Consider the following 44752-nt stretch of genomic DNA (forward strand, 5'->3'; position numbering starts at 1 on the left):
GGGCTACACGCTGGGAACGGCGATCACCTCAGATGGCAGCTATGTGCTGACGGTGACCGATCTCGCGGGCAACAGCACGGTGCTGAACTTTAGCATCGATACGGTAGCTCCCGTGGTCACAGGACTAACAGACAACCAGCTCTACACCTCGGCGGTCACTCCTTCTAGCACCGACACCGACATCCAGACGGTGACGCTGACGAAAAACGGCAGCACAGTTGCCGGATACACGCTGGGAACGGCGATCACCGCAGATGGCAGCTATGTGCTGACGGTCACGGACATTGCAGGCAACAGCACAGTGTTCCACTTCGGCCTCGATACGGTCGCTCCGGTGGTGTCGGGTGTGATCGACAACCACATCTACGGAACGTCCGTCACGCCGTCCAGCGCGGACACTGACATCCAGACGGTGACGCTGACGAAAAACGGCACTGCTGTTGCCGGCTACACGCTGGGAACTGTGGTCACCTTAGACGGCGCCTATGTGCTGACGGTCACTGACCAAGCAGGCAATAGCACCGTGTACAACTTCAGTATTGACAAGGTGGCTCCGGTGATTACGGGTATCACAGACAACCAGCTCTACAACTCGACCGTCACGCCGTCCAGCACCGACACCGACATCCAGACGGTGACGCTGACGAAAAACGGCAGTGCCGTCGCGGGGTACACACTGGGTACTGCAATCACCGTAGACGGCTCCTACGTACTGACGGTGACCGATGTTGCGGGCAACACCACGGTGCTGCACTTTGGTGTTGACACCACGGCCCCTGTCGTAACAGGTGTGCTGGAGAACCAAACCTACGCTACGACTGTGACACCGTCGTCAAGCGATTCCGACATTCAGACGGTAACGCTGACGAAAAACGGCACCGCCGTCGCGGGCTACACGCTGGGTACGGCAATTTCGCAACACGGCACCTATGTACTGACCGTCACGGACCAAGCGGGGAACAGCACGGTGTTGCACTTTAGCCTCGATACTGTGGCTCCGGTGATCACGGGTGTCACCGAGAACCAGTTGTACGCGACAGCAGTCACTCCGACGAGCAGTGACAGCGATATCCAGACGGTGACGTTGACGAAAAACGGCACCGCCGTAGCTGGCTACACGCTGGGAACCGCGATTTCCGCAGATGGAACGTATGTCCTGACGGTGACCGACCAAGTCGGCAACACGACGGTTCTGCATTTCAGCATTGACCAGACAGCTCCCGTGGTGACTGGGGTCATCGACAACCAGCTTTACAACACGACGGTCACACCGACCAGCAGTGACACCGACATCCAGACCGTCACGCTGACGAAAAACGGAACTGGTGTAGCCGGCTACACGCTGGGTACGGCGATCTCGCAAAGCGGCAGTTACGTGTTGACGGTCACCGACCAAGCGGGCAATAGCACGGTGAAGAATTTCAGCATCGATACAGTGGCCCCGGTGGTCACGGGAGTTCTCGACAACCAACTCTACGCCGCAGCGGTGACACCGACCAGCAGTGACACCGATATCCAGACGGTTTCACTGACCAAGAATGGAACGGTGGTCGCAGGATACACCACGCTGGGAACAGCGATCACGCAGGACGGGGTCTATGTCCTGACCGTGACAGACCAAGCAGGGAACAGCACCGTGTTGAACTTTAGCATCGACACGACGGCTCCGGTGATTTCCGGCCTGATCGATAACCACATCTATACGTCCTCGATCACACCGTCGAGCAGCGACACCGACATCCAGACGGTCCTGCTGACCAAGAACGGAAGTGCGATCGGTTACACGCTAGGCACGGCGATCACCACCGATGGGAACTACGTGCTCTCCGTCACCGACCAAGCGGGCAACACCACGGTGTTCCACGTAAGCATCGACACGCTCGCTCCAGTGGTGACGGGGGTTCTGGACAACCAGAGCTACGCATCGACCGTCACGCCGACCAGTAGCGACAGCGACATCCAGACGCTGACCCTCACCCGTGATGGTACTGCTGTCGCCGGGTATGCGTTGGGAACGGCGATCACCGCAGACGGCACCTATGTCCTGACAGCGACTGACCTTGCGGGCAACAGCACGGTGGTGCATTTCATCATCGACACGGCAGCACCGTCGGTGACAGGCGTGATCGACAACCAGCTCTACAACGTTTCGGTCACACCGTCCAGCACTGACACGGACATCCAGGCGACGCAACTGACGAGAAACGGCTCTACTGTCGCTGGATACACGCTCGGCACGGCGATCACAGCAGATGGCACCTACGTGCTGACGGTGACAGACCTTGTTGGCAACACGACAGTTCTGCATTTCAGCATTGACCAAACGGCTCCGGTGGTCACAGGCGTCATCGATAACCAGCTCTACAACACATCGGTCACCCCGTTCAGCAGTGACAGCGACATCCAGTCGGTCACACTGACGAAAAATGGGACGGCCGTCGCTGGTTATACGTTGGGCACCGCTGTCTCGACAGATGGTACCTATGTGCTGACCGTTCTAGACCTTGCAGGCAACAGCACGGTGCTGCATTTCACCATCGACAAAGTCGCGCCCGTCATCACCGGGGTGATTGAAAACAATCTCTACAATACTTCGGTCACCCCGTCGAGCAGTGACACCGACATTCAGACGGTCACGCTCACCCAGAACGGGACTGCCGTTGTCGGGTACGCGCTCGGTACGCCGATCGCGTCTAACGGGACCTACGTGCTGACCGTGACAGATCTTGCAGGCAACAGTACGGTCTATCACTTCAGCATTGACACGACAGCGCCGGTGATCGCTGGTGTGGTAGACAACCAAGTCTACGCATCGTCCGTCACCCCGACGAGCAGTGACAGTGACATCCAGACCGTCACGCTGACGAAAAACGGCTCTGCCGTCGGAGGCTACACGCTGGGCACCGCGGTCACGCAACATGGCACGTATGTGCTCACCGTGACAGATCTTGCCGGCAACAGTACGGTCTACCACTTCAGCATCGACACGATGGCTCCGGTAATCACAGGGGTGATCGATAACCACCTGTACGCTGCTTCTGTCACTCCGACGAGCGCGGACACCGACATTCAGACCACCACGTTGACGAAAAACGGAACAGCCGTTGCCGGATACGTGCTAGGTACGGCGATCACAGCAGATGGCAGTTATGTTCTGACAGTGGTCGATCAAGTTGGGAACAGCACCGTGTTGCACTTTAGCATCGACCAGACGGCACCGGTTGTCACGGGGATACTCAACAACCAACTCTACAACGCGGCTGTCACCCCATCGAGCGCGGACACCGACATCCAGACCACCACGTTGACGAAAAACGGCTCCACCGTCGCCGGATACACACTGGGCACGGCAGTCAGCCAAAACGGTAGCTACGTGTTGACCGTCACCGACCAAGCGGGCAATAGTACGGTGTTGAATTTCAGCATCGACACAACGGCTCCGGTCGTCACCGGGATCGTGAACAGCCAGCTCTACAACACGTCGGTCACCCCGACGAGCGCTGACAGCGACATCCAGACGGTGACGCTGACGAAAAACGGCTCCGCCGTCGCGGGCTACACGCTGGGCACGGCGATCACCACGACCGGCACCTACGTGCTGACGGTGACCGACCTTGCAGGCAACAGCACCGTCGTGAACTTCGGCATCGACAAAGTGGCTCCGGTCGTCACAGGTGTGCTGGATAATCAGCTCTACAACACGTCGGTCACCCCGTCAAGCGCCGACACCGACATCCAGACGGTGACGTTGACCAAGAATGGAAGCACCGTCGGAGGCTACGCGCTGGGAACTGCGGTCACGACAAACGGGACGTATGTACTGACCGTGACAGACCAAGCGGGCAACAGCACGGTTCTGAACTTTAGCATCGACACCACCGTACCGGTGGTTGCTGGCGTCATCGAGAACCAAGTCTATGCAACGTCTGTCACCCCGACGAGCGGTGATACCGACATTCAAACCGTGACGTTGACCAAAAACGGCAGCGCTGTGGGTGGCTACACGCTGGGCACGGCGATCACCACGACCGGCACCTACGTACTGACGGTGACCGACCTTGCGGGCAACAGCACGATCTTGCACTTCCGAATTGACAAAGCCGCTCCGGTCGTCACGGGGGTCCTCGACAACAGTCTCTACAACACTTCGGTCACCCCGTCGAGCAGTGATTCTGACATCCAGACAGTCGCGCTAACGCAAAATGGGAGCACCGTTGCAGGCTACACGCTGGGCACGGCGGTCACCACGAACGGCGTCTACGTCCTGACGGTGACCGACCAAGTTGGCAATAGCATCGTGTTGCACTTCACGATTGATAAAACAGCACCGGTCATCACAGGCGTGGTGGAGAACCAGAGCACCAACGCCCCCGTGACCCCGACGAGCAGTGACAGCGACATCCAGACGGTGACGCTGACGAAAAACGGTTCCGCCGTCGCGGGCTACACGCTGGGCACGGCGATCAACCAAGCGGGTACCTACGTGCTGACCGTTGTCGACCAAGCGGGGAACAGCACGGTCGTCCACTTTATCTATGACACGACAGCGCCTGTCATCACAGGAGTGACTAACAACCAGTTGTACAACACATCGGTCACACCGAACAGCGCAGACAGCGATCTCCAGACGATCGCGCTGACCAAAAACGGCAGCACCGTCGCGGGCTACACGCTGGGAACTGCGGTCACGCAGAATGGCACCTATGTGCTGACTGTGACAGACAAAGCAGGCAACAGCACGGTGATGAACTTCACCATCGACACGACCGCTCCGGTAGTAACGGGTGTTGTGAACGGCCAAACCTACACTGCGTGGGTCACGCCGGCGAGCAGTGACACCGACATCCAGACGGTGAATCTGAAAAAGGGCGGCACCACAGTCGCCGGGTACACGCTGGGCACAACGGTCAAGCTCAACGGCACGTACATCCTGACTGTGACAGACCAAGCGGGCAATGCGACGGTTGTGAACTTCACGATGAGCGACACGACAGCACCGACCGTTACGGGCGTTGCGGATACGAACACCTACACAACATCCGTCACCCCGGCCAGCAGTGATGTGGACATCCAGACGGTGACGCTAACCCGTTACGGTACAACCGTAGCCGGGTACGCCCTCGGGACTGCGATTACCACGCCAGGCAGTTACGTCCTAACGGTCACCGATCTCAACGGGAACAGTCGAGTGGTGAACTTCTACCTCAGACTTTCCTACGAGGAATCGGATACGACGTATCTGTCGTACGCTGGAAGCTGGAGCCCCGCGGGCAACGCCAGCAACAACGGCGGCAATGCGAAGTACAGCGGTACGGCAGGCTCGTCGTACACCATCACGTTTACAGGCACGTACATCCAGATCTTTGGATACAAGGCTGCCAACAACGGGATTGCGGATATCTATCTGGACGGTTCCAAAGTAGCAACGTATGACTTCTACAATTCACCGAACATCTACAAGCTGCCGATCTACAGCGCAAGTGGATTGACCGCTGGACCGCATACGGTTCAAGTCGTGTACACGGGAACCAAAAACGCCTCGTCCTCAGGCATGAACATCGACCTCGACTACTTCATCATCCAGTAACAAAAAACGCCCCGTTCTCAGGACGGGGTGTTTTCCTTTGAAAGGAGCGATCTCTATGTCCAAACCAGGCATCACCACCGCAGCTGAGATCCAAGCGCGGATCGAAAGTGGCGAAGACCTGCAAATCATCGACGTGCGCGAAAACGAAGAAGTGGCCACGCACGGCATCATCCCCGGTGCCAAGCACATCCGCGCGGCCGACATCGAGCACCGCCATACGGAATTGGACCCGCAAGCGGAGACGGTCGTCGTCTGCCGCAGCGGTCGTCGCAGCAAGGCGGTCTGCAATTTTCTCCAGAAGCAAGGCTACGGCAATCTCAAAAATATGGTCGACGGGATGTTGGCGTGGCGTGGTGAAGTGGAAGACTACTATCCGTAAATCGAGAGGCTCGGAAAGTTTCTAGGTAGACCTTGCTAGAAAATTACGACGATTGTATAATACATACCAATGTGTGTTATGCGTGTCGTATAGAGAGAAAGGGAGACATTCAAAATGTCTATAAAAAGAGTGGGGTGCCGGATGGCACCCCACTCTTTTTTTACGATTAGCCAATCAGTTTGCGGAATTTCGCGTGCAATTGACGTACTACAGGCCCCGGTGTTCCGGTGCCGATCACGGTGTCATCCACGTGTGTGATCGCCAGAACTTCGGCGGTGGTGCTGGTGAGGAACGCTTCATCCGCGGCGAGCAGGAATTCTGAAGTGAACGCCTCTTCGCGGACTTCGATGCCAGACTCCTGAGCCACTTGCAACACGGCGGCTCGGGTGATGCCGTTCAGGATGCGCTTGTTCGCCGGATGGGTGTAGACCACCCCGTCCTTCACTGCGTAGGTGTTGGTGCTAGAGCCTTCCGTGATGTAGCCATCCCGGACGAGCACCGCTTCAAAGCACCCGCGATCGGCGGCGGCCTGCTTGGCGAGGATGTTCGGCAGGAGGTTCAACGACTTGATGTAGCAGTTGTACCAGCGTTCGTCTTCCAACAGCGCAACTTTGATCCCGGTGTTGAAGGTCTCCTCCGTCAAGCTCTTGGAGGGACGGAACGTCATCGAAGTGGAGGGCGGGACATCTGGGAAGCTGTGCAAGCGCGTCGCGATCCCACGAGTGATCTGCACATAGACCTGTGCATCGCGCAACTGGGCGCGGGTCAGCCCCTCCTGAATCAACTCTTCAAAACGTTCGATTGAATAAGGCATCTCCAAGCGAATCGCCTTCGCGCTGTTCTCTAGGCGGACGAGGTGTTCGCGCATGAGGAACGGCGTGCCATCGTAGATCTTGATCACTTCGTACACACCATCGCCAAATTGGTGTCCGCGCTCGTCAATCGGGATCACGAGGCTGTCGGTCGGTAGAAATTCGCCGTTAAAAAAGGCCAGAGTCATGGTTCAAAACCTCCCGAGAATATGGTAGTTAATACTAGTAAGGTTCGCGTTCAGGTCTAGTTTTCCTCCCAAGGGCTTGATCCTTTAGCACGTTAGCAGTATACTGTACCACGTTGTCCAATAACTTTATAATCAAAATCCTCATCTATTTTCGGTAGTTGGGGTAGAGGTTGCGACGTTTGAAGAGTACGCTGCGAGAGGTCCGGGGGACTGATGAAGGCAGTGAAAAGGCACCGTCGCCGAAGTTTCGCCGCGTCCCGCGCGGAGAGGCTGGGTCTGTCGCCGAACAGGGGCAGAACTGTCACGAGGAGCCACCTAGCTCACTCGTGTTGCGCTACTTTCACAAAGCAGGCAGTGGGTGGGGTGTGTAAAAAACACCGTCCATTTTGTGCGGTGTTTTTTTGTGTTCAAAAGGAGGAACTCATTCATCATGTCCAAACGTACTCTCGGTTTCTGGGTGCTGACCGCGCTGGTGGTTGGCAATATGGTCGGTTCCGGCATCTTCATGCTGCCGCGTTCACTGGCAGAAGTGGCAAGTCCTGCTGGGGTGTTGATGGCGTGGTTGTTCACCGGCCTCGGCGTATTGATGACCGCACTGGTCTTTGGCAACCTCTCCGTTCGCAAACCGAACTTGACGGGCGGCCCGCAGGTCTATGCCAAGGCCCTGTTCAAGGACGGCACGGAAGCGTCCACGCTCAGCGGCTATATCGTCGCCTGGGGCTATTGGGTCGCCAACTTCGCGGGGAACGTGGCGATCATCACCACGTTTGCATCCTACCTCTCGACGTTTTTCCCGATTTTGACTTCGGAGGCGGTGTTGTTCACCGTCGGCTCGCTGGATGTGACCGTTGGTCATCTGTTGACCTTCCTCGTCTGCTCGGCGTTGCTCTGGGGCATGCACACGCTGATCCTGCGCGGCATCGAAGGTGCGGGCAAATTTAACCTCGTCACCACGATCACCAAAGTGCTCGGCTTTACCTTTTTCATCCTCGTCGCCCTGTTTGCGTTCCAAAAAACCAACCTGCTCCCGATGGTCGTCGATCGCACGACCGATGGAGAGACGGTCGGTCTGCTTGGACAAGTGAGCGATGCTGCTGTCAAAACGCTGTGGGCGTTCGTGGGTGTCGAATCGGCGGTCGTGCTCTCCTCGCGCGCGCGCAAGCAATCAGATGTCAGAAAATCGACGATCGTCGGGCTCTTGATCGCCCTCGTCATCTACATGGGCATCACGGTGCTGGTTATGGGTACGCTCAGCCAAACAGCGCTGATTCAAGCGGAGAAACCGCTGGTCGACTCTCTCTCGTCCGTGCTGGGCAGCTCCGGCAGTTCGATCATGGCCCTGCTAGGGATGATCTCGATGCTCGGCACATCCGTCGGTTGGATCATGCTCTCCTCAGAGGTGCCATACCAAGCGGCGAAGGCCGGTCTCTTCCCGCAGGTCTTCCTCAAGGAAAATGCCAAGGGAGCACCGTCCCGAGCGCTGGTGATCACGAACCTGATGTCGCAGCTCTTTATTTTCTCCACGATTTCGCAATCGGTCTCCAAAGCGTTTGATTTTGTCATCGTCATCGCCACGCTCGCTTATCTCGTGCCCTACGTCGTCGCCTCGATTTACCAGTTGAAACTGGTCATCACCGGGGAAGCGTACACCAACATCGAAGGCAAGCAACGATTCTTCGACGGCCTGGTCGCCGCTCTGTCCACGCTATACTCGCTGTGGGTCATCCAAGCAGGCAGTGGTGACATGAATACGTTCTTGCTCGGCATCGGCATGCTCGTGGTCGGACTTGTGTTCTATCCGTTCCTGCGCACCTCGAAAAATCGAGCGCCAGTCGACCTCTCCAACCGCATCTAAACGGAAAAAAGCACGCCCTCTCGGATGAGCGCGTGCTTTTTTGGTGAGCCTTTTTACCGCGGCGGGGGTTGTTGGTGGCGCAGGAGTTTGTGGACAAAGTTACGCATGCACCAGGCCAAGATCACGTAGATCGGAAACGAGTACAGGTACTCCCAGCCATAGGTTTCATAGATATCCAGCCATTCTAACACAGGTTCCACACCGAACGCCAAAACGGCGGCCACGAGGGTCGAGACGATCAGGAAGGGACCTGTACGCTTGTCGAAGTATTGATACACAAACATATAGCTGACAGGCATCATGACCAGATCGCCAGGGATCAGGGAGGGGGCCAGCGGTTCCAATCGACTAGGGTATGCCCAGAGAACGAGATCAACACCGATCATATCGAGCACCGTGGAACTTATGACGATCATCGCACCGAAAAACGTGATCTCCAGTAACCGTCGACGGTCGATGAACTTGAACCAAATCCCCCAAAATACAATCGTTAAGATCAAAATCAACCACCAGTTGAAGGAAAAAAGTTCCACCTGATACCAGTGTTGGATCTCCAAGTCACGCAAGTTGCGACGAGTTTGCACGATCTCATCGAACAGTGGATAAGATTCAGTCATCGAGTCTCGTCTCCTCTCTCACCGCAGGGGACAGCCACTGCCAGAGCAAGTAGAGCATGGAATAGTAGATCGTTTGTTCCAAAAAGGCAAATCCGATATGCCACGATTCTCCAGCCGAGAGAATTCCGAAACGTACGAGCAGTTGTTCATAGCCAATGCTACCGATGACATATACGACTACATACCAGAAGCGGTAGGGTTGGCGGGGAATGAATTGTACAAATAGCAGTGTAAACACAGGCCAGATCGTGATGTCTGCAAGAATCGGGTTCCACAACTTTTGCCAGCTTTCCCCATGTACGATCCAAATCTGGAGCCAGCTGATCAGAAAAAGTTGGTATAGGTAGCGCAAGAACACGCCCGTGATCATCAAAGGGAGCCATCCGCGCACTCGACTGTGGTCGATGACAACCCAGAACACTAGAATGGAAATTGCCACCAGCACATACAATGCCATGAGTCATGACCTCCTGCACATACTATGCCCGACAGGAACTCACGTCATTAGTGAGCGTCAGGGAGGTTAGGACATGTACTTTATTGTGGTCTTCGTGCTCTGTTGGATCGTATTTTGGTGGAAAGCGGACAAGAAGCGGTTGAAGGAGATCTATGGGGCCGTGGTTTACACGAGCTTTCTAGGACTCTTGACGGACTTGGTCATTATGCATTATCAACTGTGGTCCTATAACGGATTGCTGTACCCGAAGTTCACGATCCCGCTGTCGTTGGATTTTGGGATTTATCCTGTGGTGGCGTATCTGTTCGTGCAGACGATGCCACCGACGTGGAAACAGACGGTGATCAGAGGCATACTGTGGACGCTCCCTGCGATCGGTTTCGAATACCTGACACTGAGGACCGGAAACATGGCGCACCACGGATGGTGGAACCTCGGGTACTCCTTCCTTGCAGACCAGTTGATCTTTCTCTCGATTGCCGGGGTGTATCGTTTTTATCGCCCGGCCTATGTAAGAAATTACAAGGAGGTATGAGGGGAATTACTCCAGGAGATCGTGTTCGGCCAGGCTAAATTCTAGAATATATCGACGATTCTCCAGTAGTCGCAACAGGGATTTCCAGCCGGTTGCCGAATAGAATCAGAGTGTACATGATATCGATTACATACGATAAGGAGTTTGACTACCGTGAAAAAACCGTTGACCCTCGCATGGGACTTAGACGTTATCTTCCCGGGCGGCAGTGCGTCAGATGAATTCTCCGACCACCTGAGCTCGGTTTCTGCAAATATCCAATCCTTGGGGGCACAAGTGGCTGCACTCACCCCGACCTCCGATGCACAACAATGGTCGGAAGTGATCGAGGCGAACCAAGGGCTTCACAGCCAATTGCGCACGGCTTCGGCCTTCATCTCCTGCTTGAACGCGCAAGACGTCAAGGACACCCAAGCCAAGTTGCTGCAAGGTTCATTTTCCCAGATGCACGCCACCTACCTCTCGGTGATGACGCAATTGGATCAAAAGACCCTCGACGTGCCAGCGGACGTATGGGAGGCTCTGTTCTCCGATGCGCGCCTGGAGCCGGTGAAGTTTCCGTTGGAGGAACGCCGTCGCCGGGCGATTGAAAAACTTTCCGCCGAGATGGAGTCGCTCGTCAACGACCTGTCTGTGGACGGCTACCATGCCTGGTCGTCGCTGTACAACGCGATCATCGGCCGCATGACGATCACGGTGGAAAAAGACGGTCAACCGGCTGCGCTGTCGATCGGCCAAGCGCAAAACCGCTACCAAGGTCATGAAGATCGCGCCGTTCGCCAAGATGCATTCCAAAAGTGGGAAGCCGCATTTACCGAACAGGAGGAACTGATCTCCTCGACGCTTAACCATCTGGGTGGCTATCGTCTGCAACTTTACAAACACCGTGGTTGGGAGTCTGTACACCAAGACCCGCTAGAGCTTAACCGCATGTCGCAGGCGACCCTCGATGTGATGTGGAATGTGATCAATGAGAACCGCGAGCCGTTCGTCCGTTACCTGAACCGCAAAGCACAGCTGCTCGGCGTCGAGCAACTGGCGTGGTTCGACGTACACGCACCGCTCGGGGAGTCCACCACCACCCTCAGCTATGATGAAGGCGCGCAGTTTATCGTCGATCAGTTCCACAAGTTTAGCCCGCAGATGGCAGAGTTTGCGGTCAAAGCGTTCGAAGAGCGTTGGATCGAGGCGGAGGACCGCCCTGGCAAGCGTCCGGGCGGTTTCTGTACCGGGTTCCCGAAAAACGGCCAGTCCCGGATCTTTATGACGTATGACGGCTCGACCGGTGCGGTGGCAACCCTCGCACATGAACTCGGCCACGCGTACCACTCCTATGTCATGAAGGACCTGCCGCCGATGGTGCAATCGTATTCGATGAACGTCGCGGAGACCGCCTCGACGTTTGCTGAGATGATCGTCGCCGATGCGGCGTTGAAAAATTCCAAGAGCGAGGAAGAGCACATCGCATTGCTCGACAACAAGCTGGGCAACGCGGTCTCGTTCTTCATGGACATTCAGTCGCGTTTCATCTTCGAAACCAACTTCTATACAGAGCGCAAAAAGGGTCTGGTTTCCTCGGAGCGCCTGAACGAACTGATGACCAACGCGCAAAAGGAAGCGTTCAGCGACGCGCTCTCCGAGTACCACCCGCACTTCTGGGCGTCGAAGTTGCACTTCTATTCGACGGGCGTTCCGTTCTACAACTTCCCGTACACCTTCGGCTACCTGTTCTCCTACGGCGTCTATGCACGTGCGTTGCAGGAAGGCGACTCGTTTGCCGAGAAGTACGTGGCGTTGTTGCGTGACACCGGCCGCATGCGCGTCGAGGAACTTGCACAAAAGCATCTGGGCGTCGACTTGACCCAACCGGACTTCTGGCAAGCTGCCGTCTCCCTCGCGGTCAGGGACGCGGAGGAGTTCCTGCGTTTGACCAACAACAAAGTACACGCCTAAAGGTATAAAACCACCCAGTGCCCTGCGCGGCACTGGGTGGTTTTTTGTATAATCGGGGGAGGGTTGGCTATTCTAGTGAGGGGTTCCTTGGAGAGCCCAACAAATCTCATGGAATAGAGGAGTTGCTACGATGTACCGTTATGCAAACGAAACGATGAACAACCAGCAAATCCGTTATCAAGTACAAGGCCAAACGGGCGGACAACAAGGGTTGCGCTTCGGCGCACATGAATTCCTGGAAACGCAGGAATCGCTCCGCACCAAGGCGTCCGATATCGAGCTATACGGGGTCTTGATCTCGCAGACTCAAGATCCGCACCTGCGCGACATCCTGTCCAACCAACAAAACCGCATGGTCCAAGGCTATCAACAAGCACTGGCGCTCGCCAACATGGCGAATTACAATACAGGCGTTGCAACTGTCCCGCACACCCCGCAAACCAACGTCTACGAAAACGTCCGCGTCGGCCTGCACCAACCGCAACAACCGGCTCCGAACGCCAACGTGAAAACCCTGTCTGACCGCACCATCGCAACCGTGGCGCTGAACCTGCACAAAGGCGGCGCGATCTCCTCGATGATGTGGGCACTGGAATGCACCGTGCCGCAACTGCGCGCGTTCCACGCAACCTGCTCGAACATCTGCCAAGAGATGGCATACGAACTGTTCCAATACCTCAACTACACCGGTGTCTACCAAGTTCCGCAATTGGCGGATCACACCATGAACACGATGCTTCAAGCGTTCCAAGGACAAGGCAACACCACGATGAATTACACCACCAACGCCAACTACTAAGATAGGAAAAACCCCCAGTGCACGAATGCCGGGGGTTTTTTTCTATTCGACGTTGAAATAACGGCCTTGCGGGTGTGAGAAGACCATCGCAGAGACAGAGGCTTCCGGGAACATCATGAAGCCTTCGGTGAGCTCCACGCCGATGTCATGGGGCTGCAACAGGCGGAACAGCGGAGCTTGGTCTTCGAGGTTCGGGCAAGCCGGATAGCCAAACGAGACGCGGATGCCTTGGTAACGCGCTCCGAAGCGCTCCTGCATAGTCATGTCTGCCGGGTCGGAGATGCCCCACGCATCGCGCATGATGTGGTGGATGCGTTCAGCAAACGCTTCTGCCAGTTCCAACGCCAGCGATTGCAGGACATGCGAATTCAGGTAATGACCTTCATCCTTCCACTTGTTGGCGAGTTCGTGGATGCCTCGTCCTGCTGTGGCGACGAAGAAACCGACGTAATCCATCTCACCGCTCTCCACCGGACGCAGGAAATCACTGAGGCAGAGGTGCAGGTCTTTCTGTTGACGCGGGAAGTCAAACGTCTCCAGAACGCGCGTTGTGTCGGCAGGGTCGTAGATGTGGATCTTGTTGCCTTCAGATTGCGCGGGGAAGTAGCGGTACATGCCTTGCGGGCGGATCAGACCATCGCGCTTGGCTTGTGTCAGCAACTCTTCAACAACAGCGTACAGTTCGGTCGCTTTGGCATCACCGTCGGAGAGCAGTTGTTCGACGTTGCCTTTGAGGCCGAGGTGCTTGCCGAGCAACATGCGCAAATTGAGATACGGTTGCAGGAAGTCCACCGGATAATCGCGCAGGACGTGACGTTCGGTGTCTGGTGGCAATAACACCGCACCTGCGTGTTGGATGTGCGGCGAGCGCGTCGGGACTTCCACGCGGGAGGCTGTCTCCTGAACAACGGGCTTGTTGTCGAAGGCTTCACGGTCACGGCGCTGTGTCTCGACCAGCTTTTCAAACTCAACGGGGTTGGTCAGTTTGTTGGCGAGGTCGAGTCCGTCCATCGCGTCCTTGGCGTACAGCACGAGTCCGTCGTACTCCGGCTGGATGCGCGTGTAGGTGAACTTGCGGGTGAGCGCTGCGCCACCAACCATCAGCGGGGCGTGGATGCCAGCTAGCTTGAGGTCTTGTGCGGTGGTGACCATCTGTTGCGCTGACTTGACCAGCAGGCCGGAGAGACCGATCATGTCTGGCTTATGTTCACGTGCGGCGATGATCAGTTGTTCTGGGCCAACTTTGATTCCGAGATTGATCACATCGTAGCCGTTGTTCGAGAGGATGATCTCGACGAGATTTTTGCCGATGTCGTGGACATCGCCTTTGACCGTGGCGAGCAGGATCTTGCCCTTCATCGCGCTGTCCGACTTCTCCATGTGCGGTTCGAGGTGCGCAACGGCCGCTTTCATCGCTTCCGCCGACTGGAGGACCTCTGCGACGATCAGTTCGTTGTTGTTGAAAAGGCGACCGACTTCCTCCATGCCTTTCATCAGTGGGCCGTTGATCACGTCGAGCGGACGATACAGGGTCAGCGCTTCGTCAAGGTCTGGGTAGAGACCTTCCTTGGTGCCTTCGATGATGTAGTGAGCGAGGCGTTCCTCCAAGGTGAGCGTGGAGGTGTGGATCACTTGAGTCACCTTTTTTTCCCGATAAAAAGCGGTGAAGGTGGCGAGCGTTTCATCGCCGGTGTTGAACAGCAACTCTTCCGAGAGGTGGCGTTCCTCCTCTGAAATCGAGGCGTAGCGTTCCAACTTCTCCGAGTTGACGATCGCATAGTCGAGGCCGGCCTTGGTACAGTGGTAGAGGAATACGGCGTTGAGCACTTCGCGCCCAGAGCCTGGCAGACCGAACGAGATGTTCGAGATTCCGAGGATCGTCTGACAGAGCGGGAAGTGTTCCTTGATCAAGCGGATGCCTTCGATCGTTTCGCGTGCCGAACCGATGTATTGCTCGTCGCCAGTGCCGCAGGGGAACACCAACGGGTCGAAGATCAGATCGCGCGGGTCGAGTCCGTGATGATGGACGAGCAGGTCATAGGAGGCTTGGGCCACTTCCAGTTTGCGTTCGCGGGTGACCGCCATGCCTTGCTCATCGATGGTGCCGACGACGACAGCCGCGCCGAATTTTTTAATGATCGGCACGATCTTGTCGAACTTGTCGGGGCCATCCTCCAAGTTGACGGAGTTGAGGATCGCTTTGCCTTGTGAGTATTTTAACGCCATCTCGAAGACGTCGAGGTTGGTGGAGTCGATCATCAGCGGGACTTTGACTTTTTTCGTGACGAACTTCAGGAACTCTTCGACGTCCTGCGGTTCATCGCGGTCAGGGTCAGCGAGGCAGATGTCGATGACGTGCGCGCCCTTTTTGACTTGGGCGCGGGCGATCTCCGAGGCTTCCTCATACTTGCCGTCCACGATCAAGTTGCGGAACTTGCGCGAGCCGAGCACGTTGGTGCGCTCACCAACGATCAACGGGCGGTTGTCCGGCTCGACAAACACAGTCTCGATGCCAGAGACAGCCGGGCGATGCGGCTGTGCGGCGGCACGCGGTTTGAAGTCCTTCAAGGCTTCATGCATGGCGCGGATGTGATCCGGGGTGGTGCCACAGCAGCCGCCCGCGATGTTCAGCCAGCCTTTTTCCGCGAAGCCGACGATTTTTTTGGCTAGGCTCTGCGGGGTTTCGTGGTAGTGTCCGTTCTCATCTGGCAGCCCAGCGTTCGGGTAGCAGGAGACGGAGCAGGTGGCTAACTCCGAGAGCGTGCGCAGGTGGTCGCGCATGAATTCTGGGCCAGTTGCGCAGTTCAGGCCGACGGAGATCGGGTTCAAGTGTTCCAAGGAGATATAGAAGGACTCGATGTTCTGGCCCGCCAGCGTCGTGCCCATCGGTTCAATCGTGCCGGAGAGCATGACGGGCACTTCAATCCCGGTGTCGTGGAAGGCGCGTTTCACCGCGATGGAAGCGGACTTGACGTTGAGTGTGTCTTGCACGGTTTCGATCAACAGCAGGTCAACGCCTGCGAGCAAGAGGGCGCGGGTTTGTTCGTAGTAGGAGTCGCACAGGTCTTCAAAGGGTATCCCACCTGTGACCGACAGGGTTTTGGTGGTCGGCCCAATCGCACCTGCGATGTAGCGCGGCCATTCTGGGGTGGAGTAGCGGTCGACCGCTTCCTTGGCGAGGCGCACCGCTTCGATGTTGATCTCGTGCGCGAGGTGTTGCAGGTCGTATTCAGCCAGCACGACAGAGGTCGCGCCGAACGTGTTGGTCTCGATGATGTCCGCACCAGCTTCGAGGTACGCTTCGTGAATTTTGCGGATGACGTCTGGGCGAGTCAGGACGAGGTTTTCGTTGCAACCGTCCAATTCCTCGCCTCCGAAGTCCTCCGGGGTTAAGTCTTCTCGTTGGAGCATCGTTCCCATCGCCCCGTCGAGGATGAGAATCTTGTTCTGTAGTTGTTGTTGGACTGAAGTCTTGCTCATCGCGCGTTCCTCCTCGTGTGGGTGGGGGATATACAAAAAGCCCTCTCCTGTCAGAAAGACAAGAAGAGGGCAGAGGTCGTGTAAGAACGTTACCGCTCTCTTATCTTCCAAAGCTTGCGCTTTGCTGGAATTAGCACCTGATTAATCGGTTGCCGAGGTTTCGCGGGGCCAGTCCCTCCACCTCTCTGGATAAGAGAAATTCATATGCAATTCGTAATTCTCATTCACAGTACCACCCGCGAAGGACTTTTGTCAATCTTCTACCATCCCCGCTCAGGACATACACTGGGGAGGAGAGAGGGGGGACGTCCGATGGCGATGAAGGTGGGCAGGCGCAAGCGGCTGAACTGGCGGCTCACCCTGTTTCTAATCTTGGTCATGATCGTGTTCTCCACCGTGCAGACGGTCTATTATTATGAAACGTCGATGCGACCGCACCTGATCTTGGCCGCGGAGCAATACGCCAAGCAACACGTGGTGCAGACGATCAATGATGCCATCTCCAAAAAAATCGCCGATGAAGCAAATTACAACCTGCTGATGAACTTTCGCGAAGGTCCCAACGGCAAGATCAGCGCAGGCTACTTTAACATGCAGGAAGCGACGCGCCTGCAGGCGAAGGTGACCGATTACATTCAAGCAGACATCAAACAATTGAAAGGCGATACCATCTCGCTGCCCCTCGGTCTGGTCTACGAGAGTTCGATTCTCGCTTCGATCGGCCCGAGCATTCCGGTGGAGATCCGCCCGATCTCGATGGTGAAGTCTGAAGTCGGCTATGAGACCAAGGAGGCAGGAATCAACCAGTCGGTGCATGTGTTGTACCTGGACATCACCGTTCAGGAGACGATCGTGATTCCATTTTCCTCAAAGCCGAGCCAGATTCACACGAGAGTGCCGATTGCGTACCTCGTTCTGGTCGGTGATGTACCGCAGATGGTGTTCAATGCCAAGGGCGATGCGGTGGGGGCGAGCACTGGCGGGGCGATGCCACCGGTGCAATTGCCGAATCTGAATGAGCCGGAGAAACAAGCGGAGTAGGCCGTTACACGAGAGGGACGAGTTGCTGGCGTGGGGCTGTCCAAACTTTTGGGCATGAGTAGTTGGGAAGTGCTCGCCTTGAAGCGGTGGCTCTGTTTTGCTACGATGGCAACGGGAGGCGAGCATTTTTTATGGAACGTGACTGGATTTTGCAACAAGCGGAGGCGTTCGTGCGTCAGGAACTCGCAGGCGACAGCAGCGGACATGATGTCTGGCACATCGAGCGCGTGCGGCGGATGGCCGAGGTGATCGCGCGCGAAGAGGGCGCGGATGTATTTGTCTGCCAATTGGCGGCGCTCCTGCACGACATCCCGGATGAGAAGCTCAACGACAGCCCAGAGGCTGGGATGAAAAAACTCACGAATTGGCTCGATGAGCACCCCCTCGATGCGGACATCCGCGCACACCTCCTCGACATCATCACCACGATGTCTTTCAAAGGAGGTAACCAGCCCCCGGTGCGCACGCTCGAAGGCCGTATCGTCCAAGATGCGGACCGCCTCGATGCGATCGGTGCACTGGGGATCGCACGCACGTTTGCTTATTCGGGGGCCAAGGGTCAGTTGAGTTACGACCCGGACTTGCCGCCGCGAACAGACTTGACAGCACAGGACTATCGCAAGGGCAAAAGCACGGCCGTCAACCACTTCCACGAGAAACTGTTTTTGCTCAAAGATTTGATGAATACGGAGTCTGCGAAGCGCATCGCCGCTGAGCGTCACCGTTATATGGAGGAGTTTCTGAAACGCTTCCACGAAGAATGGGCTGGACAGATGTAACGGAAGTCACAGACGTTTGATTCCATTTTTTCTATACTACAAATACAATATGTTGAAGGCTTTCACTGAATGGCCTTAGGCATTACCGCTTATACTAGTTCTGTATGAGCGTTTATCCTATGAATGCGACGACTGGAGGAATACATGATGGACGATCTTCGCGCACGCGTACAAGAAGCTTTGGACAAAATTCGCCCGGGTTTGCAATCCGATGGCGGTGACGCTGAACTGGTGGAAGTTGATGGCGAAACCGGTATCGCTTCGATCCGTATGACAGGTGCATGTGGTGGCTGCCCGATGAGCACCATGACACTTAAAATGGGCATTGAGCGCACCGTTCGCGCAGCTGTACCGGAAATCAAAGAAGTCGTGGCTGTTTAAGCCACACTTTACCTTGGGAGGGAAACACAATGGCATCTGAAGCAATCGTAACTGTAACCGACGCAAACTTCGAAGAATCCATCCAAGGCGATAAGCCGGTACTGGTGGACTTCTGGGCAGCTTGGTGCGGCCCGTGCAAAATGCTCGCACCGGTTCTTGACGATCTGTCTGGCGAAGTCTCTGAGAAGCTGACCATCGGCAAACTCAATGTTGACGAAAACCCGGCAACCGCTCAAAAGTTCGGCGTCATGTCGATCCCGACTCTGCTCGTCTTCAAAAACGGCGAAGTCGTGAAAACCCTTGTTGGCTACCAAAACAAGCAACAACTGCTCGACAAGCTCGCTGACGTCATCTAATGAGAAAAAGACCTCGACCGCATGCAGTCGGGGTCTTTTTTTTATAAAATGGATTGTGAAAAACCCTTCTGCCGCTGGATGCGGTGAAGGGTTTTTTGCATCATCTAGAGTTTGGCAAACACGCGGTTGATGATCGCGATCGTCTCGTCGATGTCTGCGCGGGTGTGTGCCGTGGAGACAAACCAAGCCTCGTACTTGGACGGGGCGAGCAGGACGCCTTCGTCGAGCAGGAGGTGGAAGAAGCGGGCGAATTTCTCGCCATCCGCCGCTTGGGCATCGTCGTAGTTGCGAACTTCATGGTCGAGGAAATACAGGGCAAAGGCACCGCCGACACGGTTGAGTGTCACTTGATGACCGTGACGTTCTGCCGCTTGCAGGAGCGCTTCAGCCAGCAGACCTCCGTACTCATCTAGGCGTTCGTAGGTGCCTGCATGTTGCAGTTCTTGCAGGCAGGCGATCCCCGCCGCAATCGATGCGGGGTTGCCCGCCATCGTGCCCGCTTGGTAGGCGGGGCCGAGCGGTGCGACTTTTTCCATAATATCTTGGCGACCACCGTAGGCACCGATCGGAAGACCCCCGCCGATGATCTTGCCAAGTGCTGTCATGTCGGGCGTGACGCCGAGCAAGTCCTGTGCGCCACCGTAATGGAAGCGGAACGCGGTGATCACTTCGTCGTAGATGACCAACGCGCCATAGCGGTGCGCCAGTTCGTTGACGCCTTCGAGGAAGCCTGGTTCTGGGCGGACGATGCCAAAATTGCCGACGATCGGTTCGACAAGGATGGCCGCCGTCTCCGCACCCCATTTTTGCAACGCGGTTTCGAAGGCACCGAGGTCGTTGAACGGGATCGTGATCATGTCGTTGGCGATCGCTTGCGGAATGCCCGCCGAGTCCGGGATGCCGAGCGTGGACGGGCCCGAGCCTGCTGCGACCAGCACGAGGTCAGAGTGACCGTGGTAGCAGCCAGCGAATTTCATGATCTTGTTGCGACCGGTGTAGGCGCGAGCGACGCGGATCGTCGTCATCACCGCTTCGGTGCCGGAGTTGACGAAGCGGACTTTTTCTAAGGAAGGAATGGCATCGCGAAGCATCGTCGCGAAGTCGATTTCCAGTTTGGTCGGTGTGCCGAATAGCACGCCCGATGTTGCGGCTTGGGCAATCGCTTGGGCGATGTGCGGGTTGCCGTGACCGTGAATCAGCGGGCCGTATGCGGCGAGGTAGTCGAGATATCGATTCCCGTCAACATCATAGAAATGTGCGCCTTCGCCGCGTGCCATAAACACGGGCGCGCCACCGCCGACCGCTTTAAACGAGCGGGACGGGGAGTTGACGCCGCCGACGATGACTTGTTGGGCTTGTTCGTACAGGTGTGTGGATGTGTCTCTATTCAATGTAGGTTCCACCTTTCGTGAGGTTGCCAGCCTCTATCGTACCAAAAAATCACCACGACCGTCATTCCTGAAATCGAAGCTTCGAAATCTATAAGCACTAGACGCGAAGTGAAACGGAGGAACGACAGATGAAGGCATCGTGGAAAAAAGTTGTATGGATCGCAGCCCCCCTGCTGGTTATTGTCGGCAGTGCGGGCTACGCGATGACAGGTGGCACGACCACCGAAGCGGCAGAAGGCGCGACCCTTGCGAGCAATGTATCCTCACAGGTCGTCAGCTCGCAACCGCTCAGCGCGGAGGAAGCAGCCCTGCTGGGGGGCGCGAAACCCGCTCCAGCTCCGGTGCCGACAGCGGCAAGTGCTTCCTCCAACACGACGGCAACCCCGACGTCCACCGCAAGTTCGGTTGACCAAGCGACGCTGGATGCGAACAATCCGTTTGTGGTGCAGACGGCACCGGCAGCTTCCACAGCGGCAACCCCGCCTGCAGGGGTCGCGAGCAATTTCCAAATCAATCAGGTCAAGGACATGGCGTTTGAGACCAATACGACGCAAGGCAAGTTGAAAGTCGAGTTTACGCAGTCTGACGGCAAATTCAAGCTCGAAGGCGAACTCGAGGGTCGCAAAATTGAGGTGCAAGGTGAGCAGGCCATGCAGATCATGAATCAATTGCTCACCGGCTACCAGCTCCAAGACGCGCTGACCGCCACGCTTCAAGGCAAGCAAGTCCAACTCGATCCGAAGGTGCTCAGTGTGATCCAGACCCTCGATATCGAGATGAAAGACGGACGCAAGATCGAGTCCAAAGGCAAAAGTCCCACGGACGAAGGCAAGCATGACAACGGCAAGCACAAAGGCCAGGAGAAACAAATGGAGAAGGGCAAAAGCAAGAAGCACGACGATTGAGTGCGTCTGTCACAGGATCGATATGTGATGAGGCAGTGTTTGCGCGTGTAGTTTCCTTTGCGATCATAATGGGCGATTTACGTCTTGTTACGTAACGATACGACAGGGTTGAACGAAACAGGTTGCCTGACGGAACGAATCTCAGGAATCCCCGTGGCCAATTTTTGGCTGCGTTGATCATAGATGTCGAGTCCCCCAACACCTACCCGTCCCCCTTTTTGAACTGTCACCGATTGCGGTGGCAGTTTTTTTGCTAGAATAGAGGGTGGGAGCGGTACAGAAGTAAGGAGTGTTTGCCGTTATGGGAATGGATCTACTGCGCAGGCTACCCGCTGTGCATCGACTGCTCGACCACCCGGTCTGCCGGGAGTTAATCGAGCAGTACTCACACCGCTTCGTCTCGCGCATGGCGGGTGAGGTGATTGGTGACCTCCGCACCGCGATCGTTGCAGGAGCGGGTTGCGAAGCAGACCTCCAGCCAGAGGTGCTGGCGGGACAGGTTGCACAACGCGTGCAGGCACAATTTCAGCCGCATTATCGCCCGGTGATCAACGCCACCGGCGTCGTCCTACATACCAACTTGGGTCGTGCGCCGTTGCCAGATGTTGCCGTCCGCGCCATCGATCGCACTGCACGGGGCTACACCAACCTCGAACTCAACCTCGCTACAGGCGAACGCGGTTCGCGCTACGACCATGTCGAGCGCTTGATCTGCGAACTGACAGGGGCGGAGGCAGCCCTCGTCGTCAACAACAATGCAGCCGCCGTCCTCCTCGTGCTCAGCGAGATGGCTAAGGGCAAGAGCGTGGTCATCTCGCGTGGGCAACTCGTGGAGATCGGCGGATCGTTCCGCGTCTCCGAAGTGATGCGAGCGAGCGGCGCGCACCTCGTAGAAGTTGGCACGACCAACAAAACGCACGGCTACGATTATGAACGCGCCATCGATGACGAGACCGGGTTGATCCTAAAAGTACATACCAGCAACTTCCGCGTCGTCGGATTCACGCATCAGCCGGAACTGGCAGACCTCGTCGCCCTCGCACACGCCCGCAACGTCCCGGTCTATGAAGATCTTGGCAGCGGCTCGTTGATCGATTTGCGCAGCTATGGAATTGGGGATGAACCGACGGTTGGCGAGAGTGTGCGGGCGGGTGTGGACATCGTTTCATTTAGTGGTGATAAATTGCTCGGCGCGGCACAGGCAGGAATCATTGTCGGCAAGCAGGAATATGTAAAAAGACTCAAGAAAAATCAGCTTACACGCGCTCTTCGTGTGGACAAGTTCACATTGGCGGCGCTGGAAGCGACACTGATGCTTTACCGCGATGAGGATATCGCCAAGCGCGACGTCCCGACAATTTGGATGCTGTTGCGCACACCGACCACGATGAACACGGATGCACAACGCTTGCACCAAGGGTTGGCCGACGTGTTCGGTGAACGAGCTGATGTACGCTTGGAGGCGGGCTTGTCACAGGTGGGGGGCGGATCGCTTCCGACCGAGGAGTTGCCGACATGGCACGTGACGGTCAAAAGCCGTCATTTCTCCCTCAATGAATTGGAACACCAACTTAGACATGTGGACATGCCTGTCATGACCACCCTGCAAAAGGAGGCTTTGCACTTCGATGTCAGAACAATCTTCCCACGAGAAATCGAAACTGTCGTCACCAGCGTCGGTCAAGCCGTCCAACGACTCGGGTGATGCGGTGTTGCCGAGCGAAAGCGTGCGGCTCACCCTACTGACTGAAAAAGCTGGCTGAGGATGCAAAATCGGCCCAGCCGACCTGGCGCAAGTTTTGCGCCATCTACCGAAGGATGCAGTACCGAACGCAAACTTGATTGTCGGCATCGACACCTCGGACGATGCGGGCGTCTATAAATTAAACGAAGAGACCGCGCTGGTGCAGACATTGGATTTCTTCACGCCTGTTGTGGACGATCCCTACATGTTCGGCGCGATTGCGGCGGCCAATGCGCTGTCTGACGTCTATGCGATGGGTGGGGTTCCGTTGACGGTCTTGAACATCGTCGGGTTCCCGATCTCCAAGCTGGACAAAAAAATCCTCGCCGACATCCTGCGTGGCGGTGCTGACAAGGTCCGCGAGTCGGGTGCGATCATCGTCGGCGGTCACTCGATCGACGACACAGATCCGAAGTACGGCATGTCGGTGACTGGCACCGTGCATCCGCAGAAGGTCTGGACCAATGCCGGGGCGAAACCGGGTGACAAACTTCTGTTGACCAAGCCGATCGGCGTGGGGATCGTCACCACAGCGATCAAGCGGGGCAAGGCTTCGGCCGAAGCGATTGAACTTGTGACGCAGACGATGGCAGAGTTGAACAGAGTGGCTGCGGAAGTGGCGCACGGATTCACCGTACATGCGTGTACCGACGTGACGGGATTTGGTCTGGCCGGTCATGCGCTGGAGATGGCACGCGGGGCGGGAGTTGGGATTGTGTTGCACGTGTCTCAAGTACCGACGCTCCCAGAGACACGGGCATACGTGGAGCAAAAGATCTACCCAGGCGGAACCGTGCGGAACATGGAATGGGTACAAGGGGATGTGTCGTTCGAAGGTGTGGACGAGGATTCCAAAATCATCCTGTGCGATGCGGTTACATCGGGTGGATTGTTGTTCTCGATCCCGGCCGACCAAGCAGATGCGATGGTGGCCCAGATGCAGGAACGGGGTTTGGCCTACGCTGCGGTTGTCGGTGATGTGACGCACGATCATCCGAGCAAGATTGTGGTTCGACCCTAAAGCACGAACTTCATGGATGGAAAAAGGGACCTGCTCTGTGGAGAGGTCCCTTTTTTCAGTTGGGAGTCAGAAGGGACGTGGGGAGGAGACGTTAGTGCTTGTTTGGGTCGAGGACCCAAGACTTGAGGTGTTCGCGGAGTTGTTCGAACTTGAGCAGGACAAAGTCTGTCCGGTGTGCTTGCTCACGAACTTCAGCATGCAATTCACGCACAGCCTGTTCCACATTGTCCAAACGCAGGAGGGCACCATCCAGCTTGCCATTCAACTCGCAGAACTGCAAGGTCCACTTTTGATCCATCGCTTCAATTTTCTGGTCTTGTTCGAGAAAGCGTTGGTTCACTTCTGCGCGGAACAGTTCTTGGTTGCGGGCGAGTTGTTGGAGGCTTTGCATGAAGCGCTGCTGGTTCTCGAACAACTGTTCCTGCCCGACGAAAAGTTGTGCTTGACCTTCGGAGAGTTGTTGGAGGCTTTGCATGAAGCGCTGCTGGTTCTCGAACAACTGTTCCTGCCCGACGAAAAGTTGTGCTTGACCTTCGGAGAGTTGTTGGAGGCTTTGCATGAAGCGCTGCTGGTTCTCGAACAGCTGCTTCTGCCCGGCGAATAGTTGTGCTTGACCTTCGGAGAGTTGGTGAAGGTGAGACAGAATTTGTTCTTGCGTGGTGGTGTTCATGGGGAGTCCTCCTTTGGGGGTGATGGGGACAGTGTAAGTCGTTTTATTCATTCAAGCAAGGAAAGTTTCACTAATTAATACGGCGACCGAATTATAGAATCCATGAGCAAGGATCGATGGAAACAAACCATACCGACGGTAAAACCAATAGGACAAGGGCCCGATCAGCAGCCCCAATTCGACCATTCGCACGTACCCAGACGAGGCATCCCCCGCAACATGCGTGCCTGCCCACAACAGCGAGGAGAGCAAGGCAACGCCCCACCCTGGCATCCACCGTCGCAACCACACATCGGCCAGCCGTCTGTACACCAGCTCTTCATAGATCCCCGCCGCCAGACCAGCTGCGATAGGTACAGCCCACGGCCAGGGGCTGCGCGCGAGTACCTCGTGGACAGACTCCTCAGGAAGTGTACCACCCAGGAGTTGCACCACCGATACAACCAGCAATCCGAGCCCTACTTGAACCGCTGCAAACACGACCCCAAGCCCAACTTTACGCCAAAATACCAACCCCGGTCGCCAATTGGCCCCTCCCGATGCCCCCCACCACTGGCGCATGCTCAACGGCCCTCGAACCCCTACAACCCCTGCTCCGAAGGTCGCCAGCCCGTACAGCAAACCTTGCAATGCTCCGTACATCGAACCCCACTGGACCCAAGTCGTCAACCAGACCACCAGCCCGAGCAACAGCGGGGTGGTCGGTAGCTGTTTGATTCGTGTTAGTAAATAGTAAGCCCCCACCAAGGGGAGTACGATTGTATGGAAATTCATAAGTTCAATCACCGAAATCAAGTCTCATTCCCCCTCGAGGACAGTGTAGCACAATTGTATAAAAATTGGTTGACAGACCAGTAGTATGTAACTATACTAGTACTTGCTATGAACGACATAGTACAATGGGGATGAACACTCCATTCATTCAAAAGGGCGATGACCTTCGGGTGCATCGCTTTTTTCATGGTTGCAATTCGCTTAAAATCTTGCTATAGTAAGACCGTTCTTGAATTATCAGAATTGTTCCAAGCGAATTTTCCGTCTTTTCTGGGTAGACACGTATAGAAACTGGGATGATCTGTCTATATTGTGAATAGGAACGGACACAGAATGTCAAGGTTATGTTACATTTCTGTGATAATTGCTAGATTTGGCTTTTGCTCGCTTGAAATCATGTAGCAGTTCGCATAATGTTATATGTGATTGTCCCAAGGTTAGAATTAATCAAAAAACATAGATAGCAGGTGGACCCCATGGCTTTATTGGAAAAAATACAACGATTTAATCGACTGTTGCAAAAATCGGCGGCGAATGGTGTGGACTTTATGGAGCTGGCCAAGCTCCTCAGCGATATGGTTGACTCCAACGTGTACGTCGTAGGCAAAACCGGCAAGATCCTCGGTTTCGGACTTGCGGAGTACGAACTGACCTTGGAGTGGAACCAGATCATGACGGTTGATCAACGCTTCCCAGGCGAGTTCAACGAGAACTTGTTGAAGTTCGGGGAAACGACCAAAAACGTCGAACACAAGGAACCGTTCTACGTCTTCAGCCCAGAAGAAAACGAAGTGTTCAAAAAGAAAAACATCACCCTCGTCCCGATCGTCGGCGGCGGTACCCGTCTGGGCACTCTCGTCCTCGCCCGTCTGAACAAGGAATTCAGCGATGATGACCTGATCCTCGCGGAGTACGGAGCAACGGTTGTCGGCATGGAGATCATCCGTTCTGAGCAAGAGGAGATTCACGAGAAAGCTCGCCAACGTGCAATGGTGATGATGGCGCTCGAATCCCTGTCCTTCTCTGAGCAAGAAGCGATCCAGCACATCTTTAAGGAACTTGAAGGTTCTGAAGGTCTGCTCGTCGCTTCCAAGATCGCAGACCGCGTTGGCATCACCCGTTCGGTCATCGTCAACGCGATTCGCAAGCTGGAATCGGCTGGCGTCATCGAGTCACGGTCGCTTGGCATGAAGGGGACCTACATCAAAGTCCTCAACCCGCTGTTCCTCGACCAACTCGCAGCGCTCGACAAGTAAATCAACAGCTCACCGCATGTTAGGCAAAAAGAACCCGACCTCGTAGGAGGTCGGGTTCTTTTTTTATTTCAGGGTCTCGACCAGCGCTTGAAAAATCGCCTCCGCAGCTGCGTCTTGGAACTGCGGGTCTTTGGCTTTTTGCTCGTCGCGTTGGTTGGTGAGGAAGGCGGTCTCGATCAACACAGCGGGTTGCGGGTTCTCGCGCAGGACGTAGTAGTCGCCAAATCGTGTGCCGTGGTCGGGCAGTCCGAGGTGTTGGACGAGTTGGTCTTGGATGCGCGAGGCGAGTTCGCGGTCTAGTCCTGTCTCGTTGTACGAGAATGTCATCGTCCCCGACAGGTTGGGGTCGGCGTTGGTGTTGTAATGCAGGGAGACAAATGCATCACAAGCCTCCTGTTTCGATGTCTGTACACGCTCGTCTAGCGAGATGAACTGGTCATCGGAGCGGGTGAGCACAACCCGTGCCCCTGTCGCTGTCAATTTGTTGGCGAGCAAGCGGGTGAGCGGAAGGGTGAGGTCTTTCTCGTAAACCCCGGTCGAGCGTCCGATCGCGCCGACATCGTAGCCGCCATGCCCAGCATCGAGCACGATCGTCTTGCCGTGCAGCACACCGTCCAGAGATTGCCCGCGCTCCGGCAAGTGGGTGATGTCGCCGTTGACCTGCGGTAGCCAACCGGCGACCCAAGCGCGCTGCCCGTTGGCCAAGTTGATCTCCAACCACTTGCCCGACTTCCCGGTCACCGGGTAGGTGGACCCCGCAGCACCTGTCTCCAGCAACGCAAAGTTCGTCCCTGGGCCGCTGCGGATGTTCGTGGTGTCCTGCAGGGTGAGCGTCGGGTTTCCTATGTCAGAAGTCTTGGGCCCTGGGACAGTCTCTGTACTAGGTAGAGGTTTGCCCGGCAGCTTCAAATACTCCGCCTTCACATAGGCTTTTCTCCCTTGCCAGTCGATCTGCATCCAAGCGCTGTCTTCCTGTGTGACTTGGACGAGATCGCCCTGTTTGAGGGTGCCGAGGATCGGGGCAGACTGGGAAGGGTCAGCTCGCACATTCAAGCTGTCGATCAACACGGTCGCCCGCTCCTGCTCCGCTTGGGCGTTGCGTTTGGCTTTGGCTTCGTTGAGCGTTACATAGGACTTCGCCACCCAGCCGACCCGTTCGTCGGGCAGGCGGATCTGTACCCAATCCGCACTCTGTTGGAGCACTGGGTAGGGCGTACCCGGTTGGATCGTCGTCACGACCTCGAAGGATGTGCTCGCGCCACCGCGTACATTCAAACTCGCGACCGTCGCCTCCGCGACGCTGATCGTCGGGTTGGACGTGGCGAATCGCCCGCCCTCTTTGACGAGCGAGGCGTGAATCCAACCGGTCTTGCCGTTCTCAACTTGCACGTGATACCAGCCGTTCTCCGCTGTCAGGACGGTCAGTTGGTCACCATAGTCGGCATGCCCGACCACCGGATCTTCGGTCGAGGCACCTGCGCGAATGTTCACATCGTAGGCGATTACTTTCACGTACCGACCGTTGTCTGCGGCCACCGCCACCACGGAGAACAGCAGACTGAAACAGATGACGAGGGCGACGAGGATTGATTTCCGGTTCAAGGTGCGGTCCTCCTCTTGGACATGTGTTTTGCCACCCCTATTCGTCCCTTGAAAACAGGATTCCTGCCCTTCGACACCGTTTTTTTCCGATCCGACAGGGAAGGCTAGAAGCAGACGAATTGCGACACCCTCACACCCCCAAGGAGGTCTTCTGCATGCGTAAGTCCATTCACCAGCAAGTGTCCGCCTATATGAACAAAAGGCTGCTCAACGTGGACTTCCACGACTTCCTGCAAAAACAGATCTACCTCGAAGATGTAGAACTCGCCACTGAGTTCTCGCTGACCTCCCGCGAAGTGCAACAGCTGCGCACCAAGCTGCAAAGGTAGTAGACGGAGAGCGTTGTGACCGTTACACTGGTGTCTGGAGGTGAAGCCCTTATGCGGATCGCCATCGATCTTGGCAACCCGAATTACCAGAAGGAAACGGAGCGCCTGCTCCACCTGTTCTTCGAAGAAGACGAAGTGTCGTTCGATGCACAGGAGGATGCGGCGCTGTTGATACGAGTGTGGACGGAGGAGGAAGCAAACTCCGTCACAGCACGGGCTGAGCTGCACGATCGACGCGACGGTCGGAGCTACACGAGCTTTTTTACCAAAGTCTTGGAACCGGGTCTCAGTGCAAATCTGCGCATGAAACGCGGCAAGCCGGCCGTTCTGCGCGCCTTGCACGACCTGTTGGAACAACTGACCGGCGAGCACCAACCGTGGGGCATCCTGTTTGGCGTGCGTCCGCTGAAACTTGTGCACAACATGCGCGAACAGGGCCGGGACAACGCCTACATACGCCAAACCCTGCGCAACGAACACGCGATCTCGGCGGAGCGCATCGACCTGTTGATGGAGATCGTCGACGCCCAACTCGCCACGATGCCCGATCTCTACGAGATCGACAAGGAAGTCAGCATCTATGTTGGCATCCCATTTTGCCCGACACATTGTGCCTACTGCACGTTCCCGGCCTACTCGATGGAGGACAAAGCAACGTATGCGCCGTCCTTCCTCGACGCGCTGGATCGGGAGTTCGCGGCGATCGGCGCGTTTTTGCAGGAGTACAACATCCCGGTCACGTCCGTCTATCTGGGCGGTGGCACACCGACTTCGCTAAAAGCTCCAGAATTGGAGCGCGTGATGAAAGGGATCTACGCGCACATCCCCGGTTCACAGCGGTGGCGCGAGTTCACGGTGGAAGCGGGGCGTCCGGACACGATTACACCGGAGCGTGTAGAAGTCATGCGCCGATACGGGGTCAACCGCATCTCTGTCAATCCGCAAACCTTCAAAGCGGAAACGCTAAAGACGATCGGTCGCGGTCACACGCCGGACATCGTCGACAAGCGGTTCCACCTCGTGAAGGAAGCAGGATTTGAAAACATCAACATGGACATGATCCTCGGTCTGCCCGGCGAAGATCTCGACGATGTGCGCCACACCCGCCAGCGCATTGAAGCGCTGAACCCAGACTCGGTCACCGTACACACGATGTCGTTCAAACGCACTGCTGTCGTGAACAAGGAACGCGACCAGTACACGATCCCGCACACGCGCGTCGTGCGCCAGATGATGGCGGAGACGGCGGAGTGGGCGCGAGGACTTGGCTATCATCCCTACTATGTCTATCGGCAAAAAGACATCCTCGGCAACTTGGAAAACGTCGGGTACGCGCAACCTGGCAAGGACTCGATCTACAACATCGCGATCATGGAGGAGCGCCAGACGATCATCGGACTCGGTGGCGGTGCTTCGTCCAAACTGTACCGCAAGGGCGAGTTTCTCAGCCACGTCTACAACGCCAAGGAACCCAAAGCCTATGTCGATTCTGTCGAGCAGGTCATTGAGAAAAAGCTCAACGCCCTGCGCGAAGTTTTCGCCCCGGAAGAAATCAAAGAGCCACGCTCCGTCTGACGGAGTGGGGCTTTTTTGTGAACATCGGGACTAGGTGCAGGAGAATATGGTAGACTGGAATTTAGGAAATCTAATCGTACAGTGAGTGGGGAACCTATACATGTCTTCAACTGCAAAAAAAGGGCTGGTCGCCGGAGCCTTTTCGCTCGCCTTGGCGGGTTTACTTTCGAAAATTTTGGGCGTCGTTTATATCCTTCCCTTTCAGAACATGGCAGGAGACTACGTGCTGGCTCTGTACCAGCACGCCTATGCGATCTATGTCGTGATCTTGACGGTGACGACTGCGGGCATACCGCTGGCGATTTCAAAATTGATCGCCGAGCGCAATACGATGCGCGATTATGCGATGGCCGATCAGATCTACCGCGTGGGAGCCAGATACATGACGATCGCTGGGGTGATCATGTGGCTGGTGATGTTCGCCTTGGGTGGGGTGATTGCGATCTTCGTCGGGAACTATGCGGCATCGACTGCGATTCGTGCGTTGTCGTTCGCCCTGCTGGTTGTCCCGTTGTTGGCGGCGATGCGCGGGTATCTGCAAGGACATCAAGAGATGGCGATCTCCGGCTATTCGCAGGTGTTGGAGCAGTTGGTGCGCGTGCTGGTCATCCTCGTCGGGGTCTACACCGCCGTGACGATCGAGGCATCAAGCAATTGGACGGCGGCGATCGCGACCTTCTCCGGCGTGTTGGGGGCGGCATGCAGCGTCGTGTACCTCGCCCGCCATGTCGTGCGGGTGCGCCGTGAGAACAAGCAAAAAATCACCAGGGAATCCGGACTGACCAACAAGCAAGTCTTTCGCAAGATCGCGCTGATCGCGTTGCCGATTTCACTGTCTTCGCTGGTCTTGCCACTTTCGCAGAACGTCGACAATTTCACGATCACGAACTTGCTGAAGTGGGGTCTTGATATGTCCCAGACGATGGCCGATTCGGAGTTCGGGATCTTCACAGGGCGTGCGCTGCGTTTAATCGCGATGCCGTTGTCGCTGGCGACGGCGATCGGACTCTCGTTGATGCCGGCGATCACACAAGCGATCGCGGAAAAAAACACGCAGCTGCGCAACGAGCGCGTGTTGATGTCGTACCGTCTGACCAGTTTCTTTTCCTTTCCGATGGCGGCGGGCATCCTGTTGCTGGCAGGTCCGATCGACATCATGATGTTCAAAGACACCGCGGGTGCAGACACGATTGCGATGGTTTCGTTGATGGCGATCTTCTCGTCGTTTGAACTGGTGACGGCGTATGTGCTACAAGCGCTCGGGCATATGTACTTGCCGATTCGTTACATGTTTGCCGGGTTGGGGTTGAAATTGGTGTTGAACTTTGCGCTGGTGCCGTTCTATGGGATTTTTGGCGCGGCGGTCGCGAGTGTCGCCGGCTACCTGCTGTCCTCGATCTTGAACTTCCGCTCCGTGCAGAAGATCGGGGGAATTCCGCTCGCGTTCAACGACATTTTTGGCAAGCCTGTACTCGCTTCGATCGTGATGGGCATCGTCGTCTGGATCATCACGAAAATCCCATTTGAGCTGATCATTCCGTATGAGCGCTTCGCCAACCTCGCGTTGGTCTTGGTCAGTGGCGCGGTGGGGGCGGCGGTGTTTTTTGCCGTGATGGTGCTGATCAAAGGCATCACCCGCGAAGAGATGAAGCGGATGCCGGTCGTGAAAAAGTTTGTCAGATAAACGACACAGGGAGGGGTCGTTGTGACGTATCGGGAGTTGTTACGGCATCGCGGCTACTCCTTGCTTTTTTCTGGGCAGGTGTTGTCACAACTAGGGGATGCGATCTATGAGGTCGGCATCGTCTGGTTGGTCTACCGCATGACGGGGAGCGCCAGTGCGCTAGGGTGGTTGGCCTTTTGTCAGAGTGTACCGTTTCTGATCTGCGGCTTGTTGGCAGGGGCGTTTGTGGATCGCTGGGACCGACGGCTGACGATGCTGGTGTCCGATCTGGTGCGGGGTGTAGCCGTCGTGTATCTAGCGGTGCGATACGCGTATGGGAGTTTGACGCTTGCAGAAGTCTGCGCAGCGGCGGTCGTGCTGACGACGGCCCGGGCGTTTTTTCATCCCGCGATGCGGGCGTTGTACCCGGCGATGCTCAAGCGTGAACAGTTGTTGCTCGCCAACTCGCTCAGCGAAGGGGCTAAGCGCATCTGCAAAATCGGCGGGATGGTGCTCGGTGGCGTGCTGATGGCCCAAGCGCAGGGGGGGCTGGTGCTCTGGGTGAACGCCATGAGTTTCTTCCTCTCGATGCTCACGGTCTATGCCTTTGGAAAAACGCCCTCGACCGCGAGCGGTACAGGGCGTGACAAGGTCGCAGCCCCAGGTCGCCTACAAAAATCGCGGGATTCTGAACAGCGGTCGGTTCGCATGTCTGGCTCTATTTTCCGGGAAATTGGATCTGCCTTCCGGGAAGTCTACAACCAGCGCATGGTGTTTTACGCGATTCTCATCTCGTCGCTCGGATTGGTGATCTCTACGGGGCTGATCAAGGTCGGACTCCCGCTGCTTGCAGGTGTTGTCTTGCAGGGAGAAGGCGACGAATACGGGGTGCTGATGGCCTGCTTCTCGGTTGGCATGTTCATGTCGGCCGCCTCGATGCGCAGGCTCGCCCGACAGTTCACAATCCTGCAGTTGGTGGGTGTAGGCTGGCTCTGCTATGGCGCGATGCTGTTCCTGCTGTCTTTTGCCCCAACGCTATGGATGGCCTGTCTGGTGGTCGGCGCGACGGGGTTCGCGCATTTTTTGACCGACATCCCGGTGACGACGCTGATCCAGCAGACGATGCCGATGCACCGCATGTCCGCGTGTCAGAGCGTCTGGGCGACCGCTTCGTTTGGTTCGGAATCGGTAGGGGTTGCGCTCGGCGGCACGGTGCTTGGATTCGCGACGATCGGAGTCTGTTTTTCCAGTGCGGGCGGACTTTTGTTGCTGCTTGGGCTGGTTGCGCTGATAAAATTGCGCGGAAATGGGCAGAATGTGCTTGACAGACAAACTTTGTCTGAGTAATATTACATGTAAATCAATTTCAATGCGTCGTGATCTGTTGACGGGAAAAAGTACCGAAGCAATGCGTTGCCAGAGAGGAGACACCACTTGGCTGCAAGTGTCTCTCTACGCCACTTCGAGAAAGACATCTCCGAGGACTCACTGCGAACCGTCTCTGTAACGGGAGATGTGTGTAGCGGTTGGGCGTTACCGGGCGTTAACCGGCCAAAGAGGAAGCGACTGTTTCGTTGTCGTTTCAAGTAGGGTGGTACCACGGGAACTCAAAGCTCTCGTCCCTAGCGCATTGTCGCTAGTGACGAGAGCTTTTTTTCGTTACTCGAAGGAGGTTTATCTACTCATGTTGACCAATCGTCCGCGCGGGGTGAATGACATTCTCCCTGGCGATGTGGAAAAGTGGCAATGGATTGAACGCACGGCTCGCGATGTCTGCCGCCGTTTCAATGTCTCGGAGATTCGCACCCCGATTTTTGAACACACCGAACTGTTCACACGAGGTGTCGGGGAGACGACCGATATCGTGGAGAAGGAAATGTACAGCTTCCAAGATCGTGGGGAGCGCTCGCTGACCCTGCGTCCAGAAGGCACCGCATCAGCGGTCCGTGCGTTTGTCGAAAACAAAATGCACGCACAGCCGCAGCCGACCAAACTGTTCTACATCGGCCCGATGTTCCGCTATGAACGTCCGCAAGCAGGTCGCTACCGCCAGTTCCACCAATTCGGCGCAGAGGTGATCGGCGTCAATGATCCGAGCGTCGATGCGGAGATCATCGCGCTGGCGATGACGTTTTTCACCGAACTGGGGCTGAAAAACATCACGCTGGAGATCAACTCGGTTGGGTCGCCGGAGTCGCGCGAAGTCTACCGCAACGTCCTGCGTGAACACCTCGCGCCGGTCAAGGATCAGCTCTGCAAGGATTGCCAGAGCCGTTACGACCGCAATCCGATGCGCATCCTCGATTGCAAAGTCGATGCCTGCAAGCAACTGATCGTCAATCCGCCGTTCATGCTCGACCACTTGACGGAGGAGGACACCACGCATTTTGCACAAGTGCGCGAGTATCTCGATTCGTTTGGCGTCGACTACAAAGTCAACCCACGCATGGTGCGCGGCCTCGATTACTACACGCAGACGGCGTTTGAATTCATCGAGTCGGGCTCTACGCTGTCTGGCGGTGGTCGCTACAACGGTATGGTTCAACAGCTCGGCGGCCCGGATCTGTCGGGCATCGGCTTTGCCGTCGGGATTGAGCGCGTGCTGATCGCCTTGCAAAACCAAGCGGTGCAAGTGCCGCTCGAAACAGGCATCGATGTGTTCCTGGTCGCACTGGGTGAAGCGGCTCAAAAGCGCAGCGTAACCCTGCTCCAAGAACTGCGGACCACGGGCCTCGTCGCAGATAAGGACTATCTCGGCAAGAGCATGAAGGCGCAGATGAAAGCGGCCGACCGCCTCAAGGCGCGCCAAGTCGTGTTGTTAGGTGACGACGAGTTAGCGGCAGGCATCGCCAACGTGAAGAACATGGAAACAGGCGAGCAGGTTTCCGTACCGCTCAGCGAACTTGTAGAAAAGCTCCAACAGAAGCTGTAAGAGACCAGGGGAGGAACAGAAATGAGCGAGCATTTTCAAGGACAGACGTTGTTTCGCACGCACAACGCAGGCGAACTGCGCAAGGAACAAGTAGGGCAGAAAATCACGTTGACAGGCTGGGTTCAACGCCGTCGCGACCTCGGCGGCCTGATCTTCATCGACCTGCGCGACCGTTCGGGCTACGTGCAAGCGGTTTTTGAACCAACGCACAGTGATGCAGCGCTGATGGCGCTGGGTGACAAACTGCGCACCGAGTACGTCATCGCCGTGCAGGGCACTGTCGCCGCTCGCGATGAGAAAGCGATCAACAACAAGATCGCCACCGGCGAGATCGAAGTTAAAGTCGAAGCGGTGGAGATCCTGAATGCGGCCAAGACCTCACCGTTCTTTATCCAAGACAACATCGAAGTGGATGAAAACCTGCGCCTCAAGTACCGTTACCTCGACCTGCGCCGTCCGGAGATGCAGAAAATCTTCATCACTCGTTCCAAGACCGTCAAGTACTTCCGCGACTACCTCGACGACAATGGCTTCCTCGAAGTTGAGACGCCGATGCTGACCAAGTCGACCCCAGAAGGCGCGCGCGACTACCTCGTGCCGTCTCGCGTACATCCAGGCGAGTTCTACGCATTGCCGCAATCCCCGCAATTGTTCAAGCAATTGCTGATGGTGTCGGGTTTTGAGCGCTACTACCAAGTCGCACGTTGCTTCCGCGACGAAGACTTGCGCGCAGACCGTCAACCAGAATTCACCCAGCTCGACATCGAGCAATCGTTCATCCCGTTGGACAAATTCCACGAGATGATCGAAGCGATGATGACCGGCCTGTTTAAAAAAGTGATGGACGTGGAGATCCCGAGCCCGTTCCCGCGCATGACCTATGCGGAAGCGATGGCTCGTTACGGCTCCGACAAGCCGGACATCCGCTTCGAACTGGAACTGAAAGACCTGTCCGAACAAGTTCGCGGTTGCGGCTTCAAAGTGTTCAACGCAGCGGTGGAAGCAGGCGGTCAAGTCAAAGCGATCGTCGCACCGGGTTGTGCGAGCTATTCGCGCAAGCAGATCGACGAGCTCGAAGCGTTCGCGAAACGCTATGGCGCGAAGGGTCTGGCCTGGATGGCACTCCAAGAAGAAGCCGTAAAATCCCCGATCGCGAAGTTCTTCTCCGAAGAAGAGTTGCAAGCGCTGATCACCACCGTTGGAGCGACCAAGGGCGACCTGATTCTGTTCGTAGCGGACAGCAAAAAAGTCGTCGCTGATTCTCTGGGTAGCCTGCGCTCGAAACTGGGTCGCGAACTGAACTTGATCAACGAGTCGGAGTTTAAATTCCTCTGGGTCACCGAGTTCCCGCTGTTGGAGCATGATGAAGAGTCGGGCCGTTACGTAGCCGCGCACCATCCGTTCACGATGCCGATGGTAGAAGACCTGCATCTGCTGGAAACCGATCCAGCGTCCGTCCGTGCCCAAGCCTACGACTTGGCGCTCAATGGCTTCGAGATCGGCGGCGGCTCGATGCGGATCTACAACCGTGAAGTGCAAGAGCGCATGTTCAAAGCGCTGGGCTTCACGCTGGAAGAGGCGTGGGAACAATTCGGCTTCCTGCTCGAAGCGTTCGAGTACGGCACTCCGCCGCATGGCGGCATCGCGTTTGGCCTCGACCGTCTGATCATGATCATGGAGCACCGTCAATCCCTGCGCGACACCATCGCGTTCCCGAAAACTTCGTCGGCGTCCGACATCATGACGGCTGCCCCGTCCCCGGTCACCGACTTCCAGTTGGAAACCCTGCACATCGCCCGTCAAGGCAAGGCGATTGTCGAGACCAACGACCCAGTTACAAAATAGGGCTTACGTACTATTTGAATTTTCTCGCAATTCCAGTACGATAAAAGCAAGACAAATTCGCAACAGCACCTTGCAAAACCCTTCTATGTTGGTGATTGCTGTATGTTTTGATCCAACAGTTTAGTTTCGGGAGGTCCCCGTCGTACGGAAGAGTGGCGGCCGCTGGGCAAGACCCATGGCGGAACCACAGAGGCCAGAGCAGACCACCCACCTGCGCGAGCAGGTTCAAAACGTTGGTAACACGGCGGTGCGGGGTTTTATAACGGCTGTCATCCACAAACCCGATTCTCGGAAACGAGCGTCGGGTTTTTTCGTGTTCCGACAAATTTGACGAAAAAATTACAATCTCGCAGAAAATTTGTGATACTATAGATTCTGGGATAATTAATGTTCTTGAAACGAGAAGTATAGGGAATCACAATGAATCGGGGGAAATTCAGTGAAAAATAGCACGAAACAATTGCTGGTCTCGGCGTTGGTGCTCACCACAGCTTTCAGTCCGGTGACATCGTCCATGGCGGCTACGGGAACTTCGATAGGGAACTCGGCTTCTGTTCAGTCCATTCAGGATCTGGTGCTGGCGGACGTTTGGGCACAGGATGCGATCGTACAAGCTAAAGCATGGGGGCTGATGAGTGGCGATCCGACCGGGAATTTCCGTCCGCTGGATACGATTACTCGTCAAGAATTGGCGGTCATCCTGACCAACCTGTTACAGGTGCAAACGGACGTTGCGTCTGTTTCTTCTTATAAAGACGTCACCTCGGCACATTGGGGTGCTCGATACATCGCAGCCGTAACCCAAGCCGGTTTGATGCAAGGCGATGGCAACGGTGCATTCCGCCCGGACGATTCCATCACCCGCGAAGAGCTGGCGATCGTTTTGGCGCGCGCTGCTCAAGCGGATGTGCAAGGCAAGGGGGCCATGCTGGCTGTCGGTGACAAAAACCAAGTCAGCGACTGGGCACAAGACTACGTCCAAGCGGCCATTGAACTCGGACTGATGAAAGGGGACGGGACGAACTTCAACCCGACCCAACATGCACTACGCCAAGAAGTGGCGATGGTAGCTGTGAATTTTGTTAGCGCTGTGCAAAAACCGGCCGTGCTCACGGCCGTCACCGACAACTCCGTGACGATCAACGAGGCGCAGTACGCAGTCGCTACGAACTTGCAAGGCTTGCTGAACGCGAAAAACGCCGAGGCGCTCCAAGGCGCAAACGTGCGCTTCCAAGCAGAGAACGGCACGATCAAAGCGGTAACGTACCTCGAATTGACCCACGCAGGAACAGCAGTTGGCACAGGGGAAGCCGAATTCAGCCACAACCTCGTGCTCGACGGGCAAAACGCGACCGTCGGTGGCAACATCAAGATCGCCGCTGACTACATCTCAGTTCAAAACCTCAAAGTAACGGGCGATCTGGAGATCGGCAGCGCGTTGCAGAACGATTTCTATGGCAAGAATTTGCAAATTTCTGGTAAGACGATTGTCAACGGTGGGGACAACAACACCGTTGTGTTTGCAGATTCCGTACTCAAGACGGTCGACATCAACAAACAGGATGTGCGCGTCGAGCCGAAGGGTCAAACCCAACTGGAGCAAATCAACGTCAACAGCAACGCTTCGATTCAAGCGGACAGCACCGTGACGATTCCGAAACTGACCGTTCAGGGTGGGGCGGAACACGTCGACCTGAAGGCGAACATCGGAACGGTTGAATTCAACGGTGCACAGAACACCGTCTTCACCGGAGAAGTGAACATCTCGAACCTCAAAGCAGATGGCTCCGGCCTGCTCACCTTGTCTACCAAAGGCAAAATCGACAAAGTTGATGTCACCAATGCCTTCGGTTCGCTCGCGCTCGGTGAAAACGTCAAAGTCGACTCGCTGATGCTACCGGAAGGCAAGCAAGCGAAGGATGTCGTGCGTGACTATAACAACCACAACAGCCAAGTGGGCAACATCAATGGGACGCCGAACCCGAATGCCAACCCCAATGCAGGCGGCAACGCGATTCCGGAGCACGTGGTCACGAGCGAGGAGAAAGTCGCTTTTGACAAAGCAGCGCTGACCGAATCGAAACTGCTCGGACAAAACCTCGCGCTCACGGCGGTCACCAGCAACTTGACCTTGCCAAGCAAAGGCGAGAACACCTCGAACATCACGTGGGCATCCAGCGATGAATCGGTGATTACCCCCGCAGGTGTGGTCACGCGACCGCCCTACAGCAACGGCGATGTGAATGTCACCTTGACCGCGACGATTCGCAAAGGCAACGCTTTTGACACCAAGACCTTCACGGTCACGGTGAAAAAAATGAACCAAACCAATGCAGAGGCGGTAACGGTCGCCAAAAACGCGCTGACCGATAGCGTCGTGCGCGGCACCAACAGCGCGCTGACCGACGTCACCAGCAATTTGATCCTGCCGACCACAGGCGCGGAAGGCACCGCGATCACATGGACAAGCGACAAGCCGAATGTCATCGCTGAGAACGGCACGGTCACGCGTTCCTTGGTGGCAACTGAGACGGTCACGCTGACCGCAACAATCTCCAAAGGCGACGCACAGGAGAGCAAAACCTTCACGGTGACCGTTTTGCAAGATACGGAGACGCAACAAGCTCTTGAGGCTGCTCAACAAGCGTTGCAACTGCAATTCGCAACTGGCGATACGGCGAATAGCGTGTCGCAAAACCTCGTCCTGCCGACGAGCGGTGCAAGCGACACCACGATCTCGTGGACATCGAGCAATTCGAACCTCGTCTCGACAGATGGCGTTGTCACCCGTCCGCAATACGGTGCAGCTGCACACCAGGTGACGCTGACGGCAACGATCACGAAAAACGGCTACACCGTCACCAAAACGTTCGATCTGGACATCAAGTTCGCCAATGTCAAAATCCAGTTGCTCTCGATCAATGACCTGCATGGCAAGATCGACCAAACGTACCAAGAGTCGGTAACCACGACGACAGGTCCGAAGGTCGACCTTGGTCGCATGGACTACTTGGCGACGCATCTGTACGACCACAAAGCACAAAATCCGGACAACACCTTCATCGTCCACGTCGGTGATGCGACCGGCGGTTCGTCACCGGTTTCTGCGCTGTTCCTCGACGAGCCAACGGTTGAAACGCTCCAAACGATCGGATTTGGCGGCGGTACCGTCGGGAACCATGAGTTTGACCGTGGCACCCAAGAGCTGTTGCGTCTGAAAAATGGGGGCGCAAGCGCCAACAACCCGAACTATGCAGGCATGGGCTTCCCGCTGGTTGTCGCCAACGTTAAGTACAAGGCCAATGGCGAACATATCCTCCCGCCGTACTTCATCAAGGAGATCGGCGGAGTCAAAGTCGGCTTCATCGGCGTCGTCACCAAGTCGGCGGCGGGCATGGTCATGCCGGCTGGCATCCAAGACATCGAGTTCACCGACGAAACGCAAGCGGTCAACGAGGCGGCTGCTGAACTGAAAGCACAAGGCATCCATGCGATGGTCGTTCTCGCACACATGGACCTGACCCAAGACAGCCCGACTACGTTGTCCGGCCCGGCGGCTGATCTGGCCAAAAACGTGGATGCGGATGTTGACGTGATCCTCGCGGCGCACAACCACAAGATCGCCAAAGGCACCGTCAACAACAAACTGCTCGTTCAAGCCTATGAGTACGGCAAGGCATTTGCGGATGTGGACTTGGAGATCGACCCGGCTACCCAAGACATCGTCAGCAAACAGGCAGAAGTGGTCTACAACACGCATGATGTGGCTCCGAACCAAGCTGTCAAAAGTGTGATTGACAAATACCTCGACAAAGCAGGCCCGACTCTGCACTCTGTCGTCGGGACTTCGTCTGTCGAGATGCTTGGCGGCTATACCGCTACCGGGGATAATGCGCTGGGGAATTTGATTGCCGATTCGATGCGCGTCTCCATGAATTCCGACTTCGCGATGATGAACGGCGGCGGAATCCGCACCAACCTCAAGCAAGGCGAGATCAAATGGGAAGACCTGTTCAACATCCTGCCGTTCAACAACATCCTGACCAAAGTCTCGATCAAAGGCTCTGCTTTGACAGAGATCATCAACGCACAGCTTTCCGTCCGCTACGGGGCGGACTACAGCGTGGCAGGGTTGAACTACACCTACGACTACACCACGGCGAAAGTTACCAACGTGACCAAGTCGGACGGAACGCCGATCGACCCGAACGCGACCTACACGCTGACCGTGAACAATTTCATGGCGACGGCGACATCCTCCAAGTATGCCATCATCGGCAAATCGACGTTGAGCACGGAGACAGGACCGGAAGACTTGCCAGCGCTGATCGACTACGTGAAGTCGTTTAATGGTGCAGTTCCAGCACCGGCACTCGGCCGTATCCAGATCTCGAACACGATGACAGCGACCAACGTGCCAGGCGCGGGCGACTCTGTCAAAGTGGAAAACCTCAAACCGGGTCAAGTGATCTCGGTCTACAACATCGCAGATGCGGCTTCGACCGATAGCCATCTGCTCGGCAAAACGACCGTCGCAACGGGTGCCAACTCCGCGATCGTCTCCGGCCTGAACTTGAGCCAAACGGGCGGAACCGTCTACGTCACGATCACCGTCGGCAGCCAAGAGGGTGTCCGTTTCCCGATCACCTATTCAGAAGAGACGAACAACGGCACGCCGAACCCGACGCTCAATGTCGGCACCCCGACGTTCACGGAATCGGATGCCAATGATGGTACCGTGAGCGGCACAGAAGTTCTGACGCTTGCCAACGGTACGTTTGCAACCGATCTGACCAAGGCAGATGTCACGGTCAACAACCTCCCGGCAGGCCTGAGCTACGACGTCAGCCGTACCAGTGACACGCAATTGACCGTTTCCTTTAGTGGAAAAGCAACTGCTCATGCGGCTGCAGACAGCGTGGCGAACGCATTCATCACCGTTGCACAAGCCAAAGTCAGCGGTGCGACCGCGAACGTCTCGTCGAACAACTTTGCGATCAACTTCAAAGACCCGGCGCAACCGACCTACACTGCAATCGCCAATGCTCGTGGACTCGCGGCGAACACAGTGACCACGATTCACGGGATCATCACGGCAGACAACTCGGCAGTTGGCGGTGGCAAACTCTCGACCTATGTGCAGGATGCGACCGGCGGGGTCAACGTCTTCATGAATTCGATCCCAAGTGGAATCGATCTCAAGGAAGGCGACGAGGTCGCGATTACGGGCAAGATGACCGTGTACAACAAATTGACCGAGATTGCCCCGACCTTGGGGACCGACATCAAAGTCCTCTCGCACAACAACGCGCTCCCGGCTGTGAAAGCAACCACGCTCGCTGATCTGGCGACCGCAGCAACAGCGGAACCGCTGGAGGGCCAGTTGGTCAACGTCCACGGGTACTTGCTCAGCAAGCCGGATACCTCGACGGGAACCGCGTGGAACATGACTCTAATTGACAAGGACTTCAATACGGTCACCCTGCGCGTCCTTGGCGCGACGAACACCGCTGCAAGCCTGACTGAGGGCACCTGGTATGACATCACCGGAATCGTCGGCCAGTATGCGGACACCTACCAAGTGATGCCGCGCAAGGCTGCCGACATCTCGGCTTCCACCACGCAAGATCCGGCACCGAGCACCGTTGGCGTCATCAAACAATCGACCGTACTGCGCGGTGTGGACGGCGATACGATCAAGCTGGCAACCCCGATCTACGGCGCGGACAACGTGCGCTTCCTGTCGATCGACACGCCTGAGACGGTCTACAACAACATGTCGCAAGGTCCGCACGGCGATGCAGCGCATCACTCGCTGGACATGCTCTTGCCGCCGAACACCCCGGTCGAACTGCACTTCGGGGCTGAACCGACCGACAAATACGGCCGCCTGCTCGCACACGTCTTCAAGGACGGCAAGGACATGAACTTGGAGCAAGTCCGCTTGGGCTTCGCAGCCACGTATCAGATCTACCCGAATCTCGATGGCTTCGAGACCTATGCGAACGCACTCCTAGAAGCCAAGCAAGCCAAGCGAGGCATTTGGAACCCGGCCGACCCGCTCTTGGAAATGCCGTTCGTCTTCCGTGCTCGTCTTGACGGCAACACGCCGCTGAGCAAGCCGGTCGGTGACTTCTTCACCAAACAATACGTCGATCCGAACCTCTGGTACACGATCCCGGCGGAAAACCGCGTGTTCTTCTGGAACGAGACGGACGTCACCAATGCTGGTTTCAGCAAAAAGACATTCGCTGCCAACGATGCCTCCCTGTTCACCGACGTCTACCAAGTCGATGCAGCCAACGCTACGGTCAGCGGGTTCCCGTATGGGGTTGACATCAACACGGTGAAGGCGACCGTGCTCCCGGTTGTCGGCGCGAGCGTGAAGTACACCAAGGCAGATGGCACAACGGAAATCACCAGCGGTGCGCTGGCAACGGGCAACAAGATGATCGTCACGGCAAAGGACGGCAGCGTCAAAACCTACACGATCAACACCGATGCAATTCCGGTGCCGGCAACTGTGACCAACGTGTTGGCGACTTCGGCTGATACCAAGTCGGACGCAGTCGGCGGTGTCGTGAACACGATCCGCTGGTCTGATACGCAATACGGCATGACCTATGAAGTGTTGCGCAGCACCACCGGAACCGTTGCGGATGCGGTAAGCCTCGGCAATGTTCCGGCAGGTCGCCAAGTGCTCACCGATGCAGACGCAGAACCGGGCACGACCTACACGTACTTCGTAGTCGCGAAAAACGACTCCGGCAGCACGGCTGCCTCCGGCGTCCAAGTGACCACGGCGGCTGACCTTGCAGCTGTCCCAGAATTCGGCGCTCCGTCCTCTGTAGGAGCAACCTCGCTCGACAGCAACACCGTAGGAATCGGCGGCGTGAAAAACGTCGTGACTTGGACGGACACGGTCGGCGCTGGCGTCAGCTACAAAGTCAAGCGCGGTACCTTGGACGATGTGACCCAAGCGACTGAGATCGGCACTGTTGAGCAAGGCGTCCAACGCTATGAAGACACCACGGCCGTTTCCGGCACGGCGTACTATTACTACGTCGTCGCTACCGACGGTACCGCAAGCGCCGCTTCGAGCGGTGTCCAAGTCACCACGACCAAGGACCAAAAAAGCGTGGCCACGCACTTGGTGATCTCGCAAGTCTACGGCGGCGGCGGTAACACTGGCGCTCCGTACAAAAACGACTTCATTGAACTGTACAACCCGACCGACAGCGACATTTCGCTCGCGGGATTGTCCCTGCAATACGGCTCGGCAACCACTACGACGTGGACGTCCTTTGGTCTGAGCAAAACGATCAAAGCGCACGGATACTTCCTCGTCCAGATGGCGGCAGGAACGAACGCAGCGCCGCTTCTGCCGGAAGCTGATAACATCGGCACGATCATCCTCGCAGGTACGAGCGGCCGTGTCGCGTTGGTAAGCAATACCGATCTGATCACAGGGATCACCGATACCGACGTCATCGACTTCCTAGGCTATGGCAGCGCGACGGTCTTTGAAGGATCGGCACCTACTGCTGTGCTGACCAACACGACCGCAGCGATCCGCCGTGCCAACGACGGGACGGACAGCCTCGACTTCGGCAGCGGGTACGATACGAACAACAACGCAGCCGATTTCGTGGTGGTCGCCCCGAACCCGCGCAACTCATCGACTCCGGTCAAACCGTAAAGCGGCAACTTCAAAAAGCGATCTGGCTCTCGTGATATGATCCCCTTCAAGTAGACAGTAGGAAGAAAGCCCCCTACTATCTATTTGAAGGGGGTTTTTCATTTATGGGAAACATTCGAAAGACATA

General features: G+C 56.3%; 29 protein-coding genes, 1 other RNA gene and 2 riboswitches. Of the genes, 22 read left to right on the plus strand and 8 right to left on the minus strand.

Translation table 11 applies throughout. From position 1 onward, the window contains the following. On the plus strand, positions 1–5587 hold a 5587-nt coding region (locus tag C7459_RS23415; RefSeq protein ID WP_170119502.1), incomplete at its 5' end, for a beta strand repeat-containing protein. Positions 5588–5642: 55 nt separating this feature from the next. Continuing rightward, positions 5643–5966, plus strand: a complete 324-nt coding sequence (locus tag C7459_RS15950) for a rhodanese-like domain-containing protein (RefSeq protein WP_109690288.1) — start codon at positions 5643–5645, stop codon at positions 5964–5966. Positions 5967–6132: 166 nt separating this feature from the next. Here the strand turns inward: C7459_RS15950 and dat are convergent, their stop codons facing one another. Beyond that, positions 6133–6966 (minus strand): D-amino-acid transaminase, encoded by an 834-nt coding sequence (gene dat / locus C7459_RS15955; protein WP_109690289.1) that lies wholly within the window; start codon positions 6964–6966, stop codon positions 6133–6135. A 156-nt stretch (positions 6967–7122) separates the two neighbouring features. Then, a riboswitch (Lysine riboswitch) is annotated at positions 7123–7311 on the plus strand. 85 nt (positions 7312–7396) lie between these two features. Here dat and C7459_RS15960 point away from each other — a divergent pair. After that, positions 7397–8821 (plus strand): amino acid permease, encoded by a 1425-nt coding sequence (locus C7459_RS15960; protein ID WP_109690290.1) that lies wholly within the window; start codon positions 7397–7399, stop codon positions 8819–8821. 53 nt (positions 8822–8874) lie between these two features. On the opposite strand, the gene C7459_RS15965 is transcribed toward C7459_RS15960, so the two are convergent. Together C7459_RS15965 and C7459_RS15970 are read right to left on the minus strand one after the other, a co-directional pair. Beyond that, entirely contained in the window at positions 8875–9438 is a 564-nt protein-coding gene (locus tag C7459_RS15965) for a CBO0543 family protein (protein WP_109690291.1), read from the minus strand. After that, the gene (locus C7459_RS15970; protein WP_109690292.1) at positions 9431–9895 is read right to left on the minus strand and encodes a hypothetical protein; all 465 of its coding nucleotides are present in this window, start codon (positions 9893–9895) and stop codon (positions 9431–9433) included. The genes C7459_RS15965 and C7459_RS15970 overlap by 8 nt, the downstream gene beginning before the upstream one ends. A 73-nt stretch (positions 9896–9968) precedes the next feature. Between C7459_RS15970 and C7459_RS15975 the strand changes: the two genes are divergently transcribed. The 3 genes from C7459_RS15975 (at position 9969) to C7459_RS15985 (ending at position 13182) form a co-directional block, all read left to right on the plus strand. Then, complete coding sequence (locus C7459_RS15975) at positions 9969–10430, plus strand: CBO0543 family protein (RefSeq protein ID WP_109690293.1); 462 nt, start codon at positions 9969–9971, stop codon at positions 10428–10430. 153 nt (positions 10431–10583) lie between these two features. After that, the gene (locus tag C7459_RS15980; RefSeq protein ID WP_109690294.1) at positions 10584–12383 is read left to right on the plus strand and encodes a M3 family oligoendopeptidase; all 1800 of its coding nucleotides are present in this window, start codon (positions 10584–10586) and stop codon (positions 12381–12383) included. A gap of 130 nt (positions 12384–12513) precedes the next feature. After that, the gene (locus C7459_RS15985) at positions 12514–13182 is read left to right on the plus strand and encodes a spore coat protein (protein ID WP_245884580.1); all 669 of its coding nucleotides are present in this window, start codon (positions 12514–12516) and stop codon (positions 13180–13182) included. A 42-nt stretch (positions 13183–13224) separates the two neighbouring features. On the opposite strand, the gene metH is transcribed toward C7459_RS15985, so the two are convergent. After that, on the minus strand, positions 13225–16662 hold the full coding sequence (metH, locus tag C7459_RS15990) for a methionine synthase (protein WP_109690295.1): 3438 nt from the start codon (positions 16660–16662) through the stop codon (positions 13225–13227). A 97-nt stretch (positions 16663–16759) separates the two neighbouring features. Continuing rightward, positions 16760–16858: riboswitch (SAM riboswitch) on the minus strand. A 116-nt stretch (positions 16859–16974) separates the two neighbouring features. Here metH and yunB point away from each other — a divergent pair. The 4 genes from yunB (at position 16975) to trxA (ending at position 19219) form a co-directional block, all read left to right on the plus strand. Next, positions 16975–17703, plus strand: a complete 729-nt coding sequence (gene yunB, locus C7459_RS15995; protein ID WP_170119503.1) for a sporulation protein YunB — start codon at positions 16975–16977, stop codon at positions 17701–17703. A gap of 131 nt (positions 17704–17834) precedes the next feature. Continuing rightward, on the plus strand, positions 17835–18482 hold the full coding sequence (locus C7459_RS16000) for an HD domain-containing protein (protein ID WP_109690297.1): 648 nt from the start codon (positions 17835–17837) through the stop codon (positions 18480–18482). 147 nt (positions 18483–18629) lie between these two features. Continuing rightward, positions 18630–18863: a NifU family protein gene (locus C7459_RS16005; protein ID WP_109690298.1), complete on the plus strand. Its 234-nt coding sequence runs from the start codon at positions 18630–18632 to the stop codon at positions 18861–18863. A gap of 29 nt (positions 18864–18892) precedes the next feature. Beyond that, complete coding sequence (gene trxA, locus C7459_RS16010) at positions 18893–19219, plus strand: thioredoxin (RefSeq protein ID WP_109690299.1); 327 nt, start codon at positions 18893–18895, stop codon at positions 19217–19219. A 104-nt stretch (positions 19220–19323) separates the two neighbouring features. On the opposite strand, the gene C7459_RS16015 is transcribed toward trxA, so the two are convergent. Further along, positions 19324–20610 carry a glutamate-1-semialdehyde 2,1-aminomutase gene (locus C7459_RS16015; protein ID WP_109690300.1) on the minus strand — a complete coding sequence of 429 codons (1287 nt, stop codon included), beginning with the start codon at positions 20608–20610 and terminating at the stop codon, positions 19324–19326. Positions 20611–20738: 128 nt separating this feature from the next. Between C7459_RS16015 and C7459_RS16020 the strand changes: the two genes are divergently transcribed. The 3 genes from C7459_RS16020 to selD all read left to right on the plus strand — a co-directional run bounded on the left by C7459_RS16020 (position 20739) and on the right by selD (position 24280). Continuing rightward, positions 20739–21515 carry a hypothetical protein gene (locus tag C7459_RS16020; protein ID WP_109690301.1) on the plus strand — a complete coding sequence of 259 codons (777 nt, stop codon included), beginning with the start codon at positions 20739–20741 and terminating at the stop codon, positions 21513–21515. A 301-nt stretch (positions 21516–21816) separates the two neighbouring features. Further along, on the plus strand, positions 21817–23220 hold the full coding sequence (selA, locus tag C7459_RS16025) for an L-seryl-tRNA(Sec) selenium transferase (RefSeq protein ID WP_109690302.1): 1404 nt from the start codon (positions 21817–21819) through the stop codon (positions 23218–23220). A 7-nt stretch (positions 23221–23227) separates the two neighbouring features. Next, positions 23228–24280: a selenide, water dikinase SelD gene (gene selD / locus C7459_RS16030; protein WP_425450729.1), complete on the plus strand. Its 1053-nt coding sequence runs from the start codon at positions 23228–23230 to the stop codon at positions 24278–24280. 91 nt (positions 24281–24371) lie between these two features. Here selD and C7459_RS16035 read toward each other — a convergent pair whose 3' ends face one another. Together C7459_RS16035 and C7459_RS16040 are read right to left on the minus strand one after the other, a co-directional pair. Further along, a complete protein-coding gene (locus C7459_RS16035; RefSeq protein WP_109690303.1) occupies positions 24372–24950 on the minus strand; it encodes a hypothetical protein in 579 nt (192 codons plus the stop codon). A gap of 51 nt (positions 24951–25001) precedes the next feature. Beyond that, a complete protein-coding gene (locus C7459_RS16040; RefSeq protein ID WP_245884583.1) occupies positions 25002–25736 on the minus strand; it encodes a CPBP family intramembrane glutamic endopeptidase in 735 nt (244 codons plus the stop codon). Between the two features lie 464 nt (positions 25737–26200). On the opposite strand from C7459_RS16040, the gene codY reads away from it, so the two are divergent. Further along, entirely contained in the window at positions 26201–26980 is a 780-nt protein-coding gene (codY, locus tag C7459_RS16045; RefSeq protein ID WP_109690305.1) for a GTP-sensing pleiotropic transcriptional regulator CodY, read from the plus strand. 63 nt (positions 26981–27043) lie between these two features. Here codY and C7459_RS16050 read toward each other — a convergent pair whose 3' ends face one another. Next, complete coding sequence (locus C7459_RS16050; protein WP_109690306.1) at positions 27044–28582, minus strand: N-acetylmuramoyl-L-alanine amidase family protein; 1539 nt, start codon at positions 28580–28582, stop codon at positions 27044–27046. A gap of 155 nt (positions 28583–28737) precedes the next feature. Between C7459_RS16050 and C7459_RS23420 the strand changes: the two genes are divergently transcribed. The 8 genes from C7459_RS23420 to C7459_RS16085 all read left to right on the plus strand — a co-directional run bounded on the left by C7459_RS23420 (position 28738) and on the right by C7459_RS16085 (position 44625). After that, complete coding sequence (locus tag C7459_RS23420; protein WP_170119504.1) at positions 28738–28911, plus strand: hypothetical protein; 174 nt, start codon at positions 28738–28740, stop codon at positions 28909–28911. A gap of 51 nt (positions 28912–28962) precedes the next feature. Beyond that, a complete protein-coding gene (gene hemZ / locus C7459_RS16055) occupies positions 28963–30486 on the plus strand; it encodes a coproporphyrinogen dehydrogenase HemZ (RefSeq protein WP_109690307.1) in 1524 nt (507 codons plus the stop codon). 100 nt (positions 30487–30586) lie between these two features. After that, positions 30587–32170 (plus strand): putative polysaccharide biosynthesis protein, encoded by a 1584-nt coding sequence (locus C7459_RS16060; protein ID WP_109690308.1) that lies wholly within the window; start codon positions 30587–30589, stop codon positions 32168–32170. A gap of 21 nt (positions 32171–32191) precedes the next feature. After that, positions 32192–33496, plus strand: coding sequence for an MFS transporter (locus C7459_RS16065; RefSeq protein ID WP_109690309.1), 1305 nt, complete (start codon positions 32192–32194; stop codon positions 33494–33496). 337 nt (positions 33497–33833) lie between these two features. After that, positions 33834–35081 (plus strand): histidine--tRNA ligase, encoded by a 1248-nt coding sequence (gene hisS, locus C7459_RS16070; RefSeq protein ID WP_109690310.1) that lies wholly within the window; start codon positions 33834–33836, stop codon positions 35079–35081. Between the two features lie 21 nt (positions 35082–35102). Next, positions 35103–36926 carry an aspartate--tRNA ligase gene (aspS, locus tag C7459_RS16075; protein ID WP_109690311.1) on the plus strand — a complete coding sequence of 608 codons (1824 nt, stop codon included), beginning with the start codon at positions 35103–35105 and terminating at the stop codon, positions 36924–36926. A 74-nt stretch (positions 36927–37000) separates the two neighbouring features. Then, a non-coding RNA gene (gene ssrS / locus C7459_RS16080) (6S RNA) lies at positions 37001–37186 on the plus strand. 179 nt (positions 37187–37365) lie between these two features. Further along, positions 37366–44625, plus strand: coding sequence for an immunoglobulin-like domain-containing protein (locus C7459_RS16085; RefSeq protein ID WP_109690312.1), 7260 nt, complete (start codon positions 37366–37368; stop codon positions 44623–44625). Positions 44626–44752 lie beyond the last annotated feature (127 nt).

This window comes from Tumebacillus permanentifrigoris, from assembly GCF_003148565.1.
GTDB lineage: Bacteria > Bacillota > Bacilli > Tumebacillales > Tumebacillaceae > Tumebacillus > Tumebacillus permanentifrigoris.

Bases quoted from the DNA above. Each gene is read 5' to 3' on its own strand.
- selA (WP_109690302.1), top strand. From the start codon at position 21,817: ATGGGAATGGATCTACTGCGCAGGCTACCCGCTGTGCATCGACTGCTC.
- C7459_RS15975 (WP_109690293.1), top strand. From the start codon at position 9,969: ATGTACTTTATTGTGGTCTTCGTGCTCTGTTGGATCGTATTTTGGTGG.
- aspS (WP_109690311.1), top strand. From the start codon at position 35,103: ATGAGCGAGCATTTTCAAGGACAGACGTTGTTTCGCACGCACAACGCA.
- C7459_RS16060 (WP_109690308.1), top strand. From the start codon at position 30,587: ATGTCTTCAACTGCAAAAAAAGGGCTGGTCGCCGGAGCCTTTTCGCTC.
- C7459_RS15970 (WP_109690292.1), bottom strand. From the start codon at position 9,895: ATGGCATTGTATGTGCTGGTGGCAATTTCCATTCTAGTGTTCTGGGTT.
- C7459_RS15965 (WP_109690291.1), bottom strand. From the start codon at position 9,438: ATGACTGAATCTTATCCACTGTTCGATGAGATCGTGCAAACTCGTCGC.
- C7459_RS16000 (WP_109690297.1), top strand. From the start codon at position 17,835: ATGGAACGTGACTGGATTTTGCAACAAGCGGAGGCGTTCGTGCGTCAG.
- C7459_RS15985 (WP_245884580.1), top strand. From the start codon at position 12,514: ATGTACCGTTATGCAAACGAAACGATGAACAACCAGCAAATCCGTTAT.
- dat (WP_109690289.1), bottom strand. From the start codon at position 6,966: ATGACTCTGGCCTTTTTTAACGGCGAATTTCTACCGACCGACAGCCTC.
- C7459_RS16020 (WP_109690301.1), top strand. From the start codon at position 20,739: ATGAAGGCATCGTGGAAAAAAGTTGTATGGATCGCAGCCCCCCTGCTG.
- yunB (WP_170119503.1), top strand. From the start codon at position 16,975: ATGGCGATGAAGGTGGGCAGGCGCAAGCGGCTGAACTGGCGGCTCACC.
- hemZ (WP_109690307.1), top strand. From the start codon at position 28,963: ATGCGGATCGCCATCGATCTTGGCAACCCGAATTACCAGAAGGAAACG.
- C7459_RS15950 (WP_109690288.1), top strand. From the start codon at position 5,643: ATGTCCAAACCAGGCATCACCACCGCAGCTGAGATCCAAGCGCGGATC.
- metH (WP_109690295.1), bottom strand. From the start codon at position 16,662: ATGAGCAAGACTTCAGTCCAACAACAACTACAGAACAAGATTCTCATC.
- codY (WP_109690305.1), top strand. From the start codon at position 26,201: ATGGCTTTATTGGAAAAAATACAACGATTTAATCGACTGTTGCAAAAA.
- C7459_RS15960 (WP_109690290.1), top strand. From the start codon at position 7,397: ATGTCCAAACGTACTCTCGGTTTCTGGGTGCTGACCGCGCTGGTGGTT.
- C7459_RS16035 (WP_109690303.1), bottom strand. From the start codon at position 24,950: ATGAACACCACCACGCAAGAACAAATTCTGTCTCACCTTCACCAACTC.
- hisS (WP_109690310.1), top strand. From the start codon at position 33,834: ATGTTGACCAATCGTCCGCGCGGGGTGAATGACATTCTCCCTGGCGAT.
- C7459_RS16005 (WP_109690298.1), top strand. From the start codon at position 18,630: ATGGACGATCTTCGCGCACGCGTACAAGAAGCTTTGGACAAAATTCGC.
- trxA (WP_109690299.1), top strand. From the start codon at position 18,893: ATGGCATCTGAAGCAATCGTAACTGTAACCGACGCAAACTTCGAAGAA.
- C7459_RS23420 (WP_170119504.1), top strand. From the start codon at position 28,738: ATGCGTAAGTCCATTCACCAGCAAGTGTCCGCCTATATGAACAAAAGG.